The organism is Bacteroides stercorirosoris (genome assembly GCF_900142015.1).
Lineage (GTDB): Bacteria > Bacteroidota > Bacteroidia > Bacteroidales > Bacteroidaceae > Bacteroides > Bacteroides stercorirosoris.
Map to the genome: position 1 here is coordinate 1 of NZ_FQZN01000037.1, position 52,279 is coordinate 52,279.

Below are 52,279 nucleotides of genomic sequence, written 5' to 3' on the forward strand. Positions count from 1 at the left end.
GAGACTTTACAGAAAAAAATTAAGAGAAAAGCTCACGTAAAGTAAAACTGTTCTCTTAATTTATTAGAAAGAGGGACATTTACTGAATATCCCTAGGTATTTTATTGTTTTACCTACCACCTCCCCCTACGGGTACTCCTCCTCCCGGGAGGAGGAGAATGGAGATAGTACTGTTTATCATTTGCCTCATTTCTACGCTGTTATGAATCTGTTTTAACTCCTGATTCACATTATTAATTGCTGTGCAGCGTTAGAGTGGACGCGGCCTCCCGCAATTAATATTTAATATTTAATAATCACCCTACATTTCAATGATTTCCTCCTTGCACAGCGTCAGTTTCTCTACCCCCTCTGCCGTCACTGCCCAAGAGTTTTCTATACCCAACGGGCCGACACCCGGCAATACAATCTTCGGTTCGAGAGCAAACACCATGCCCGGTTCTAATTCCTGTTTCATGCGCGGAGCCAGTACAGGGGCTTCATTGATTTCCAAGCCGATGCCATGACCGATGAACTTCGCCTTCTGCCCTGCTCCCATAAAGTAATCGGCAAAACCGGCCTTGGTCACCAAGTCAATAGCCGTGTTATAAAGGTCTTCGCACACGGCACCCGGCTTTGCTTTCTCAACCACAGCCTCCTGTATTTCCAGACAAGTCTGGTGTGCCGCATATGCCTTTTCCGATAATTTTCCGATGGAGAACACACGGCTCATATCTCCCATATAACCGTTGAAGTTTCCACCCATATCAACCATAAGACTCTGTCCGGGCTGCAACAGGGCACCGTTTGCACCGATAGGCAATGACGGATCAAGTCCTTCGCCACCCAAAGCAAAGTCATAAGGTGCAGGTGCCGTAGCATTATCTCCCGCCAACAAACTGCCCATGAATATCTCCATACTCTGACCGAATGTGCGGAAAATGCCGAGACATCCCTCCAGACGCATCAGACGTTCTATCTCAATAGACAACTGACGGTCAGTCATCCCCGGCTTATACACGGTAGGAATCTGTTCATACGCCTTTGTATGGGCAATACCTGAGCGACGGAACATTTCAAGTTCAATGCTCGTCTTCACACTGCGTGCCTTGCGGATAAGGGGTGTTCCATTCACCACAGTAGCTTCCGGGAAGCAAGCCGCCAGACGGGTATATTCCGTATAAGCCAGTTCATCACCTTCCAGCATCAGCTTTGCGGGCAACGGCAAGCCGCATTCTTTCAGCAAATCGGGCAACTGTTCAGGTTTACGGATAGGGTGAATATGCTCACCCTCAATGTTATTAGGGCGCTTAATGAACAAGCGGGCCGGAGCATTCAACGGCAGATACAAATAACCGCTGACAACACGTCCATACGTATAGATTAAGTTTACATTGCAGGTAATAAGAGCGGCGTCAATTTCTTGTTGAGCCATGAGAGCACGTATCTTATCGCGTCTCAACTTCAATTCCGGTTGTAACATCTCTTTGTTATTTATGATTTTCAAGGCACAAAGGTACTAAAAAAAGGGGATAAAAAAAGTACTGCCCTACACCTTCACAGGCAGGGGCAGCACAAACCACAAATACAAATACAACTAAACAAAGTTTCCTTTAAATAATTCCCTGACCCATCATGGCGTGAGCCACCTTCATGAAGCCTGCAATGTTGGCTCCCTTCACGTAGTTGATGTAACCGTCAGGTTCTGTCCCATATTTTACGCATTGTGCATGAATGCCGTGCATAATAGCGTGCAGTTTTTCGTCCACTTCGGCAGCACTCCAACTGAGGTGCATTGCGTTCTGCGACATTTCCAGGCCTGAAGTGGCAACGCCACCGGCATTGACAGCCTTACCCGGAGCATACATAATCTTATGTTCGATGAACAAGTCGATAGCTTCCGGCGTACAGCCCATATTGGATATTTCACCTACACACATCACTTTATTTTCAATCAACTGGCGGGCATCGTCGCCGTTCAGTTCATTCTGCGTGGCACAAGGCAATGCAATATCAGCTTTCACTTCCCAAGGACGCTTGCCGGCAACAAATGTAGAGCCGGGGAATTCGTCTGCATACGGAGCCACAATGTCATTGCCCGATGCACGAAGTTCAAGCATATAGTCTATCTTTTCGCCACTGATACCATTCGGGTCATAGATGTATCCGTCGGGACCGGAGATAGTAACCACCTTTGCACCCAGTTCGGTCGCTTTGGTAGCGGCACCCCAAGCCACATTTCCGAAACCGGAAATAGCGACAGTCTTACCTTTGATATCAATGCCTTTAGCTTGCAACATCTGATTCACGAAATACAATCCACCGAAACCGGTAGCTTCCGGACGAATCAGCGAACCGCCGAATTCCATACCTTTTCCGGTAAATGTACCGGTAAATTCACGTGTCAGCTTCTTATACATACCGAACATATAGCCCACTTCACGGCCACCTACACCGATATCACCGGCAGGTACGTCCATATCCGGACCGAGGTGACGCCACAATTCAAGCATGAAAGCCTGGCAGAAGCGCATGATTTCAGCATCGCTCTTACCGCGCGGAGAGAAATCGGAACCACCTTTACCGCCACCCATAGGCAGAGTAGTCAGTGCATTCTTGAAAGTCTGTTCAAAACCTAAGAATTTCAGAATAGAGAGGTTTACGGACGCATGGAAACGAATACCACCTTTGTACGGGCCAATGGCATTGTTGAATTGTACACGGTAACCGAGGTTGGTTTGCACTTCACCTTTATCGTCTACCCACGTAACACGGAACGTGAAGATTCGGTCCGGTTCAACCAAGCGTTCTATAATTTTAGCTTTCTCGAACTCTGGATGCTGGTTATAGATATCTTCGATGGAAAGAAGTACTTCCTTTACGGCTTGAAGATATTCAGACTCGCCGGGATGCTTTGCCTCTAAAGAGGACATAATTCGTTCGATATTCATAATATTACGTTTTAAAAGGTTTGTCCTTTCGTGATTTTAAGGTTATTCGAACAAAATGTCAACGAATAACACTGCAAATATAGGGAAACTTTTGAATTTACCTATATTTTTCAGTGATATTTTGATTAAATAATAATAAAATGATATTTCCCAAAGAAAAGGAGGGGTGCATCAAAAGTTATGCGGCACTTTTAACACACCCCCCTTACACTTTTCATCTTTAGAACTTAGGATTCATTCCCAGGTTATACATGACAAAGCCATAGATGTCCGCCTGTTCTTCCAGAACTTTGGTCATAGGCTTGCCTGCACCGTGTCCGGCTTTGCTGTCGATGCGGATAATGGTAGGATTCGTTCCGTCATTGCATTCTTGCAGGGTAGCGGCAAATTTGAATGAGTGGGCGGGAACTACACGGTCGTCATGATCGGCCGTAGTAACCATAGTAGCGGGATACTTGGTACCCGGTTTCATGTTGTGCAACGGAGAATAGCCTTTCAGATACTCAAACATTTCCTTGCTGTCCTCACTGGTACCATAATCGCTTGCCCAGTTCCAGCCGATGGTGAACTTATGATAACGGAGCATATCCATCACGCCCACCTCCGGAATAGCCACGCGGAACAGGTCGGGACGCTGCGTCATACAGGCGCCTACCAACAAACCGCCATTGGAACCACCCACGATGGCAATCTTATCTTTATCGGTATACTTATTATTAATAAGGTATTCGGCAGCCGAAATGAAGTCATCAAAAACATTCTGCTTCTGCATCTTCGTTCCTGCTACGTGCCAGTCTTCACCATACTCGCCACCGCCACGCAAGTTGGCCTGTGCGTAGATACCGCCATTCTCCAAGAACGGAATACGTGTAGTGGAGAAGCCAGGATAGAGGCTGATGTTGAAGCCACCGTAAGCGTACAGATACACCGGATTCTTACCGTCTTTCTTCAAGTCCTTCTTATAAGTAAGGAACATAGGTATCTTCGTACCGTCCTTGCTGGGATAGAACACCTGCTCAGTCACATATTCATCCGGATTGAACGCTACCTTGGGAGCACGGAAAAGCTCGTAGGTATTCTTGTCCATATCATACTTATAAGTAGCACCGGGGGTAGTGAACGACGTGAAGCCGAAGAAACATTCCTTATCGTCCTTATTCCCGCTGAAACCTACGGTACCGAGTGACGGCAACTGTATTTCCTGTATTTCCTTACCATTCAGGTCGTATACATAAGCATGGTTGGCAACGTCCTTATCGTATGTCAGGAAGAGTTTTCCACCTATTACTTCGGCACTGGAAAGCACGTTTTCTGTTTCAGGGATCAGTTCCGTCCAGTCTTTCAAGGCAGGCTTGTTGATGTCTGCCACCATCAGACGGTATTTGGGAGCACCGTAATTGGTGAACATATACATCTTGTCACCAATGATCTCAAGCGGATAATAGTTATAGTCCATATCCGTAGCCATTGCCACAAACGGGGCATTCGGTTTGCGCAGGTCTTTCATGTAGATGGCGTTTCCGCGTCCGTCGCCACTCTCATACAAAAACAGGACTGTTTCGTCCTCGTTGACGCTGGTGGTATAGAAACGCTTTGGATAATTCGGATTCTGATAAATCAATTTGTCCTCCGATTGCGGGGTACCCATCTTATGATAGTAAACCTTGTGGTTTTCATTCACATTGGAGAGTTCAATGCCTTTCTTCGGCCTGTCGTAAGCACTGTAATAGAATCCGTCGCCTTGCCAGGATGTTCCGGTCACCTTTGCCCATTCTATATGTTCATCCAACAGTTTGCCACTTTCCGTGTCCAGCACATATATTTCCGTCCAGTCCGAACCGCTACGCGAGATAGTGTAAGCTGTATATTTACCATCGTTTGAGAAAGAAATACCGGTCAGTGCTACTGTACCGTCATCCGACAGCTTGTTGGGGTCGAGGAACACACGCGGTTCGCCATCCAGATTATCCTGCACATAAAGCACACTCTGATTCTGCAAACCATCATTCTTGTAGAAATAATACTTGCCATGTTTCTTGAATGGCGTACCAATCTTTTCGTAATTGGCTAAATCCGTCAGCCGTTTCAGCAGGGCATCACGGAAAGGAATTTTAGACAAGTAGTCGTTCGTTACTTTGTTTTGCGCTTCCACCCATGCGGCGGTTGCGGCAGAAGTATCATTTTCCAGCCAACGATACGGGTCGGGCACTTCTGTTCCGAAATAAACGTCTACCGTATCCACCTTCGCGGTTTCAGGATACGCAAGTTTCTGTTGTTGTTGTGCACATGACATCATGATGATACCGGTTGCGAATAAAGTTACTTTTTTCATACTATACATAATATAAGAGTGTGATTGTTATCTCTTTAGCACTGTCGTTATGCAATCTTATTTCTTTATAGGCGTTAAAATTACAAAAACAACTGATGGCAAACAAGGATTTGCAGTACAATTATATTTCAAAGGGCATTTCTTTTTATTTCCTGCCTGCCATTCTTGTCCGTACCCGCCTTAGGGAGTTAAGTTGTCGCACCGCCACTTTTATCACTTTTCCCTGTGGTAACTAAAGAAAATCGCAGCAAACGCTTATTCTTTCCATCGTGGAGTTTTTTTCTTTCTACCACGGAGAAAGTTTCTTTCCATCATGGTGGAAAGAAAAAAACTCCACGGTGGAAAGAATAAATATTGGTATGCAAAAGTAATAGGCTTCGCCAGCAAAAAGATTAGGAATGCCTATAAAAGAAGTTAGCCTATAGTAAAACAGGTACGAAGAGTTTAAATACCGTCACAAGAAGTCGAAAATCTATCATTTTCCTTCATTTTTGATAGTTTTTAGAGCTTTTATGGCAGTATTCAAACCTCGTTTCGCCAAATAATCGCTAACCTTGCATCCGAAAACAAAGGTTAACAAGCCATGAGAAAAACATCATTCATACTATTCTTACTATTCATTGGTCATACTTCCATGTTCAGTCAGTCCCGTCTGGCGGAAGATGCACAATTGGAAAAGCAACTTCATGAAACAGGCTTGATTCATGCTCCGCTACCTTTGAATACCGAGCGGTCTTTCGAAGAAAAAGCCCTGAAAAAAGAAGTCCTGTCCAGCCAACCGCTTACGGCGTCTGATGGAACAGACGGATGGCGTCACTCCGGAAAAGGGAAAATGTCTTTTTCCAGAGAAAAATCCGTATCGGGTAAAGGCAGCATCCGTTTATCTTTCCCCACATATACAGGGAAAAGAGCTACCGGTTCTCCCTCCGACCCCGACTATGCCACCTACGGAAACAGCCGCGTCACCTATCACGTCAACGGAAAAAACTGGGAAGGGTACAACAGAATCTCCTTCTTCATCTATCCCGATTGCGACGGAGCGCGCGTAGTCAATATGAACCTGACATTTACCAATGACACTTCCACCCCCAAAGAAGAATATAACTCACCCAGCGGTTCGCATCTCATCAACCTCGTAAACAAGACATGGAACCACTGCTTCCTTGAGATAGACGAATATCAGCGTGATAAAGTAATGGCAATCAGTTTTGATACAGCCCTGAAAGGGAAAGACCGGACTACGGGCGATTCCGCCATTTATTATATTGACGGCATCCGGCTACAACAAATCAAGAGCCCTGAGAAGGTAAGCGGATGGAACCCGGCAGAACATACAATCGCCTATTCCACCACAGGATATGATACGGACGACCGGAAAACGGCTGTCGTCAACGCCGGATTGTGCGATCAATGGAAACATTTCCAACTGGTTAATGCCGCAAACAGCCGGGTTGCCTACGAAGGTCCGCTGAAACAGGAACAAACGACTATCGGAGCATTCGGAGTTATCGACTTTACCGCCTTCAACCAGCCGGGAAATTATCAGCTGAAAGTGGGTGACATCATGACGCCCCCGTTCCGGATAGGGGCAAACCTATGGGATAACTCCCTTTGGAGAGTGCTGAATTTCCTCTTTTGCCAGCGTTGCGGGCATCCCGTCCCCGACAAACACGCTGCCTGCCATACGGATTTGTTTTCCCGGCATGGCGTCAAAAGCATCTCCTATTCGGGCGGATGGCACGATGCAGGCGACTTATCGCAACAGACCTTACAGACCGGCGACGTGACTTTCTCTCTACTTGAAGCCTACAATCGCCTCAAAGAAACCAATGTCCCACTGGCTGCACGCTTATTGGAAGAGGCTGAATGGGGAATCGAGTTTATCTTGAAAAACCGTTACGGAGATGGTTACCGCGCCAGCAGTATGGGATTGCTTATCTGGCAGGATGGCATTCTAAATACATCAGACGATATTCATTCTGTACGTGTTCAGAACATGGCATTCGACAACTTCCTGTATGCAGGCTATGAGGCATACGCCGCAATGACCATAGACCGGGACCCGATGCTGCAAGAACATCTGCGGAAAGTGGCGGAAGAAGATTTCTCATTCGCTACGGAAAAGTTCAGAAAAGACGGTTTCGACCGGTTCAAGCAGATGTACGAGCATAGTTACAATACATCCCACAGCCAGTATATGGCAACCATATCCTGGTCTGCCAGTATGCTCTATAAATTGACGGGCAAATCCTTCTATGCGGAAACTGCCGCAGAAGCCATCCGCTACGTACTCGATTGCCAACGCACCGAACCGCTGAAAGACAAAGGAAAGACCTGCGGATTCTTCTATCGGGATAAATCGCGGAAATCCATTGTACACTATATCCATCAGTCGCGCGAGCAAGTCTATATGCAAGCCATGGCCTTGCTTTGCGAAACGCAGAAGGGACACCCTGATTATCCAAAGTGGTCGAACTCCATAAAACTATACGGAAACTATCTGAAAGGCCTGATGGCATATACCCAACCCTACGGAATGATTCCGAGCGGGGTATATCATGCGGAAGAATACAAAGATTCCACCGGTTTCTACTCCCTCCATCTTTTTCCGCCTGCCAATGCACAGGAACTGTACACGAAGCAGGTTACACGGGGAGTCAAGCTCGACAAAGAGCACTATCTGAAACGTTTCCCCGTATGGTTCAGCATCTTCAACGGCAATACAGCCATCCATCTTTCCACCGGAAAATCCGCCGCCATCTGCGGAAATTTCCTTAAAGATGAAGAGTTGCTGAGCATCGGACGGGAACAACTTTACTGGACCGTCGGAAAGAATCCTTTCGGACAATCCCTGATATACGGAGAGGGATACAACTATCCGCAGATGAACACTTTCTCCTCCGGCGAGATGACCGGCGAGATGCCTGTCGGAATCCGCACGCTGGGCAATGATGACATCCCCTATTGGCCGCAGACCAATAATGCCTGTTATAAAGAAGTATGGGTGACCTCGGCAGGGAAATGGCTATCGCTTATCGCCGAATACTAAAAAAAAGAAACTATTAATCACATAAATATATAAACACTATGAGAACAATCAAATTCTACTTAACTCTATTGTTTGCAGTCTGCACATTTCTGGTAAATGCGCAAACGCCCCAGGGATATCCGGCCAATTATGCCAATGCCCCCCGTTTCAAAGCGCTGGTTTATTATACTCAACATGCGGAAGAAGCACACTATCAATTCTCCTTGCAGGCAGTGGAGTTCTTCAAGAAACTGAACTACGGCAAAGGTTTTGTGCTGGACATCACCATGGACCTCTCCCAATACCCCTACGAAAAGCTGAAAGACTATAACGTAGTGGTAATGCTCGACGGCTATCCCAATACAAAAGCCGAACGCGATGCTTTTGAGAAATACATGGAAAACGGAGGTGGCTGGGTAGGTTTCCACGTTGCCGCCTATAATGACAAAAACACAAATTGGCTTTGGTTTGTAGACTTTCTGGGTGGCGGGGTTTTCTATTGCAATAACTGGCCCCCTCAGCCCGTTCTGGTTGAAGTTGACAATGAGAATCACCCCGTCACCAAGAATTTACCAGCCTCCTTTGTGGCTCCGTCAAGCGAATGGTATCAATGGAATCCCAGTCCAAGAGCCAACAAAGACGTAGAAGTCTTGCTTTCACTCTCTCCCAAGAACTATCCGTTAGGAATCAAAGACGTGGTCAATTTTGGCGATTTCCCTATTGTATGGACCAATACCAAGTACAGAATGATATACTTGAATATGGGACATGGCGATGAAGAATTTATCGATGCCACACAAAACCTCTTGTTTGTAAATGCCTTCCGCTGGGTGGTCAGTACAGATAAGAAAGGAGATCCGTTCAAGAAATAAATGGCATCTGAATAACTCGATTCACAAAAAAAAGAGCCTTGCAAACCAACAGTAGTACCACTCCGTAGTTTGCAAGGCTACCAATAACAATACCAGAAGATTTCCCTTACAAATTAATAATGTCTTCAAGAGTTAAACCGGTAATATCGGCAATTGTCTCGCAATCCAATCCTTTCTCTTTCATTCTGCGGGCATTGGACAAACAAGCTTCCAATCTTCCTTCTTCCAATCCTTTCTCCATGCCTTTCTCCATACCTTCAGCAATACCTTTCTCCATGCCTTCAGCAATACCCTTAGCCAATCCTCTCCGTTCAGCACTGTTATAAAGTGTTTTTTCTACGCTTATAATATCCCAGAACTTCTCATACCCCGCCAATTGTGCATCCGTAAAAGCTGATTCTTCAAGAGCATTCACGGCTTTCTTTAATTCCGGATTGGCAAGCAGTTCCTCGGGGACTTCCCGGGTATGTTCGTTAATTTCGGTCAGGTATCGCAGCCACAGCACCTGCATTTTCTTTTCGCTGTAGTTGTGAGGGGTGAATTTGGGAAGTTCCACAAATACCAGATGCAGCCCCTCTATAACTTTGTCCGTATGCTCCATATGTACCAAGCGGTAGTAATGATAGTATTCGCCATTCAAGTCCGGTTCGAAGATGTCGTTCACCAGATTCAGTGAATACACGGGCTGTAGCAATTCATACTGCTCACCGGAGTTTAACTGGCGCACATAGGCCTTCGATGCGTTAAACAACACCCGCTGTTTAAATTCAGGTGACCAGATCATCTGCATCTCAACCAGAAAGACACGTCCACGATTGTCGCGGCAACGCACATCGACAATGCTGTTTTTGCGCAACGGATTGTCCGGGACCAGTTCTACCGGCAGGTATTCTATTTCAGCCACTTCCTGACCGGGATCGAGTGGCAACAGAGCATTCAGCAGGCTCATCACCAAATCGGGATGTTCGCCAAAGACGCGTTTAAACGTCAGGTCAGCTTTAGGGTCCAAGTATCTCATATAATTCTCAAGTATAATATTCTAAAATCGCATCTTTGTAATGCGTGAATGACGCAAAGATAGTGATAATCATTTGAGAAAGAACTATTATATCAAAATAAGCATTAATAATTTAACCTTTGAAAGCCTCAAAATATCAATGATATAAAAAAGATAGAACAGATTCCCTTTTTTTTTGTCGTACATAGTATATATTTATATAAATTGATAATTAAACTATGGCGACTGTAAAAGTAAAATTCAGAAAATCATCGGTGGAAGGCAAAGCCGGAACGATCTACTATCAGCTGTGTCACAAGCAGAGCAATAAGCAGATAACCACCCAAATGTATGTGCTTCCCCAGTGGTGGGACGCAGAAAAGGAAACACTTATTAGTGAAGCGGACAACAGTGGGCTTTCCGCCCGTTACCAACGGCAAATAGAGAAAGATTTGCAGTGCATCCGCGGCATCCTATGCGAATGGGACGGAACAGGGAAAGACTACACTTTGGCGGATGTCATTACCCGTTTTCGTACTTTGAACGAGGGCGGCGGCAACTTGCTGTCCTGCTTGACGGGCCTGATAAATGAACTTAAGAATGATGGCCAATGGGGAAATGCCCGTAATCTGCAGCGAGCGTTAAACAGTTTTTCAAACTTCCTGAAAGGCTTGGACCTGCCACTCAACCAGGTAGACGAAAAGCTCATCATGGAGTATGAACAATGGCTCCGGGCACGGAAAGTGAGTAAAAACAGCAGTTCCTTTTATATGCGGACTTTGCGTTCTGCCTATAACAAGATGGTAAGCCGGAATCAGTTGGAACAGACATTTCCTTTTCAGAATGTTTATACCGGCGTGGAACGTACCCGCAAACGTGCTGTGCATGAGGATATCATGGTACGTTTACAAAACCTGGACTTGGTACATTCTACTCCGCTTGCCTTTTCACGCGACTTGTTTATCTTCAGCTATTGCACTCGTGGAATGTCTTTTGTGGATATTGCCTATCTAAAGAAAGAGGATATTAGCGGAAGAATGTTAAGCTACGTCCGCCATAAGACAGGACAACGCCTCAACATCCGCATAGAACCTTGCATAGCTGAGATCATCAAACGCTACGAACCGTCTGTCCGTAATAGCCCCTACCTCTTTCCTATCATTACTTCCTATGATTCGGAAGAGGCTTTCCGACAATATCAGACTGCACTGGGCTACCATAACCGGAAGTTGAAGAAACTGGGAAATCTGGTAGGAGAAAATCTGCATCTTTCTTCTTATACAGCAAGGCATAGCTGGGCAACGGTTGCACGCAACCACAATGTCCCTTTGCCTATCATTAGTGCAGGAATGGGACACACGTCCGAAAAGACCACGGGCATATACTTGGATTCTATAGAAAACTCGCTGATAGACAAGGCAAATGAAGATATTTTGGAGGCTTTATGTCGTGACGTTTCTAAGTAAGAAACCTTAAAATTACTGCGCAAAGATATAACAAATAAAATAATAAAGCAATATAACACAATAAATATTTGTTTATATTTTCACTTCAAAACGAGTATAAAATATTGATTTTTAGCGCAATAAACACTTACGTATAAAAAATAAATAAATAGATAGTTAAAATAAATATAAAATAGAACTTAATAAATATACCTATAAAAATAATCCAAACATAGTATCAAATCTACAAAACCTAAAAAAATAGGATAAAAAATATTTTTTATCCTACAGTAATTCAATGTTTTAGTATGTCGTGACGTTTCTTACTTAGAAACGGTACAATTACAGGGTTACGGATGCCTTCTCCTGGGTCAGGAGAAGTTCCGAGTTCCAAAAATCGACAGACAAAACGAATAATTGGATTAACCTTGCTTGCTGCGTATTAGAGTTGTTTTTGAAAGCCAAAAAAAACTCAGATACGCAGGAATGGAAGGAATATCTTTTAGGTGAGATACGACAAATTATGGAAGAAGTACCTTCAATCATGCACTGGTACGCATTCAAAGTCTTCTACAATAAAGTATTTGAGATAGAAGACGCGCTGACTAAAGACAAAATCGAAACCTATATTCCCTGTGAGAAAATTCTTGTGGAACGTGGTGGAGTGAAAAAGAATGTGCGCAAACCAATCATTTCCTCCCTTCTGTTCTTCTATTCCACAGAGAAACAGGCATTGGCGTTACAACAGAAGCTGACAGACCGTGTCATCCTATATACCCGCCTGGTCAATTGGCAGAAACAGCCGATAGCCATCCCCGAACGGGAGATGAAAATTTTCATGCTTGTTACTTCCTCCGGAGAAAAAGGACTGGATTATTTGGGCGACGTCCCCACGGAGTACAGCACCGGCGAACGGGTTCTTGTCACGGACGGTCCCTTCAAGGGAGCGGAAGGCTGTATACACCGCATCAAAGGAAACCGCCGCCTGATAGTAGCGATACAAGGTGTATGTGCAGTGGCAACTGCCTATATCCCCCAATGCTTTCTCAGGAAAATATAATTCATTACAATTAAACAAGTTCTCACCCAATTAAATTCTTCAGACATGACAATCTGTCTTTTTGAAACTGTGGTAGTATTCGCTGTCAGCTGCCTGCTCAGCGCAATGATTATTCCCAAGATATCACTTGTAGCCTTCAAACGACGGCTTTTCGACCCGTTGAGTGAACGTAAGTTGCATACGACGCCCATTCCCCGTCTGGGGGGAATCGCCTTTTTCCCGTGCATCATAGTACCTATTTCGCTCGTCATCGCCTGCCATAATCTATGCACGGACAGCAACCTGCTCAGTTGGAAACAGTCCACCTGCCTGCTCACCCTATTTAGTTGCCTCTTCATACTTTACCTGATGGGGATGAGAGACGACTTGATAGGTATGCGCTACCGCGCCAAGTTCATCATCCAGACACTTTGCGGCTTACTATTGGTTGCCTCCGGTTTCTGTTTCGATAACCTCTACGGGCTATTCGGCATCTACGAATTACCCCGCTACATAGGTATACCGTTCACAGTCTTCATCATTGTCTATATCATGAATGCAATCAATCTGATAGACGGCATCGACGGCCTGGCTTCCGGGTTGAGCATGATAGCTTTCTTCGCCTTCGGTTGTATGTTCGTCGGTCTGCACTGGTGGCTGTATGCTTTCATCTCCTTTGCAGCTTTAGGTGCGCTGATACCGTTCTTCTACTATAATATGTTCGGGCAGCCCCACCGCGGACGGAAAGTGTTTATGGGAGATACCGGTTCGTTGACCATCGGCCTGCTGCTGGCTGTAATGGCCATTCATCTCAGTATGTTCGACCCCGTCAAGGAAATCACCTTCCCCGGTGCCATCGTGACGGCTTTCTCTTTCCTGCTGGTGCCGATGCTGGACGTGGTTCGCGTGGTGCTTCACCGCCTGCGCAACCATAAGCCGCCGTTTCTCCCCGACAAGAACCATATACACCATAAATTCATCGCACTGGGAATGTCGCAACGCCGGGCCTTGAGTTTCATCCTTAGCATAGCCTGGGCTTTTATTGCGGTCAATGCCGTCTTGGCTTCCCATATGTCCGTTACTGTGCTGTTTCTGCTGGACGTGGCGGTGTGGACGGCAATGCACTTCTACATTACAGCGAAAATTTCCAAAAGGACAAGCAAACAATATAAGCGTATAATATAATTCTGTTTTAACATGAAAAATCACCTTTTATATCTGCTCTTTCCGTTAGCGTTGCTCTCTTCATGCAACACGTCAAAAGAGATTATCTACTTTCAGGATGTGGAGGTCAACATCCCCAAAGCGATTGCCCCGCCCCAAGACATCACTGTGCAACCCAAAGACCAGATATCCATCATGGTGTCGAGCAAGGATCCCGAACTGGCGGCTTTGTTCAATCTGACCCGCGTGCAATACAAGATAGGATCACCAGAGCAAAACAGTGGAAATAACAATGGAGAAGTTTCCGGTTACACACTGGATGACAAAGGCGCTATCGACTTCCCTGTATTGGGAAGCCTCACCGTGGCGGGCATGACGCGAAGCCAGATTGCCGCATTAGTGAAGCAAAGGTTGAAGGAAGAAAATCTGGTGAACGACCCGGTAGTTACCGTGGAGTTTATGAACCTCAGCTTCTCCGTACTGGGTGAAGTGAAGACTCCCGGAAAATACGGCATTTCCAAAGATTATATAACCCTGCTGGAAGCTATCAGCATGGCCGGCGACCTGACCATTTACGGCAAGCGGGATGCCATCTTCGTAATCCGCGAGGAAAAAGGAGAACGGGTGACGCACTGGGTGGATCTCCGTTCCTGCGATCTATTCAAATCTCCCGTTTACTACCTGAAGCAGAACGACGTGGTGTATGTGCAACCCAACAAGGTGCGTGCCGGACAATCCACCCTGAATGAAAACAGCGTGAAAAGTGTAGGATTATGGATCAGCATAGGGTCATTTCTTACCTCCCTGGGGGTACTGTTGTTTAAATAATTTTTTTTCTAACTACTCACTATTATGGTTGAAAAGAAAAAGCCTGCCGACGATTTTATACGGATACAGGATTTATGGGGAATGTTTGTCCCCAAGTGGTATTGGTTCGCCGGTTCCCTGTTCGTCACTCTGACCATAGCGGCATTGTACCTGCTGAGCACTCCGCCCATTTACACCCGTACCGCCGCCATCCTTGTCAAAGACAACTCGAAAAGCAACTCCTCGACAAACGCGATGAGCGACTTTTCCGATTTGGGCATCTTCAAGTCCAATACCAACATCAACAATGAGCTGCTGACATTGAAGTCTCCCACACTGATGACCGAAGTAGTCAGCCGGTTGGGATTGAACGAAAGTTTCACCGTACGCAGGGGACTGAAGAATGTCGATTTATACAAATCGGCTCCTGTGGCCGTCACGTTCCTCGACAAAATGGAAGCTCCGTTGAGTTTCACCATCGAGTTCTCCTCAAAAGATACGTTCGCCATTTCCGAGTTTGAAGTGTCGGGAGTGGACACAAGAGAAACCTTCTCCGCACAAACGGGCGACTCCATACACACACCCGCCGGAACGATGATCATATCTCCTACGCAAGCACCTTCCGATGCCTTTATGGGAGTACCTATCCGGTACGTCAGAAGAAACGTGCGCAGCGTTTCCGATGCCTATGCCAAAGAGCTGGTTGCCGAATTGGGCAATGAAGACGCCACCATCATCAACCTCAGCATCAACGATGCCTCCACCCGGAAAGCGGAAGACATACTGAACACCTTGATCGAGGTTTATAATGAGAACTGGATTCAGGACAAGAACCAGATTGCCATCAGCACCTCGCAGTTCATCAGCGACCGTCTGGACGTGATAGAGAACGAGCTGGGACACGTGGACGAAAACATCTCCAACTACAAGAGCGAACATCTGCTGCCCGATGTGCAGGCAGCCTCCAGCCTCTACATGGCACAGTCCGCTGAAAACAAAAAGGAACTGTCGGCACTGAACAACCAACTCTCCACCGCCCAATACATCCGCAGAGAGCTGAACTCCAAACAACTGAACCAACCCTTACCGGCCAATTCCGGCATCGTCAATGCCAATATAGAAACCCTCATCAGTGAATACAACAATCTGGTGCTCGACCGCAACCGGCTGATAGCCAACAGTAGCGAGAAGAACCCATTGGTAAAGAATATGGCGAGTTCCCTGCAAAGTATGCAACGCACCATCATCCAGTCGGTGGACAATCTGATCGTCTCCCTGAACACCCAAATCCGTAGCATCCTCCGCCAAGAGGAAGCCACCACCAACCGGTTGGCATCCAACCCGAACCAGGCGAAATACCTGCTGTCGGTGGAACGCCAGCAAAAGGTGAAAGAAGAGCTTTATCTCTACCTGCTCCAGAAACGTGAGGAAAACGAGCTCTCGCAAGCATTCACCGCCTACAATACCCGCCTGATCACCGCCCCGCGCGGCAGTATGTTTCCCACCGCTCCCCGCAAGATGAATATCCTGCTGGTGGCATTCGCCATCGGCCTGCTGGTTCCGGCAGTGATTATCTTCATGAAGGAGAACATGAATACCAAAGTGCGCGGCCGCAAGGACCTGGAAAATCTGAGTATGCCCTTCATTGGCGAGATTCCCCAATGTTCCGGTACGGGAAAGAAATGGGAATTGAAGAAGCGGCAGAAGACGGATACCATCGTGGTGAATGACGGCAACCGCAACATCATCAACGAGGCATTCCGCGTGCTGCGCTCCAACATGGACTTTATGGCAGGCAAGGACAACAGCCAGAACGTCTTCGTACTGACTTCGTTCAATCCCGGCAGTGGAAAGAGTTTCCTGACCATGAATATCGCCATGAGTTTCGCCATCAAGAAGAAACGGATTCTGATAATCGACGGCGACCTCCGGCACAGCTCCATCTCCTCCGACATCGACTCTCCGAAGATAGGATTAAGCGACTATCTGGGCAACCGGATTGAAAATTGGAGAGAAATCATCGTCCCCTACAAGGAATACGCGAACCTGCATATCATCCCCATCGGAACAGTACCTCCCAATCCTACCGAACTGCTGGAAGACGGCAAACTGGCGGCATTGATAACGGCTTTGCGACCGGAATACGATTACATCTTCATCGACTGCCCGCCCGTCGACATCGTGGCCGACGCGCAAATCATCGAGAAGTTGGCGGACCGCACCATCTTCGTGATTCGTTCCGGCCTGCTGGACCGCTCCATACTTCCCGAACTGGAAACGATGTACACCGGGAAACGCTTCAAGAACCTCGCCATGATACTGAACGGAACGGAAAGTGCCGGAGGACGTTACGGCTATCGTTATGGTTACCACTATGGCTATGGTTCCTATTATGGCGGCAAGGGGAAATAAGACTAAATAGTGCAATGGAGAAACATAAATTAACTATAATAGCGCAGTTAAGCACAAAAAACCGGAATCCGAATGCGTAGATAGATTAAAAATTAAGAAAATAAGCATTCCTATATGTATGGAATAAGGTCATTTTCTGTTACTTTTGTACGCATTAACTTAATTGGCATGAAACAAGTAGACGATATAGGTGACAATGGATTCATTGGAGAAATAAAGCAACTACTGGAAGAGGCACGAAAACAGGTAGTTCGTCAAGTGAATACTACAATGCTGAAGACGTATTTTGAAATAGGAAGACGCATTGTAGAACAAGAACAAAAAGGAGAGGTTCAAGCCGGATATGGTAATTATCTGATAGCAGAACTCTCTAAATCTCTTTCCGCTTCCTTTGGCAAAGGTTATTCCAAACGTAATATTGAATTGATGAGACAGTTTTACCTGACATACAAGATTACGCAATCACCGATTTCGCAATCTCTCAGTTGGACGCACTATATTCGTCTGATGAGGATCTCTGATGAGGCTGAACGCCGTTTTTATGAGATAGAATGTGAAGCCAATCATTGGAGTGTGCGTGAACTTAACCGGCAATTTGACTCTGCCCTATACCAACGTTTAGCACTTAGCCGTGACAAGGAAAAGATATTGGAACTTTCTCGAAAAGGACAAATATTAGAAAAGATTATTTTGTGCCGTGACAAGAAAGATGCACTAGTCGAAATCACTTTACCCGAGGACTCAACGCAAATTTTCGCAAGTCGTTATCAAACGGTATTGCCTAGCAAGGAAGAATTGTCTAAATTGATTAAAAAATAATCGATTTCAAGTTTCCGGCCCCTGTTTCAATAACAGCAGTAAGTTCCATGTGGTTATTTTCCAAATCCCGAACCATTGCAGAAAGCGGTCTTCTGAAAGGAATGACCGACTACCATTGCCACATCCTGCCCGGAGTGGACGACGGTATGAAGACAATGGATGAGTCACTCGTAATCCTGCATCAGATGGAAAGCCAGGGCATCCGTAAGGTGTGGCTCACTCCTCATGTGATGGAAGATATCCCCAATACCACTCTTGCCCTGCAAGAGAAATTCGAGGAGTTGCAAACTGCCTACCGTGGTGCGATGGAACTGAATCTGGCCGCTGAATACATGATGGACAATCTCTTTGAAGAGCGTCTGGAAGCCGGTGACCTGCTCCCACTCCGCGAAGGTTACAGGCAATATCTGCTGGTGGAAACTTCCTGTTTCAATCCGCCCATGAACCTGGTATCTACCCTGAAGCACATTCAGGCAAAAGGATACCGCCCCTTGCTGGCACATCCTGAACGTTATCAATATATGGACATACCCGATTACCGCGCATTGAAACATGAGGGAATCGCTTTCCAGTTGAACCTTCCGTCGCTGACGGGAGTGTATGGCGTACATGCACAAAAAAAGGCCGCATCCCTGCTGAAAGCAGGGATGTACGACCTGACAGGAACCGATATGCACTCTCCGGAGAATTTCAGAGTATAGCTCGGAACACGGATTGGCAGTCGAGAGAGGGGCATGCTTTCGGCACGCTTCCAGGCATGTCGCGATGGCCTCTGAGCTGCGCCTTCGGGAAGAGTTTCAACAGCCGGGACAACAGTTGTTCCAGTTGTTCAAACTGTTCCCCGGTGAGCGTGTCGGCAGGATGTCCTTCCGTGTCCAGTCCGCCTTCGTAGCATACGCCGATGGAGCACCGGTTGAAGGGACGGCAGTGGGCTCCCACTTCGAGCAACCGGCGGTGCTGGCTGACGGTTCCGTCACGGCGGACGTAGAAGTGATAACCGATGGTACGGAATCCGCGGGCACGATGGTCACGCATGAGTTGCTCCACGGTATAGTCGCAGTTACAGCGGGTGGCGGAACAGTGCAGGATAATGTAGCGTACCGAGTCAGTGGAGTCCATCATCAATCCGCTTTCCACCCCGGCAAGGAGTTCACGCTCATTGAGCACTTCCTCCCCGCCTATGGTCATAGGGAATGTTTCCTGTATCATGGCAACATACATTCGATAACGGTTGAACAACTGGTCACACCCAATGCCGTGAGGGCCGCAATAGCTGCCTGGATGATAGCGTTGAGCAGAGAGACCCAAGTGATTTTATTCTTTTTTACAGAGTCAGACATGAGTTTTTTAATTTTAAATTATTAATTTTTTAATTTCCAACGCCTCCGGCGTCAGATTCATCCCAGCGGGTTTTCATCGACACCTCCTCCGGGGTTGTCAGTGCCGCCTCCATCGTCCACGTCACCCGGATCGGAGGAAGTCACTTGCTTGATGACGTTTCCGTCCTTGTCGTAGCAGGTGATGTTGACGGAGGTATCTTTCAGCTCCTGCTTGATGTCGACACTGGGGGTGAAGATAACTTTGCGGGTGGTGATGAGTCCCGTACTCACATCCTCCACTTTGGTCACCGCTCCGGCCTGCAAGCCGAAGCGCATGGTTCCCAGTCCGGGCACGGCAACGGAATGGCCTTCGGTGGCCCATGCCTTGACGACGTCACCGATAGCTTGCCAGGCGGCATTGATGCTTCCCTTCGGAATACCCGACCGTATGGAGGCTTCAGATATGACTTTTTCCTGCTTCAACGTGCTGTAGATTTCTGCCTGCATGATGAAACGATACTCCCCCTTAGAGGGGCCCACCGCCAGTTTGGTCTGACGGGCTTTTACTTTAATTCCCATAATCTCAATAAATTAATTAATAATGTTAAATGGTAGGGTGTGGCAAGTGACTTTTGGCACACCCTTAAATAATCTGCTGACAAAGATATGATGCACCGGAAACCGGCTTATGGGTTTCGATGGGTTCCGGTGGGTTTCTCCTTACGGGGTCGCCCAAATGGCGGATTATCAGCGACACTTGCCGGGACATGAGCAACTTCTGCGAACGATGATAACCGGCAGCTTCCAGTTCCTCCATCAAGGGAGGACAACTGTGAACCCACCGCATCAGACGGTTGGTACCTACTGCGGGCGTTGATTCCGGAAAATAGAGAAGAGCCAGTTCGCTCTTCTTCATGGAGAAAGGATGAAAAAGCATAGTCATTAAAGTAAATATTGAAAATAAATCAAGTCTTTTTGCAGGGAGTACGAAAGCCACGAAATCACTACCCTATTGGAAAAATATTTTTTCCCAGTTGGAAAAAAAATCAAGGGCTTGACAAATGTGGCAAAACTTGCAAACTTGCAGTGGCTCTCACACCCACACACACGTACATACGTACGCGCGGGAGAAATCGTTTTTCATACCCAACGATTTCTCAATTAAACCTGTACTCTCCCCTGCCGGTTTTCGTCAGTTGCCTTTTGTCAACCATGCGTTTCAGCAGCGAGTCGAGCGTGCCGGGAGATATCCCGCACCGTTCGCCCACCTGAAGGGCCTGGCTGCGGGTGAAACTGAGCGGCAGCAAATCAAGAAATGCGTCCTGCGGTAGCTTCTGCTGCATGGTTTCGACTGCCGGAAGGAACGAAAGTATATGGCACGAGTGCAGGTATAGAGGCTCCGTGAGTGCCAGTACAGCGTGGAAGTCATCGTTGCTGACGGTGAGATCGAACCGCGACACCACTCCGTCTTGCACATTCTCGCGTGCAATATGGGGCGAGGGAGACAGGCCGGGACACGACATCAGTGCCCAGACCAGGTCGTAGTCCGTTTTTTCCCCGGCAGTCCGGCTGACGTCGTCCGCCGCCATCAGCAAGGCATCGAGCGAACGCATCAGTGCCACGACACTGGTGATGCGGCAGATGTTGATGGCGATACGTGCCACCGCGCTTTTCATATGATCGCCATGAACCACCCCCGCACGGCTGAACACACGTGAGAGGTGAACGTTGAACTCGTCTTTCTGTGCCTGGGTGAGTCTTAGGTTTATGCTGCTTACAGCGCCTGTCAGGGCATCGAGCAATCGCTTCCAACGTTCACCCCAGGTGGTGAACATAGAGTCGTAGTCGTGTCCGGAACGATCGAACTGGTCCACCCACTCATTGATGGGAGGCATATAGTAGAACACTTGGCGTGAGAATAGCCCGTTCTCCGCCGACGGGATGAGCGGCTTCACCTGACCGGGCGTGCCACTGATCAGTACACTGAGATAGGATTCTTTACACTCCCGATATTCATGGTTGGTGCGGCGGTTGTAGGCCAGCCTCTCATGGTCGAAACTCTTGCGCAATGTATCGCTCCAGTGACCGTAGTCCGCGCCGATGGCTGCGCTCACGGTGTCGGCTTCCGTCTCGCATATCAGCCCGGCACCATCAGCATCCATCAGATTCTCCAGCATACCGGCTCCGGAGTTGTCGCCCGCGATGAGAAACATTTTCATGCCAGGCTGTTCGGGTTCGGGCGTATTCGCCTTCTCCTTGCCCATCACGTCCCATTTCGCTTTCTCGCGGCGATAGGCTTTCATCTTTTCGAAGTACGAGTCCATCAGCGAGTCGTGTTTGGGTTCGGCCAGCCGACGCACCCACGTCAGCACCCCTTTTCCGGAAGCGGGCAGAGCGATGATGAAAGTTTGCAGGCACGGATATTTATTCTTACGTCCGTAAGTGAAAGTCAGCAACTTGTTAATGGTGGCCCCCAACACAGTGACGGCTCCCAGCAGCAGGATGTCCCTTTGGGCGGGCGTGTCGCCACAATCTATCACCTGCTGGAGGAATAGCGGCCACTGGTAGTCCGGGAAACAAGGCAGGGAGACGGAACCGCTTTCTTTTAGCTCACGCGCACGTGTGTGGGTGTGAGGGGGCTGCAAGTTTTGCAAGTTTGCAAGTTTCTTGTCGAGGCGCACCCCTGCCAGTTGAACCAAATGGAACACTGTTCCCAGGGAATTGCCTCCCCGCCCGTTCAGCAGAGCGTGGTCGTAGAGCTTATCAGCCTCGTCCTGCCGGTATTTAGCGGACAAGCTGCAAAGGCGGTGGAAAAAACTCCGCCCCGCTTCACCGCAACTGTTAGCCACAGCGAAAGCCAGCGGCATATATTCCTGATAAGTGGGGGCAATATCAACTCTTGCCTGTTCGACAGCAACGGTCAATTGTTCGATAATATCAATTTCACTCATGGGATGATTTGTAATTTTTAATTTGCAATTTGCATCTGCAATCCGCATCATGCACCAGGAAGCACGCTCTCGACATATCGGCGTTGGCGGTGTCGGCTTTCAGCCCGTGTTTCCACTCCAGATAATCCCAGGCGGTGTGCAGAGCATTGTCGAACGATTGTTCCAGCGTCTGCGTGAGGCTTAGGCGGTAAGGCACAAAGAGTTTTACACCTTTGGCTCCGGGACTTACAAAGGCGAGGTCAGGTTGCAGTACTTCATCGGCAAAGAGACGGTCGCGCCACGCTGTGGCTTCTTCGGTGGAAGCAAGGTGGTCGATGTCTATCACAAATAGCCCTGAGGGTAGTACGATACATTGCTCCCGACAGTATGAAAAAATTCCGGCAGGCGTGACGTATGGCAACAATGTTTGTTTTTTTCCGCGGAAGGCTTTATCATTTTCCGTATCGGCCCTTACCCTTTGCGTCAGTTCCTTCAAATGGGAATCGGAGGAGATATAGGAATGAAGCCCCGCTACGCTGCACACTCCGGCAGGCACTTTGTTGGTGACGGGAGCATTAAAAAAAGACATGATAGATTCTTTCATAACACTAATTCTGATTTAATTAAAACTATAATTTTACATCTATTGGATTTATATCAACAAAGGTATAGCGTTTATTCCGTCCCTACTAATTCTCACATATGCGTTTACAAACCATTTATAGCCATTGAGTGCTTGTTGATAATTTATTGAAAATAGTTTAAACGGCCTAAGAATAGAAGAAAAAAAATGGAGAGAGATATTATAAATATGAACGACAAACCGGAAATAGAGATAAAAATATTCGGCGGTACGAACATGATAGTCCCCGCGGGTACTACCGCCGTTCAGAACTTTTACGGCGATCAGTTTGCCGAGGTCGCCATCCGTCCCGAAGCAACCGCGGGCGTCGAAAGCCTGAACGATGCCGAGTGCCATCTTTTCACCTATGTGCCCGACGTGAAGAAAGTGCATGAGTACACCCGACTTTTAGGTGAATGTACCACCGCCCACGATCTGGCCAACGTGGTAAGCATCATGCTCGGCGAGCCCCGTGTGGACAAGAATACGGTGGTGAAAGGTACTTTCATCGAGGTGCTTCTCCCTTTTGCCTCCCGACTGACGTCGGGGGCAAAGGTGGATAATGTGAGGCAACAGATTAATAATATGCTGATGACGAGGGGAAGGGAAAGAAAATAGAGGAAGAAGAGAAAATATAAATTGTAGTAAAACATGAAAGTTATTCAGACAAACGTAGAGGGTTTGGCCATCATTGAGCCACACCTTCTCAAAGACTCACGCGGCTACTTCTTCGAGTCTTTTTCCCAACGGGAATTCGAAGAGAAAGTGCGCAAAGTAAATTTCGTGCAGGATAATGAGAGTATGTCATCATACGGAGTGATGCGTGGACTTCATTTTCAGAAGCCACCTTTTGCACAAAGTAAATTGGTGCGTTGCGTAAAAGGCAGTGTACTTGATGTGGCGGTTGACATCCGTAAAGGTTCGCCTACATACGGTGAGTATGTAGCGGTAGAATTGTCGGAAGGCAATCATCTTCAGTTCTTTATTCCCAGAGGTTTTGCCCACGGTTTTGCCGTACTGAGCGAGGTGGCTGTATTTCAATATAAGTGTGATAATTATTATGCTCCGCAAGCTGACGGCGGAATCAGTATCTTGGATGAAAGTATAGGGATAGACTGGAAGATACCGGTTGATAAGGCGATACTGAGTGAGAAAGATAAGAAGCATCCGTTGCTGAGGGAGTTTGAGAGTCCGTTTGGGTATGGGATGGGGCTTTATCCTGAATTTGAATAATCATGAATATACCTATAACAGGAGCCAACAATCTGTTGGATAACATAAAAAGAGCATCTAATATTGAATGCTTGCGATGTATAGCAATGCTATTTATCATATTAAACCATTATTGTTCCGGCATGGCAGGGACGGGTGATGATGTATAGCAATGCTATTTATCATATTAAACCATTACATACTAAACATTGCAACAAAACGGTTATCATTAGATGTATCTTAAATCCGGTTAGTGTTCCCAAAAGACGTATATGAGCTTCTCTGCAGAATGAATAAATTTGCTGCTGTAACCAAAACGATTGAATCATGTACAACAACTCAGACTTTAAAAGATTTTTTATTCGCTACAAAGCAAAAGCCGTACCAGCAGGCGAATCCCTCCAGAACTTTTGCTTTAGAAACAAGTTACCTTATAGAAGGAAGTCCGTTTGTATGGACAAGGCAAAGAATACCGCACCATGACAGCCGACAAGCCAATCTGCCATGAATGTGGTATTACAAAATTACCAGAAGACTCCATTACAATAAAACGTATGCGTCGGTATTCCTACGAGCAGATAAGCAGTATAATAGGGCATGATTATGAGGTAATCCGCTACAAGACAGCTGACGGAATCATCCGTGATGGTTACTTCCCTCTTGATGGCGGATCGTAAATTATGGATGTCATACCCGGTACTCACGCATCGAGTACCTTTATGGCTTATATAAGTATCTTGAAAGAATGTTGCCTTGAAAAAGACGCTATCATTAATTGTGATGAGACTTGGTGTAGGGTGAAAGTTAAAGCCGCTTACAGGAAAAGATATATATGGTGTCTTGTCAACAAGTCTGAGAGGATTGTCACATATTGTTACGAGGATGATTCCAGAGGTAGTGGGGTATTACGTCATATACTCGGTGACCATGCAATAAAAGCGCTACAGTCAGATGGATATAACGTATATATGCATCTTGATAACAATCTGATAGACATCAAACATGTTTGTTGCATGGCACATGCAAGAGCAAAGTTTAAATATGCCCTGGAATGGGGCGGTGAGATTGATACCGCCTTCTTCCATTGCATAGGCGAACTTTATGTGTTGGAGGCAAAATATGAGCATGGGCGGCCTTCACCGGAACAGATAAAGAACTGTCGGAACAATCTAAAGACAAAGGAAATCATAATCCGTCTGCGCAGTAAACTTAACGCATGGTTGAGTGAGGGGCATCCTCCACGCGGTGAACTGATGGAAAAGGCGCTCCGGTATCTAAATACTTTCTGGACACAGCTGTTTGCATATACACATGACAGTCCATATACAATCGACAATTCCATTGCCGAACGTTTCATACGTCTTTTAGCAGGCGAACGTAAGAACTCGTTGTCTTTCGGAAGCGGAAAGATGGCCGGTATATCAGATGCATACCATACTATCATATTGGCCTGCAAATGCAGGGTGTCCTTGTATTGCAATATTTGAAGGAATTCTTCAAACAGATAGTGCTCGATCGCACCGATTATGAAAATTTATTGTCGATAACCATCGGAATAACCAATAATAAACATTAAAAAACAATTTAACTTTTGACATAATTTACAAGGAAACCGCTTAAATGCGGCTTTCCCTATGGGACACGTCAAAATTGGACGCTAAAAATGGGAATCAAAAAAAACTTTCTTTATAGCAGTTTTCTAACCACTTCGCTGTATATATTCCAATTTATCACATACCCATATGTGGCACGTGTACTTGGAGTAACGAATATTGGTATCTGTAATTATATACAAAGTGTCGTACAATATTTTTGTCTCTTCAGTATGTTAGGTATCACAACCCTTGGCGTTAGGGAAATTGCAAAATGTAATGGAGATAAACTTAATTTAAATCAAACTTTTTCCCAATTATTTACCCTAAATGCCATATTCACAGCAATCGTATTAGCCATTTATTTCCTATTGATAGAAACAATTCCCAATTTCAACCAGTATAAGAAATTACTTTATATAGGCGCAACGCAAATCTTTTTTGGAACATTTGCCGTAGAATGGCTTTTTCGTGGTTTGGAAGAGTTTAAGTATATCACGATAAGAACATTATTCGTTCGTTTGATTTATGTTATATCAATATTCGTATTTGTTCGTAACAGTGATGATTACACGATATACTTCTTGATATATTCCGCAATGATTATCGCCAATGGTATTATAAATTGGAGTCATGGAAAACGGTTTGTCATTTTTTTAATTCAACCTATATCATTAATTCGACCTTATGTAAAGCCATTGTTTTTTTTGGGTTCTCAAGCAATTCTTACTTCATTATATACGACTTTTAATACCGTTTATTTGGGAATGGTATGTGGTGATACACAAGTCGGATTTTATACCACTGCTACCAAAATAGAAAATATAATACTGGCTCTATATTCTTCATTTACTCTTGTGATGATGCCACGCATCAGTTCGTTAATGCAGTCTGAACAACAAGAGGATATCAAGCGGCTATTACAAAGTTCTTTCAATTTACTTTTTGCATTCGTGTTTCCTTGTATCTTCTTTTCTGAATTTTATGCAAACGAATTAGTTTACTTAGTCGCGGGAAATGGTTATGAGGGGGCTATTCTACCCATGAGGATAGTGATGCCATTGATGTTAATCGTTGGATTGGAACAGATACTTATCGTACAGATTCTGATGCCAAGTCGCTCTGACAAACAAGTGTTCATCAACTCAATTATTGGGGCGGTATGTAGCATCTTATTAAATGTGTTGCTCGTTTCCAAACTTGAAAGCATCGGTTCTTCAATTGTTTGGTTTGTCAGTGAATTAGCAGTAATGACTACCGCTTTTTACTTTGTAAAACAGAAATATCATGATATTACTTTTTTTGCAAATATGGCAAAGCATCTATTTTCCTTTATACCAATGTTGTTAATTTATTATCTTATATCAAAAAATATAGAACAATGTTGGATAGGTTTTTCATTAGGCTTTATCTCTACTTTGGTGTATAGCCATTTTGCATTATCATACTTAGTTAAGAATAACATCTATATATCCGTTATTAAATCTTTAGGAGGCAAATTTATTAGAAAATGATTGTATCGATAATATTACTCAATTATAATTCTTCAACTGACTGTCGCAAGTGTGTTTCTTTTTTGAAACGTCAGAAAGGAATCGATTTGGAAATTATTATAGTAGATAATTGCTCAGAACATGATGATTGTTTGAAAGTCAAGTTGCTGTGCCAAGAGCAAGGTTGTACCTTTATTCAAGCTGTCGAGAATCGAGGTTACAATGCAGGAAATAACATTGGGCTGCAATATGCTGCGAAGAAAGGGTATAAATACGCCTTAATAGCCAATCCCGATATGGAGTTCCCACAGGAAGATTACATTGAGAAGTTAGTCGCTAAAATGGAGCAAGACAATACCATCGCTGTTTGCGCAAGTGATATTGTTAATCCGGATGGCAGACATCAAAATCCTCAAAGGGAAGCGACTTACAATGAAGAGTTATTTTGGTTTATGGAGATTCTTCGAAATAAAAAATCAAAGAAATGGTATCTCTGTGATTATACTCAATCGGGATATTGTGAAAAAGTTAGCGGTTGTTGCTTACTGCTTCGGATGGACTTTGTAAAAAATATAGTATTTTTCGATGAGTCAGTATTCTTATATAGCGAAGAATCTATCCTTGCGAAACAGGTAAAACTCAACAATAAAAGAATATTTTATATGGCCAATTCAACTGCAATTCATCAACATATAGAAAGTCAAAAAGGTCCGTCTAGTCCAAGAATGCGTATTTTGTTCCAATCAAGAATTTATTATTTACGGAATTACAGTGGATATAGAGGATTAAAACTGAAATTTTTACTATTTTCAAAACGTCTTCAATATATGTTCTATTGATCGCCATGAATAAATTGAAAATTAACAATAAACTCGTCAATTTTATCATTATAACATTATCTGTATCACCAGCTTTTGCACTTACTGATGACAATAAGAATTTATTCCTGATAGGAACGATGGCTATATTGATTCCATTTGTTTTTATAATTAATCCTACTCGCTTATCTAAAATTGATTTGACACTTGTTTCACTTTGCCTTTTTATGATCATATTTCCTCTATTAGGACATCCTGAAACAATGAGATGGAGTACAGTGCTTTATTCGTGTATGTTTTGCTTGTATTTCATGGCTTTTATACGAGTGTTATTTGACAGTACCTATAGCAATGATGATTTACTAAAAATATTAAAGTTACTGATTTATGCTTATTGTATAGTTCTAATAATACAACAATTTTGTGTTTTAACAGGACTTCCAATCTTTAATCTGAGTAACTATTCCCTAAAAGAACCTTGGAAACTAAATACCCTAATGAGTGAACCTTCTCATTCTGCACGAATTATTCCGGTATTGATGTATCTATTCGTCTGTTGTGAAGAGCAACAAAAGATGGAAGAAAAACTGTCCATAAAAGAAAGTTTTAAAAATTCAAAATTGGTTTGGCTATCATTTTTATGGTGTGTCTGCACGATGGGAAGTGCAACTGCATTTATTTTCATGTGGATAGTTTTCGCCAAATTTATCAATCCCCAAAAAATATTGCCTACAATTGCAGTATGTATTTCCGTTTTTATAGCAATATTTTATATATCAGAGAATAAATCTGTATTACGCGCAAAGAAAATTATTACAGCCACCCTGACATTAGATGAAGACAAGATTCTAAGTGCAGATGGAAGTGGAGGAAGTAGAATTGTCCCTACAATTCAAGCGGCAAAAATTTTAGGAGTAACTTCAAAATCGGATTTATTTGGTTATGGAATTGATGCAGACCAAAAAATCATAAAACCACTGCCTGGATTTACAAAAGGACAATCAGGAGCCTTCTTTTTATGGATAAATTACGGAGTTATTATTGCAATTATTTGGTGGCTGTTTTCATTGAAAATTTGCTACATACCAGGAAATTTTGTTTCATTACTTATATGGTTCTTAATACTTTTCTCCTATGGGGGATTCAATAATCAAATTGTATGGATGACATTGACAATATTATACACATATAAATATATTCGTTAAAGATGGAATTGATTCATAAATGGACAAACCTACATATAGAATTTACTTCTACATTGTTACGTGAATTGGAGAATGGAGGCATTCGTTATTTCATTCTTCGAAATTACGAGAAATTACCTGAACAAAATTTGGGTAAGGATATTGATATTGTAATTGAGCCAAAATCATATATCCAAACAAAACATATTTTGTTGAAAGTGATGACTATGTTAGATATTCATTATTATCAAATAACACAATTCGACCGTATGCGTTGCTGGTATATAATGGATAATAAAAAACACTTTGGCATTCATATAGACATTATTGAAAATGAAGTCTATAAAGGATTTGAATTTTTCTCGTTTGAAAGGTTATACAGGAACGTAGAAAAGTATAACGGTTTTTATGTTCTCAACAAAAAAATGGATACTATAATGCTACTAGTTCAGAACATAGTAGCATATAAGAGTCTGAAAGGTAAGTATCGCACTACTATCGCTAAAAACTATAGTCAGTTCAAAAACGAAATAGATAAAGAAATTATTATTTTTTGGGGTAATAGTCTTGGTAAAAAAATGGTATATTGTTTAAACAATTCAGATTTTGACTCAATTGTTAAAAACGCACAGAAGTATGAGAAAAGTGCGATGAAAAGAATCTTTTTTAAACGACCCTTTTATACATTTAGAGGAATAGCAAAATTTCTTTGTGGAAAAATTTATCGTGTAATTCTGTGCCCCAAGAAATTTTGGCGATTCATTGCGGTAGAAGCTCCTGACGGAACCGGGAAAACAACTTTTATCAATAGTCTTGTAACAGAGTTGAGAAAATATTATGTATCAGATGAGGGCCGTTTTTGTATCCATCACTTTAGACCACTAATTTTACCCAACTTAGGTGCTGTGGGTGAAAAAGCAGGAGTAATGAAACAGGATACTGATTTTACGAAACCACATCGAGCAAAGCCTGCTGGAATACTATCTTCATTCATCCGAATGACTTATTATTGGATAGATTACATACTGGGTATTCCTTATTTGCTCCGTAAGGAAGCACAAGCTGAAAAATACACGATTTTTGACCGTTATATTTTTGACTTTGTTGTAGATCCAAAACGTGCTCGAATCAGTTTACCATATTGGATAAGGAAATTATTCGCACGTATGGTCATTCAGCCGCAAATTGTATTTGTATTAAATACAGAGCCTAACGTGATTTACAAGCGCAAGCAGGAGCTTGAATTAGATGAAATCAAACGTCAACTAGATGAATTCAAAAAGATTGAATCAATTTGTCCTAATGTGGTTTATATTGATGCTGGTCAATCTGTCGATACGATGACAGCACAAGCAATAGATATAATCTTTGATAAATACCTTTTTACAATATAAGTTACTACAATAGTTTTCCATACAGAGCGATTTTCACATCACTTGATGTTAGCTTATATTAAACCCAAGTAGCTCCAATCAATAAGTATATTTAAATGAAAATTTTACATTTTATTTTAGGCAAAGCAAATCCAGACAGAGCCAATGGCGTAAATCAGGTTATACATGGTCTTGCAAAATATCAAAGTAGAGCTGGACATGAAGTATATGTAGTGGGTATCAGTAGTGTTATGACAACACCTTATGAAAAAATACAACGAGAAAACTTTGAAGTTGAATGCTTTAAAAAATTCAATTCAAAAACTTTCATTTATATAAAAGATCTTATTAAAAATATTGATGTAGTACATCTACACGGAGTTTGGAATATGAAAAATGTACGATTGGGACGTTACCTCGAAACAATAGGCAAGCCTTATATCATTACGGCTCATTGTGGATATGCCGTAGATCGTATAAAACAATCAAATTATTTGCTCAAACTTCTATACCATAAAATTTGGCAGAAAAAACTATATGAACATGCTGCTGGTATTCATGCACTTACTCGAGAAGAATCAACTGATATTTATCACTTCTGCAAAAACGACAATATTTTTGTTGTTACTAATGGTGTAGACCCTGATGTCTATGACAAATATCATTATACGGTACACAAAAAAAGAAAAAAAATCAAATTCGGTTATTTGGGACGTCTGTCTGTAGAAAAAAATATCGATAATCTTCTCAAGGCTGTTTCTTTATTACCAAATAAAGTGAAAGAACAAATAGAATTATGTTTGATTGGTCCCATTACAGATAGTGTGGTAAAACTCCAAAAATTAGCGAGGAAACTGAAGATTGAAGAAAATGTAAAATTTCTTGGAGGAAAATATGGTGAAGAGAAAATACAGACTCTCTTAGATTTGGATTTTTACATACATCCTGCCTATTCTGATGTTGTTGGAATTTCTGTAATGGAGGCATTAGCATTAGGTTTGCCAACGATAGTCACTCGAACTTCACACATATCCTATTTTAATGAAAGTAATGCTTTTATAATGGTAGAACCAACAGCTTTTGATTTAAGCCGCGGCATTAGAACTGCTATAGACCGATTAGATGACAGAGAACAACTATCCGTAAATGCTAAAAATTTATACCTGAAACAATTTAATTGGAAAGTGGCAGTAGAATTATTAATCAACGAATATAGGAAAGTTTACATATGATTACCTTCTTCATTCTGACAATCACATTATTATTACTTTTTAGGAACAAAGAAACTTTAGTATTATCCAAAGAAAGATGTGATTTTTTAAAAGCACTTTTTCCTTTCTTGATAATCATTGGTCATTGCGCATTTTTCAAAAAATGTGTGTTTTTTGATGATATACGTTGGAGCGGTCCATATATCGTAGCAATATTCTTTTTTATAAGTGGGTATGGATTACAATATAAATATCGACATAACCAAATGAACATCGAATACCTGAAGAATAAAACAAAGAAAATACTACTTCCAATTATGTTACCCTTAACCGTTTATGCATTGTTATCATGCAATGGGTGGGAATCTTTCATGCATATATGCAAAACTGCCATTTCTCATGGGAACTTGATACTACCATACTCATGGTTCGTAATTATAATCCTTTTCTTGTATTTCTCATACTTCCTTATTCGTCGCCATCTCAAAAACGAAATACACTTTTGTATCGTCTATTGTATTTTTTTGCTTGTGCTGACAATGTCTTTTTATAGACTCGGTTGGGATAGTTCAAGTTTCGTTAGTAACATAGCTTTTTTGCTTGGAATAGTTTACTATGAAAATGAGAATACATTATTAATATATATTAACAAATGGGGGGGGGGGGGAGTAAAACTATTCTTGGTAATGATAATGGGATGTATATCCCTGTCATATATCAATAACCTTTCTCTTTTTCACGGATTTGCGCTTGTTGCTGTACCATTTTATACTATGGCTTTTATAGGGATATTCTCGACAATATATGTTTGTTTTTCAAAAGTAATAAAACTACTAAAGCAATATAGTTATGATATATATCTGACCCAAGGAATTGCTTTTAGTATCTTATCTTTTTTTGAATTAAACGATTGGTGTTTCATGATTTTGTCCTTGATTTTATCTCTTATTCTAGGAATCGTGAGCCAAAAACTAACATTATCCATACAGAATAGATAGCAACTATTACCAAATATAACAATCAATTTAGATAAATGAATAAAAAAATTCTTGTATCAGCCTATTCTTGCGAACCCATTGAGGGAGGCGAAGCAGCGGTTGGGTGGAACATTGCCCTGCAAATGGCAAAACGGAATAAAGTTCACATTATCACCCGAAGTAATTTACGTGAGAAAATAGAGGCATATTACCCTATTGAGATAGCTGAGAATATTACATTTCACTATTATGACACGCCCCGTTGGATGCGTTTCTATAAACGCAAAGAACGTGGTATGCATCTCTACTATTTTTTGTGGCAATTAGGTATTACCAGCGTGATACGTCGGTTGAAAAAAAACATAAAATTCGATTATGCCATGCATCTAACTTTTGGAAATGTGTGGCTTCCAACATTCTTGCCATATTTTAATATACCTTTCATATATGGACCTATTGGAGGTGGCGAAGGTATTCCCCATTCATTTTTAACAAAAATGTCCCCCTACTTCTTTTGTATAGAATTTATAAGGATATTAATGAATGGGACTGCACATATTAACCCATTTTTTCTCTATAAAGCACATCGAAGCAAAGCTATACTATGTCGTACTGAACAAACCTCCGCGCTCTTTCCCAAACAATTCCAACATAAGATTGATTACTTGACTGACGGTGCTATTGAATCGGATTTTTTTGAAAACAAAGCGGAATATTGTAAAAATAAAACCATTCGGATTGTTTCAACTTCTCGTTTTATTGCATTGAAAAATGTGATTTGTATCGTACAAGCATTGAATCTCGTACCCAAAGAATATGATGTCGAGTGCGTAATGGTAGGAAAAGGTCCAGAATTGGAAAAAGTAAAACAATTAGCAGAGACCTGTCCTCATAAGATTACATTCCTAAAGCACATGCCACGTCAGGATGTTCTAAATCAACTGAAACAAGGGGATATATTCATTACCCCATCGTTGAAAGATGCTTGTAATCTCACATTGCTTGAAGCCATGACAGTAGGTTTACCTATAATTTGCCTTAATTGGTCAGGTATGGCAATTTCAACCGATGATAGCTGCGCAATACGTTTGCCGGTAACAAATCCAAAACAAATGCCAAAGGATATGGCTGCTGCAATAATTCAACTTATCGAATCGCCTAAGTTACGCAAGCGTTTAGGGTGTGCTGCCCGTGAGCGCATCCGTACTATTTTCAATTGGGATGCGAAAGGAGATTTTATGGAAAATTTATTTGAAAAATTAGATAAACAATGTCGATGAAAAGTGTGGAACACTCTGCATTATGGACTATTTGTGAAAAGGACAAAGGCGACAAATACGTTGAGTTGCAAAATAGTGTAGGACAACGGTGGTATATCCCACTACGGAATAGCAGTGTACATCTGTCTTTATTTCAGCCTTCTTCCATACAAGGGAAAATTGTAGTATATTTATTTGAGATAATCAAGCATTTCCCTATAATATTACATATTATACATGCAAAAATTGTAAGGTTACAATTTACAAAAGATTTTCAAGACATTATTGAAAACATTTTCAAAACCAACCACTGTACTTTTGGAGTTTTTTGTGGGTCTCCGGGTTATCATCAAAAACCAACGTTACTAATCAGCAAAGGCAAATATATTTTAGGATATTGTAAATTGACAGATAACGAATATGTCAAGAAGTTGTTTCAAGATGAAAATGAAAATTTAACATATCTTCATTCTAAAGGCATAATAAATGTCCCGACTCCTTTATTTTGTGATCACCTGCCTTTTAGACAATCTATATTGGCTTTTATACAGTCAACTAACCGTAACCGTGAGAAAAAGGTAAAAATAGCTACATATACAAATCAGAAGTTAATTGACTTCGTAAAGCAGACTAACACCAAGACAAAAGTTGCTATCCCGTTTAATGATAGTGATTTTTCAAAATCTATTAATAATTTGGAGCAACATATCCATTTACTAAAAGACATGGATATGAAAGATACATTGAAAAGCGGAATTTCCATGATAAATGAAAACCGAGATTCGTTCAAGTATTTTTGCGCTTCCCATGGGGATCTTACGCCATGGAATAGTTTTATTGTACAAAACGGATTCTTTGCTTTCGATTTGGAATATTTCAAGAAATCATATACTCCTTGGTATGACTACTTCCATTTCTTTACACAAGAAATGCTTTACAACAATCACGCAAATGCAGAACAAATATATTTGAAGTATAAAGACTTACGGTCACATTTTTTTTTAAATCAAAATAATGTAGATTTATTCTATCTATCATATTTATTGATAATTTTCGAATTCTATTTGAATCGGGACAATGGTATTCTTAATGACCGCATAAACGAATGTATGGAAATTTGGGCTTCACTTATAAAACACATTCTTGAAAATGTTTCGAAAAATAATTAATACTATAATAACTAAGATAAAAGGAGAAAATTTCACTTTGGACGAACAGGTTCCAATAGGGTATATATGTGCATTAGTCTGGATGCGTTTTATTATGATTATTACTGGAACTATAAAAATGCATCGATTCGGACGTGTGTTTATACATTATTCTTCTAAGATAAAGTGTTCTTCTAAAATAGCCTTGCATGGTAATCTATCTATTGATCGTAATTGTTATATCGATGCGCTATCGGTGAAAGGAATTTGTTTTGGAAACAATGTTTCCATAGGCAAGAATACCACAATAGAGTGTAGTGGTTCTTTAAAATCTCTTGGAAAAGGATTGACGGTTGGTAACAATGTGGGATTGGGCACACATGGATTTTTTGGTTGTGCCGGGGGAATTGAAATTGGAGATAATACAATTTTTGGGAATTATGTATCACTACATTCCGAAAACCATAATTTCACTCAAAGAGATATACCTATACGTTTACAGGGAGTAAATCGTAAAGGCATCAAGATTGGCAAGGGTTGCTGGATTGGAGCCAAAGCCACTATATTAGATGGTACAGATTTAGGCGATGGGTGTATAGTAGCGGCTGGTGCTGTTGTACGCGGAATTATACCGCCATATTCCATTATAGGCGGCGTACCTGCAAAAATAGTAAAAACAAGAATATGAAACATATTGTCTGTTTTCACCTTTTCAACGATTACAGCGGCAGTCCGAAGGTGTTGAAAATGGTATTGGAGGGGCTGTTGAAGAAAGGTTATCAAGTGGATTTAGTATCATCCAAAGGCGGAGTTTTGGACGAACTGCTGCACTACGAAAATTTACACAAGCATTCTTATCCTTATAAGTTTTCAGCCAATTCTGTGATTACAATGCTACGTTATTGCTATGTGCAATTCTATACTTTCTTTTTATCCTTTCGTTGGTTGTTCTGTAAAGATGCGGTGTTTTATATCAACACCTTGTTACCTGTCGGTTCAGCATTGACAGGTCGAATGATGGGCAAACGCGTTGTATATCATTACCATGAAAATGCTTTTATCAAAGGGGCTTTTTATAAGCCCTTAGCTGCTCTAATGCAAAAGTTAGCACATGAAATCATCTGTGTATCAGAATATCAGGCATCGTTCCTGCAACGGGAAAAAGGTGTAATGGTTGTACCCAATGCTCTGCCTAAGAATTTCGTGAACAGACTGACTCCCAATCTTCAAACAGCCTTTGAGCGAAAACAGATTTTAATGCTCGGCTCATTGAAATTATATAAGAGTCCGTTGGAATTTATCGAATTAGCCCAAAGACTACCGCAGTTCATTTTTGTATTAGTAATAAATGATACAAAAGAAAATATCGATATCTTTATAGAAGAGCACAAAATCAACGTATGTAAAAACCTGACCATATATCCTCGACAGAATGACGTCGTACCATTCTACAATCAGGCTTCACTCGTTTTGAATCTCTCCAATAAGAAACAGTGCGTAGAGACATTCGGATTGACGGCATTGGAGGCTATGAGCGCCGGGATGCCGGTAATAGTACCCACGGAAGGAGGAATAGCGGAAATGGTGGCGGACGGAGAGAATGGGTATAAGATAGATGTACAGAATCTTAATCTAATAGCAGAATGTATAAAAACAATTTTATCTGATGAAACACTTTATATGGAATTAGCAAAAAATGCATTCTCATATTCCAAAAGGTTCAGTGAAGTAGAGATGGTAAACCGTATTGAAACGATGCTGGACAAAGAATAGAACAAAGATAATCATAAAAAATTCTTTTCATACTAAAGAAAGAAACTTCTAATAGACAATCTTTTTATATTTATGACACAAGTAGCTATTGTAGGCATCCAAGGTGTGCCTACAAAATATGGTGGCTTTGAGACTCTGGTGGAAAACATTATCGGTAATAATTGTTGTTCCGAAATCTGTTATACCGTTTTTTGTAGCGGCAAAGATTATGCCACACGTATGAAATCCTACAAAGGAGCACGGCTGAAATATGTTCCGCTATTCCATGCCAATGGGATACAAAGCACTCCTTATGACATCCTGTCGATGCTTAAATGTCTGCGAGGTTATGATGCCGTAGTCATATTAGGTGTGTCGGGCTGTATTTTCCTGCCAATTTTCAGATTATTGTATCGCAAGTATCTGATAGTGAATATTGACGGACTGGAGCACCGGAGGGCCAAATGGAGCAAATTTGCCAAATGGTTTCTGCGGACAAGTGAAGCAATGGCCGTACACCATGCGGACGTGATAATAGCAGATAATAAAGGCATACAGGACTACGTGTGGAATACATATCAGAAAAAAGCTGAGCTGGTGGCCTACGGAGGAGACCATGCGCAAAGAGACGTCACCGAAGAAAGGCAGAATGAAATTCTGAAGCGATATGGAATTGATTCCGGATGCTATGCCGTCAGCGTATGCCGTATTGAACCGGAAAACAACTGCCATCTGATTCTGAAAGCTTTTGCTACTGCGGGAGAAAACCTGGTGTTTGTGGGAAACTGGGAACGGAGTGAATACAGCCGACGACTAAAAAAGGAATATCAGGATCGGCAGAATATACAGATGCTGGACTCTGTGTATGACCTCGATGTACTCTATGCTCTACGTAATCAATGCAGATGCTATATCCACGGGCATAGCGCAGGCGGGACAAACCCTTCACTGGTAGAAGCCATGTTTTTCGGTAAACCGATTCTGGCTTTTGACGTGATTTACAATCGTGAGACAACGGAAAACAAGGCTCATTACTTCAAGACAAGTGAAGAATTGGTGAAATTACTGCATAGCAGACCAAAGGACGGATGCAAAATGCAGGAGATTGCAACAAAACGCTATACCTGGTCTTTTATAGCCCGGCAATACAGAATGCTAATTTTATCCCACAAATAATGGGGAAACTTTCCGAAATAAAGTTTCCCCATTATTGCTTTTAAAAAGATACATTCATCATTTTTTCAATGTCCACCGGATTGCATTTCTGAACATCTTCGTAAAGTCTTCCGTTTCGTACAATTTCTTACTGTGCCCGATCTGGAAATAGACATTGCGCGCTTTCTTGTTCTCATTCACCCATACCACAGGGTGGTCTCCCATCTTGACGTCAGAAGCAGGAGTATAGCTATATTCGTCCACATGCGCCAATACATGCACATTGCGACGCGGACTTCTGTCATAGGTATACCACTCATCATCAGGGATAATGAACGTTCCCTGCACATCCTTCATGACCGGATGTTCCGGATCTTCCGTGATAACCACTCCATCAGCCAACGGGGCAATATAATTCTTGAAGCGCACACCGCCCATAAAATCGGAGAACCATTGCCACATCGGATAACCATCGAATTCTCCCAACAACGTGGCATGATGGAAACCGATCCAGCCGCCACGTCCCTCATCAATATACTTGGTAAAGGCAGCCTGTGCCGTTTCACTCCACGTATAAGGCGGGTAGTCCAGCTGGATAATCAAATGGAAACGATTGAGATATTCCTCTGTAATCGGTTTCGCATTATTTATTTCCGTAATTTCAAAGTTCATGGCTCCACTCTCCCGAGCCAACCATTGCATACCGGCATCCGTAAACCCGCCATGCTGTCCGCCGCGCTCGGTCAGAACCAACACCTGATAAGGAGCTGCCTGACCCTTCTTATTGACAAGCAGACTCTCATACATCGTACGACGCAAATCGCCCTGGGGATTATCACCCGCATAGTCCCAATACATACCGCCAAGCAATCCCTTATCCAAGATATACTGGCACTTGATAGCCAATGAACGGGGATTCTCATAACCGAAAACAAGCACACCATCCTTGTTTGCCAGATACGGCACTTTGGCTGTATCATCCCAACGTTTCTCAAATTCAGTCGTGCCACCTACCTTACGGTAATCCTGGAAATTAGGATAGTGGTCGCCGCCACGTCCATAGAAAGGTACTCCCATAGTTAACTTAGAAGCCGGAACACCTGCTTTGAGATGCGCTTCAACCGCGGCATCGGCAGTCATCCAACCGCTATTCGCCGAACGGTAAAGGGCGGCATGATGTTTAGGAGCATTCCCCATGTCATAAGACATGATATTGACAAAATCTATATAAGGAAGAATGGCTTTGAAGTCTATATACTCGGCAGAAGCCACAGTGGCAAGAGTCAACAACTTCTTCTTCCCTATCTCTTTCCGTATATCCCGCATCAGCAACGTGAAGTTTTTCGTATCGTCCGGTGAAGCGGAAATGTTGGCAGCCTTACTGGTAGGATATTCCCAGTCGATATCAATGCCATCCAGACCGTACTCTTTCACCACCCGCTTGCAATCTTTCGCAAACGCCAGGCGGAACTCATCATTGGCAGCCATTTCACTGAAACGCCCGCTTCCCCATCCGCCGATGGAAAGCATTACTTTCAATCCCGGTTTCTGTGCTTTCAAAGCGACAACTTCCCGAAGGCGGCTCTCATTGGCAATTTCCACTCCATCAAATGTTTCGCTTACATGACCGAACGCATAGTTGATGTGCGTCATGTATTGCGGATCGGGCATGACACTACTCCAGGAAGTCACATAAGCCACAATCACCTTCGCATCCGAAGAAGTCATACGCAACTCTCCTGCCTTACTACTACTGCACGACAGCAATACTGCCAGTACAGACAAAATCATAAATCTCATTCTTTTCATAATATTATAGTTAATCAGCTGTTTGACGAACACGGGAACCTACCAATGCATAATACAGCATGAATAATTCCCCCAAAAGTACAATAAACCAAGACCATCTCCAACTTTCCAGCAAATCAGCGAAGACGCCTTGCAGCAGAGGCAGGATAGCACCACCCACTACACCTATCATAAATACTCCCGAAGCTACCGAAGTATATTTACCCAAATGAGCCACAGACAACGTGAAGATAGCTCCCCACATAATGGAGTGGAATAGACCTACCGCCGTCAGCAGCCAGGGATTATTGAAAATAATAGCTAACAGAGCCAGCACACCCGCCGATACAGTAGTCACCACCAACTGCACACGGGGAGAGACCTTGCTCAGTGAACTGCCTACCAGACGCCCCACCAGCATACCACCCCAATAGAGTGTAGCCATCAAGGCAGGCGAAGGGCAATTCCGTTCAATGGCATACAAATTGATATTCGCACCAATGCAAACCTCCACACCCACATAGCAGAATATGGCACAGACGCCCAAAGTCAGATGCCGGAATGACCAGACGCTTTTCTCCAGTTTCTCTCCTTTTTCCACCCGAGTACCCTGTATGTCAGGCAAAGACAGCCTCATCAGCAAGAATACGACCACCGCAATAGTCAGCATCAATGCCAGGAAAGGCATCATCAACTGGCTGATTTGAATGTCCTCCATAGCCAGCCCACCGAAAACAACTCCCGTCACAAAATAAGGGGCAATCGTAGTGCCGACAGAGTTGGCCGTGCCACCGATAGCGAGACGCTGGATAGCCTGTGTTCCTTTCACCCGGCAAGCCGTGAGATAGGGATTGATGACAACCTGCAAGATTGTGGCCGAAGCTCCCACTACGAACGACCCCAATAAGAAAATAAAGAAGCCGACGGGAATAATGCTCTCTCCCATCACGGCAGCAGCATCAGGAAATCTTACGGTGAAATAAGAAGAAGCGAAAAAGAGTCCCAAACCGGCAATCATCACCCAAAGCCCACGGATTAACGTGCCTTTATAGCCGTACTTATTAATCCAGGATGAACCCACCCCGCCACAAACGGGATAGGCAAGAAACCATGAAAAAGTAATCAAAGTGGCGAAGGTGTTCTTCAGATTACCCACTTTCATGAGGAAAGTTTCCTTCAAAGGTCCCTGAAACTGAGTATTGGCAGTTGTCAGAAAGCCGACAATAAGGAATAGAAAGACCATTGTAAGGAATGGTCCCATGTAATTGATTTGTTTTTCCTGTTGTGTCATCATGTAGTATTGTAGTATAATGATTAGTTTTCGGATAGTTCGGAAGCGGAAGCAGTATCCAGCAGGAACTCGCAATCCGGATGCAGTTGGAGCACGGAAGCCGGAACGTCGGGAGTGACAGGGCCATCCAGCATTTGTTTCACAATACCGGCCTTATTACTGCCCTTCGCCACCAGCACAATCCGGCGTGCCTGCATGATATTCTTTATGCCCAAAGTTGCTCCACCCAGTTCTTTCTCCGGTGGAGTACCGGTTTCCCGGCGGATACGTTCCTCCAGTTCCGGATTCATCTTAGTAACCCATGCTTCACCGTCAAAAGGAGACTGAGGTTGATTAAAGCCCAAATGACCATTTTCTCCCAATCCCAGAATCAGCAGGTCGATGCCGCCACGCCTGGCAATCTCTTCTTGAAAAGCAATGCAATCCCTTCTGAAATCATCCGAGAAAGTAGGCAGCATCAGGAAGTTTTCATCCCTAATGCCTAAGGTATCTATAATTTCCGTCTTCAGCATCGTATAGCATGCTCCGGCATATTCGCGCGGTACATTGGTCACTTCGTCCAGCCCGAAAAAGGTGACGGCAGAAGTATTAAAAGGATAACGGGAATATACTTCTCCGACAATCCGGTGCAGATTTCCGGTCGTGCGTCCTGTAGAAAGACCGATAACGGCTTCCGGCTTGCGCAGTATCTCTCCGATTATGCGCCAAGCGGCTGTACAGTCGAATTCACTTTCATTCTTTGTGATAGTTACTTTCATCTTATTAATAAGGTATTAATGATTCAGACTTTACATATTCATGGCTACTGCTCCTGCACCCAACAAACCTATGAACTCCGGATTCAGCTTTGTGATGACAACACCATTGGTTACAAAACGCATGGTAGTAGGGTTCAGCAATTCCAGTATTTTGGCGTGCATATATCCGTCCGCCACTACCCCACCACCCAAAACGATGGTTTCCGGATCCGTCACCCTCACCAGGTTCATTATCAGGTTTGCCAAAGCCTCGGAAGCGTTTTCCACGAGTTTCACACAAAGAGGGTCGCCTTTACGGCTCAATGCAAAGATTTCACTGACCGGTATCCGTTCGCCTCTGTCGGCAGGGATATGCAAGCCAGTTTCATACTGTTCATGAAGCAAGCGGGCACAACGGTCGAAACCGATGCCGGAAGCTATCGCCTCCACACAGTCCATTCTTCCGCAAGTGCACTTGATTCCCACACTCACGCCTACCCGCACATGCCCCACCTCACCGGCATTGAAATGGCTGCCGCGTATCTGCCTGCCATTCACAACCGTACCGACGGCAATGCCTGTTCCTATATTTAAATAGATGAAGTTTTTGGAGATTTGTCCGAAGCCCCAGACACGTTCTGCACGTGTGGCGCTTTTCACATCATTATCTATATGGCAGGAAATGCCATAGATTTCCGCCAATTCTTTAGCCAACGCAATGGGTTGCGTCCTGCTGGGGTCGATCTGCAACCAGATACCCTGATTGGGATCCACCCGGCCAATCAGTCCAACTCCCATCGCCAAAGGTTTCTTATCATACCACCCGACGGTCTTGATATAATCATCCAGTGATAATTTGATAATATCCAGCGCTGCTTGCTGATTAAAATATCCGGAGTCATATTTTTTGTACCTCAAGATATTACCACGACTGTCAATTTCACCAATCAGTAATTTTGTTCCGCCTAAGTCCAGGCCTAAATACGTTTCCATTTTTTATCTGCATTTTTAGTGGGTTACTATTGACCACAATATTACGCACAATCAAGGAAACGAAAGTTGATTCTTTGACAAAAAAGGTTCGTTACTTATCCACTTAGGTTTAAATACAGTTTTTTATAGTTTAAAATTTGCTCGGACTTATTCCAAACTGCTTCTTAAAGCAGGTACTGAAATATTTTGGATCTGAAAAGCCAACCATGGAAGCCACATCACCAATCGAGTACTTTTGTGACTGCAAAAGTTCTTTCGACTTGTTCAACCGCACAATACGGATGAAGTCATTAGGGCCTTGTCCTGTCAAAGTTTTTATCTTATTATAAGCGGAAGTACGGCTCATTCCCAACACACGGCAGAAGTCATTGATCGAGAACTCCGAGTTAGACAAATTTTCGTCGATGGCCGCTATCGCATTATCCAGAAATTCCTTATCCAGCTGGCTGCCATAATCCACCTCGTCCGCAGAAATATCCGAAGAGAGAACCGTATCTCTGAGATGTTGTCTGTTCTGAAGAATATTACGAAGCCGTACTTTCAGCACGGACAAGTCGAAAGGCTTGATGATGTAGTCATTGGCTCCGGCTTCCAGTCCCAATATGATATTCTCTCTTTCGCAAAGGGCAGTCAGCAATATGACGGGAATATGGCTGGTCTCAACAGATGATTTCAATATCCGGCACAATTCGTCTCCCTGGATAACAGGCATGATGATATCCGAAATAATGATATCCGGATTGATTTCCCTCGCCATGTCCAGAGCTTTTCCACCATCGGGCACACTGATGACCTTGTATTCGGAAGACAGACTATCCGTCAGGTATTCGCGCATGTCTTTATCATCCTCGGCCAACAACAGCACATTCTTATCCGCCGGTTCATTCTCCTCCTCATATGAAACATCAGAAGCAATGGTTTCAGGCAAATCCTCCTTCACGGCAACCACCATACCCGATTTCAGTTTCTTGGGGAACGTGACCGTAAACGTAGTTCCCTTATTCTCCACACTCCTGAGTTCTATCTTGCCATGATGCTGCTTAATGATTCTGGAAGTAATCATCAGACCGATGCCGATACCCTGTTCCTGTGAGTCCACCACATTCCTGGCACGATAATATTCATTAAAGATGTTGTTCTGTTCTTCCGCCGGAATACCGACTCCCGTATCCGTCACCTCAACCATCCACTTATTCCGGGTTTGCTTCACTATCACTCCTACTGATCCTTTCTCCGTATACTTCAAAGCGTTAGAGAGCAGATTGTCCATTATATGGTCCATCTTGTTTTTGTCCAGCCACACCTCAGGCATCTCCGGATCGACTTCCAGATACAAGTCTATCTCTTTCTGGGCGGCAGCCATGCGGAAAGCGGACAGTTTATCCTCCATATATGACTTTATATCATACCATGCCACCTCCAGATGTTCAGGATGCGCCTCCACTTTCTGCAACTCCAGCAGTTGGGTAATCATCGTGAAGAGTTTTTCAGCGTTTTTCATGGCAATAACCAGTTTCTTCTTACTCTCTTCCGGCAGGTCGTCCTGGGTTTCAAGTTCACTCAACGGAGCCTTTATCAAGGCAACCGGCGTCCGTATGTCGTGGGCCACTCCGATGAACGAGCGTATTCTCTCCCTGATTTTATCTTCCCGTACTCTTTGCCGTCTGAACAGGAATAGCAAATAGCCCACCACCAGAAACAGCATCAAATAGATGACTATGGCCCACCACGAAGCCCACAACGGTTGGCTGACAGTTATTTCAACGGTACGTTCTCCCACCTGATGTTGGGTGTACTTGTCGAATGCACGCAATTCAAAAGTATACTTACCGGGAGGAAGATCCATATAGCCCACACTCTGAACCGCATCTACACGATGCCACTGCCGTTCATGGTTATTCAGCCTGTATTCGTACCTGATTCTATGTGGAGAAACAAAGTTAATGGCCGAGAAAGATATGGAGAACGAGTTCTGGTTATGTTTCAGTTTCAAACGCCGGGTATCATTGATACCCGCCTGCAACGGAGAACCGGGCACCCCTGCCTTCTGTGATTCGTAAGGCAATTTAAAGTCCGTGAATATCAACTTCACCGGCACACTGTCGGAAAAATCAAAAGAAGGTGCAAAAACAAGCACCCCTTCCGCAGTGCCGAAAGCCAGATGACCGTCTTGCGTTTTCAGCGAAGCATTGGCATTATAATATCCCCAGCCGATATTCAGGAGATCATTTCCGTTAATCACCATGTCTTCCGCCAAATCCAGGCAATACAGTTCTTTTTCCGTATTAAACCAGATATGCCCGTTGCCGTCTTCGGCCGCACTGTTGATAGAATTGGAGATAAGACCATCCGCGGTAGTGTATATACGGGACTTGTCATTCTCCGGATTGAAACGAACCAACCCTTCACCATCTGTAAGCAACCAGATTTCACCGGATGACGAACGCAACAGGCAACGGATGGGATAATGCAAAGTGACATCGCCGAACTTCTGCTGCCACCTGGTTTCTCCGGTGGATTTATCAAAAAAGCCCAGCCCGTCACAACCTGCTATCAGCAACGTATTCTTGCCGCCGTACTTGATATCGCCCACACAATTTATCGGATAATAAGTGTAGGTATCGGTCCGCCTGTCATAGCGCGTGAAATCTCCTTCGATTCCCCCGAACCACAAGCAATCCTCCTCTGCATAAATCGCATAAATATAGTCAGTGGATATGCCTTTGTCCGATTGTTTATTCCGCTTCGGCATTTTTCTGGCCTCACCGGATTTCTTGTTTATCCGATACAGGCCGATGCCATAACCACCCGCCCAAACATTTCCCTCATTATCTTCGCAAAGAGACAGTACCACAGATGAGTAGGCATAGCCTTTTCCATTCAGAAAATGCATCCATTGTTTCGACTTCGCCCGATACACACTGATTCCATCATTAGTGCCATACCAATAATCGCCTTCCGAATCCTGGAGCATCACATTCACATGGTCGGATGCCAACGAAGAAGGATTATTCCGTTCATGTCTTATCCAGCGGACATCAGGTACATTAGGGTCCAGATAGCTGATGCCGTTTGTACAGGTGGTTATCCAGACACCTCCATACTCATCTACACAGATATCCGAAACCGTATTTCCGTTCAGACTTCTTTCATCATCTTCATCAGTGATATAATGATTCAACAATGTCTCATCGGCAACATCAATCCTGAAAACACCGGCACCATCGGCGCCAATCAAGATAGAGTGGTCTCCATCATAAGCAAACACACGGACAGGTATACCCGGAATAAAGGTGAGGGATTTCATTTGCTTCGTTGCCAGTTCTACCACGAACGCACCGTTAGAAAATGTCCCCACATAAAGCTTATCACCATACAGGAACAACGTCTCGATACGGGCCTCCACCGGTATATCCACTCTTTCCTTTGATAACTGACAGGCTGTTCCCGTTCTTTTCATCCTATAAACTCCCGTATTGGTACCCACAAAGAAAGCGTCATTTTCCGCTCTGATGATGCAGTTGGTCCATTCGCCGGTAAAGCCCGCCGGAGACAGAACATCAGTCGCCTTATCCCAGTAATACACACCTGTGGATGTGGACAGCCACAAACCTTCCTCTCCTTCAAACTCCATGCCGTTCAGCACCGGAAACGATATGAATCGGGACAGGTCCGCCTGCAAACAGAAAGCATCCCTCAACTTGTCATAACAGTATATTCTGCCGTTCCGCAGTGCAACCCAAAGACGACCTTTCTTATCCACATCCATAACGGTGAATGACAGAACTTGGTCTATGGACTCTATCGTCTCATTCAGTGTATAGTGTCTGATTTCATTTCCGTCATAACGATCCACTCCCATACGGGTATAGACCCAAATAAAGCCTGTCGAGTCTTTACATATCTGGTAAGTCTGCCTGCTGCTCAATCCTTCCCGGATGTTCAGATGCCGGAAAGAACCGGCAAACAAACCGATATATAACGAAATAAATAGTAATAAAAAGAGTATGCGCTTTAGCATAATATAGTTGTATTTCATAATACTCGCCTTTTAACTGCTGCAATAATACAGACAAATATAAAAAAAGTGGTTGAAAAACTATCCAAATAGGTTTGATTTCTATTACTTTTGCCTATCAAACCAATAAACCGTGATAAGCCATGCTCAGCAAGCTTAAATTAAACCAGCTTTATTTTAAAGATACGCAGTTCGCCAATCTCATGACGCGACGCATTTTCAACATCCTGCTGATTGCTAATCCATACGACGCTTTCATGCTGGAAGACGACGGACGTATCGATGAAAAGATATTCAACGAGTATACTTCACTTTCCCTGCGCTATCCGCCACGCTTCACCCAGGTATCCACCTGCGAGGAGGCATTGGCACAGCTCTCCACCGTACCGTTCGACCTCATCATCTGTATGCCGGGAACGGGAGATAACGAGAGCTTCGACGTGGCGCGCCACATCAAGAGCCTGTACGAGCAAATTCCGGTAGTGATACTGACACCTTTCAGCCACGGCATCACCAAGCGCATTGCCAACGAGGATTTGAGTGCTTTCGAGTACGTATTCTGCTGGCTGGGCAACACGGATTTGCTGGTATCCATCATCAAACTGATAGAGGACAAGATGAATCTGGAACACGATGTCAATGAAGTGGGTGTGCAGCTCATTCTGTTGGTGGAAGACGGCATCCGGTTCTATTCGTCCATACTGCCCAATCTCTATAAATTCGTGTTAAAACAAAGCCAGGAGTTCAGTACCGAGGCGCTGAATGCCCACCAGCGGACGCTACGAATGAGGGGACGTCCTAAAATAGTATTGGCCCGCACTTATGAAGAGGCTACCAGTATCTACGAAAAATATAAGAATAATATATTAGGTGTGATTACTGACGTCCGCTTTCCCCGTGTGGAGCGTGGTGAGAAGGATGGGCTTGCCGGCATCAAGCTCTGTGCCGCCATCCGCAAGCAAGATCCGTTCGTGCCGCTCATCATCCAATCGTCCGAATCAGAGAATGCGCTCTATGCCTCCAAGTACGGTGCCGCCTTCATCGACAAGAACTCGAAAAAGATGGACGTGGACCTGCGCCGCATCGTATCGGACAACTTCGGTTTCGGTGATTTCATCTTCCGCAATCCCGACACGCTGGAAGAAATTGCCCGCGTGAAGAACCTGAAAGAATTGCAGAATATCCTCTTTGCCGTACCGGCAGAGTCGTTCCTCTATCACATCAGCCGCAATCACGTCAGCCGCTGGCTCTACTCGCGCGCCATGTTTCCGGTAGCTGAGTTCTTGAAACCCATCACCTGGAACAGTCTTCAGGATGTGGATGCCCACCGCAGAATCATCTTCGAAGCCATCGTGAAATACCGTAAGATGAAGAACCAGGGTGTGGTAGCCGTGTTCAAGCGCGACCGTTTCGACCGCTACTCCAACTTCGCCCGCATCGGCGACGGTTCGTTGGGAGGTAAAGGCCGTGGTCTTGCTTTCATTGACAATATGGTGAAGCATCATCCCGAATTTGAAGAGTTCGACAATGCCCGCGTCGCCATCCCCAAGACGGTAGTGCTCTGCACGGATGTCTTCGACGAATTTATGGAGATGAATAATCTGTATCAGGTGGCCCTCTCCGATGCCGACGACGACCTGATTCTGCGCTACTTCCTGAAAGCCAAACTGCCCGACCGACTGGTGGAAGACTTCTTCACCTTCTTCGATGTGGTGAAGTCGCCACTCGCCATCCGTTCGTCTTCTTTGTTGGAGGACTCGCACTATCAGCCTTTTGCCGGAATCTATAATACCTATATGATTCCCTATCTGGACGATAAATATGAAATGCTCCGTATGCTGTCCGATGCCATCAAAGGAGTATATGCTTCGGTTTATTTCCGCGACAGCAAGGCTTATATGCAGGCCACAAGCAACGTCATCGACCAGGAAAAGATGGCGGTCATCTTGCAGGAAGTTGTCGGCAACCAGTATGGCGACCGCTACTATCCCAGCATGTCCGGCGTGGCCCGTTCGCTGAACTACTACCCCATCGGTGACGAGAAAGCCGAAGAAGGTACCGTGAACCTTGCCCTCGGTCTGGGAAAATATATTGTAGACGGAGGTATGACGCTCCGTTTCTCGCCCTATCATCCCCATCAGGTATTGCAAACCAGTGAAATGGAGATAGCGCTGAAAGAGACGCAAACCCGTTTCTATGCCCTCGACCTGAAAAATGCCGGGCATGACTTCTCTATGGACGACGGGTTCAATCTGCTGAAACTACACGTAAAAGAAGCGGAGAAAGACGGTGCGCTGAATTATATCGCCTCCACCTACGATCCTTACGACCAGATTATCCGCGACGGCCTGTACCCCGACGGACGCAAAGTCATCACCTTTGCCAATATCCTGCAACACGATGTCTTCCCTCTTGCCCGTATTCTCCAGTTAGTATTGAAATACGGTGAACAGGAAATGCGCCGTCCCGTTGAGATTGAATTTGCCGCTACCATGAGTCGTGAGAAGGATAAAAGCGGTACTTTCTACCTCCTGCAAGTGCGCCCCATTGTGGACACTAAGGAAATGCTGGACGAAGACCTCACCACCATACCGGACGATAAGGTTCTGCTCCGTTCCAACAACTCCCTCGGACACGGGATCATGAATGATATTTATGACGTTATCTATGTGAAGACCGATGATTACAGCGCTTCGCACAATCAGGAGATTGCCTGGGAGATAGAGAAACTGAACCAGCAATTCCTCGACGAAGGAAAGAATTATGTATTGGTAGGTCCCGGCCGTTGGGGAAGCAGCGACACGTGGCTCGGTATTCCGGTGAAGTGGCCGCACATCAGTGCCGCCCGCGTCATTGTGGAAGCCGGACTGACAAACTATCGCGTAGATCCCAGCCAGGGAACCCACTTCTTCCAGAACCTGACTTCTTTCGGAGTTGGCTACTTCACCATCAATGCCTTTATGAACGATGGCGTGTACAATCAGGATTTCCTGAATGCACAACCCGCCGTACATGAAAGCAAATACCTGCGTCATATCTGCTTCGAACAGCCTGTAACAGTGAAGATGGACGGCAAAAAGAAGTTAGGTGTCGTACTCTTGCCCGGCGAGTGAGCACACAAAAGATATCAGTCTTTTTGCCGATGCAGTATAATCATTACCACCTCGCTGGGGGCAAAGAGACGGATGTTCTTGTTGGACGTACCGATACCGTTGGTTATAATCATCGGTGTAAGTTGTGAGTTGTATTCCAATCCGGTACGGAACCGCTGCCCGTAATGGGACGGAAGTATGGGAGCATACAGGCCGAATAAAGTAACCTGCCCGCCGTGGGTATGTCCTGCAAGCACCAGGTCGGTGTTGGTAATGGGGATATCCTCGGCATAGTCGGGTGTATGCGTCAGCAGGATGACGAAATCTTTCGGAGAAAGACCGAGTGTAGGAGACGTGCCGTTCTTCTTCAGGTCGAAAGGGTTGCGCACGCCGGCAATCAGGATTTCTTCTCCATTCCGCTTCAGCGTATCGACTTTATGTTCCAGCAAGTGCAGGCCGCGCTTATTCATCTCACGGACAATATCGCTGTAACAAGCCTCGTAATCATTGTTACCCAGTACGGCATACGCGCCCATTGGGGTCTTTACCTCAGCAAGGGCGGCAATGACGGGCGGCACGTATTCACAACCTTCATGCAGGTCACCGCCTATCAGCAACACATCGGCCTGTTGCTCCCGAAGCAGTTCCACCAGATTATTCAATCCTTTCTCTTTAAAAAGACTTTTATAATGCAGGTCGGACACGAAAGCGATACGGAAGCCATCAAAAGCGGCCGGTACATCGGGGTGGGTAAACTCATAAGTTCTCACCCGGCTGATGCCACTATATCCGGAGCCTTTTTTAGAAGAGCTAATCTTGGTGTTGACAATCCGAACGCTATCCTCTGCCGATATTTGCGAAGGCAGGGAGGAAGTCAGACTCCTGTTCGACTTACAGGAAGAGAGAAACAGAGCCGAAACGAGGCATAAATAAATCAAATTCTTCATCATAACGGATACAAAGATAAGCATTTTCCGTATCTTTGTCGATAGGTTGACAGATGATTGTTTATCAGTGCATTAAGCTTCTTGTTGTTTTCGCAGGAAAGAGATGCCGGTTTCCTGCAATGGGAACGACAGTTTCCTGCAATGGGAACGACAGTTTCCTACAATGGGAACGACGGTTTCCTACAATGGGAACGACGGTTTCCTACAATGGGAACGACGGTTTCCCTTAATGGGAACCGTAATGCCCCTTAATGGGGACTAACAGAAACAACAATGCCACCTAAAAGGACCAATCATCTCCCCATAAAAAAGAAACACGCCTATGAAAGAGATTAAACAGAATTCACTTTACGCCTGGCTCCTCGCCGCCCGTCCCAAGACTCTGACAGGAGCAATCATCCCGGTACTGATAGGTACCTCACTGGCATTTTCCGACGGACAGTTTCAAATGATACCTGCCCTGCTGTGCCTCCTCTTCGCCTGCGGCATGCAGATTGCCGCCAACTTCATCAACGACTTGTTCGACTATCTGAAAGGCTCCGACCGCGAAGACCGCCTCGGCCCAGAACGCGCCTGCGCACAGGGATGGATTACACCGGATGCCATGAAATGGGGTATCGGCATCACCATCATCCTCTCCTGCATCATCGGCCTGGGAATCTTAAATCAGAGTTGGGGGCGGTTGCCCCACGGCGGATGGGAACTGATTGTATTAGGGATGTTCTGTGTGATATTCGCCTTTCTGTACACCGCCATCCTCTCCTATCAGGGTTGGGGAGATTTGCTGGTACTCGTATTTTTCGGATTTGTCCCCGTGGGAGGAACGTACTATGTGCAGGCTTATACACTTACGCCGAGTGTCATCGTAGCCTCAGTCATCAGCGGATTAGTGATAGATACGCTACTGGTGGTGAACAATTACCGCGACCGGAAGCAGGATGCCCTCAGCGGAAAACGGACGCTCATCGTCCGTTTCGGCGAACGCTTCGGAAGATACTTTTATCTCTGGCTCGGCATCATCGCCACGCTTCTCTGTTTCTGGTTCGTACACACCGGCAGCCTGACGCTGACCGAGTTCATCTGGGCTCCTTGCGTCTACCTCTCTCTGCATATACTGACATGGCGCAAGATGGTACGCATCCGTAGCGGGAAGAAACTGAACCGCATACTGGGCGAAACATCACGCAATATGCTATTGTTGGGATTACTGCTGGCAGTGGCGCTGTCGTCCTGAAGAATCTTTATCGGCAGCCGAATGCAATTTCTGGACAAACATTCTTATCTTTGCCTGTGTTTACAGTAAATAGGAGATTACAGTATGGAAAAATATCAATCAACGCCCGAAGATGAAATCATGCTGGAACTGCAACGCAAGCAAGGCTGAGAAACAATAAAGCCTCCCCCCAAAAAAAGAATGAGGTTGTGTCAGAATGAAGTGACCCCCGAAAGTTGGACAAAAAACTTTCGGGGTTTATTTATGTCAAGACATCACACATTAGCAGAAAAGCAAGAAATCCTCCGTC

42 protein-coding genes are annotated in these 52,279 nt (G+C 44.2%); 26 read left to right on the forward strand and 16 right to left on the reverse strand.

Annotated elements, in window-relative coordinates; translation table 11 throughout:
- Positions 1-301 precede the first annotated feature (301 nt).
- The 3 genes from BUC01_RS20815 to BUC01_RS20825 form a co-directional block, all read right to left on the reverse strand.
- Positions 302-1,462, reverse strand: a complete 1,161-nt coding sequence (locus BUC01_RS20815; RefSeq protein WP_025835706.1) for a M24 family metallopeptidase — start codon at positions 1,460-1,462, stop codon at positions 302-304.
- A gap of 130 nt (positions 1,463-1,592) precedes the next feature.
- A complete protein-coding gene (gene gdhA / locus BUC01_RS20820; RefSeq protein WP_025835708.1) occupies positions 1,593-2,930 on the reverse strand; it encodes an NADP-specific glutamate dehydrogenase in 1,338 nt (445 codons plus the stop codon).
- 220 nt (positions 2,931-3,150) lie between these two features.
- Positions 3,151-5,262 (reverse strand): prolyl oligopeptidase family serine peptidase, encoded by a 2,112-nt coding sequence (locus tag BUC01_RS20825; RefSeq protein WP_073314765.1) that lies wholly within the window; start codon positions 5,260-5,262, stop codon positions 3,151-3,153.
- 583 nt (positions 5,263-5,845) lie between these two features.
- Between BUC01_RS20825 and BUC01_RS20830 the strand changes: the two genes are divergently transcribed.
- On the forward strand, positions 5,846-8,311 hold the full coding sequence (locus BUC01_RS20830; protein ID WP_073314735.1) for a glycoside hydrolase family 9 protein: 2,466 nt from the start codon (positions 5,846-5,848) through the stop codon (positions 8,309-8,311).
- Positions 8,312-8,349: 38 nt separating this feature from the next.
- A complete protein-coding gene (locus BUC01_RS20835; protein WP_073314737.1) occupies positions 8,350-9,162 on the forward strand; it encodes a ThuA domain-containing protein in 813 nt (270 codons plus the stop codon).
- 106 nt (positions 9,163-9,268) lie between these two features.
- Here BUC01_RS20835 and BUC01_RS20840 read toward each other — a convergent pair whose 3' ends face one another.
- Complete coding sequence (locus BUC01_RS20840) at positions 9,269-10,180, reverse strand: Rpn family recombination-promoting nuclease/putative transposase (RefSeq protein WP_025835710.1); 912 nt, start codon at positions 10,178-10,180, stop codon at positions 9,269-9,271.
- A gap of 218 nt (positions 10,181-10,398) precedes the next feature.
- Here BUC01_RS20840 and BUC01_RS20845 point away from each other — a divergent pair, with 218 nt between their 5' ends.
- From BUC01_RS20845 to BUC01_RS20875, 7 genes are all read left to right on the forward strand, one after another.
- Positions 10,399-11,625: a tyrosine-type recombinase/integrase gene (locus BUC01_RS20845; RefSeq protein WP_025835712.1), complete on the forward strand. Its 1,227-nt coding sequence runs from the start codon at positions 10,399-10,401 to the stop codon at positions 11,623-11,625.
- Between the two features lie 502 nt (positions 11,626-12,127).
- Complete coding sequence (locus BUC01_RS20850; RefSeq protein ID WP_073314767.1) at positions 12,128-12,664, forward strand: UpxY family transcription antiterminator; 537 nt, start codon at positions 12,128-12,130, stop codon at positions 12,662-12,664.
- Between the two features lie 45 nt (positions 12,665-12,709).
- On the forward strand, positions 12,710-13,828 hold the full coding sequence (locus BUC01_RS20855) for an MraY family glycosyltransferase (RefSeq protein ID WP_073314739.1): 1,119 nt from the start codon (positions 12,710-12,712) through the stop codon (positions 13,826-13,828).
- A 12-nt stretch (positions 13,829-13,840) separates the two neighbouring features.
- Positions 13,841-14,635, forward strand: coding sequence for a polysaccharide biosynthesis/export family protein (locus tag BUC01_RS20860; protein ID WP_073314741.1), 795 nt, complete (start codon positions 13,841-13,843; stop codon positions 14,633-14,635).
- Positions 14,636-14,659: 24 nt separating this feature from the next.
- Entirely contained in the window at positions 14,660-17,026 is a 2,367-nt protein-coding gene (locus tag BUC01_RS20865) for a GumC family protein (RefSeq protein ID WP_073314743.1), read from the forward strand.
- Positions 17,027-17,194: 168 nt separating this feature from the next.
- The gene (locus BUC01_RS20870) at positions 17,195-17,845 is read left to right on the forward strand and encodes a DUF1016 N-terminal domain-containing protein (RefSeq protein ID WP_081795852.1); all 651 of its coding nucleotides are present in this window, start codon (positions 17,195-17,197) and stop codon (positions 17,843-17,845) included.
- Between the two features lie 47 nt (positions 17,846-17,892).
- Positions 17,893-18,546, forward strand: a complete 654-nt coding sequence (locus tag BUC01_RS20875) for a tyrosine-protein phosphatase (protein WP_034524701.1) — start codon at positions 17,893-17,895, stop codon at positions 18,544-18,546.
- Here the strand turns inward: BUC01_RS20875 and BUC01_RS20880 are convergent.
- From BUC01_RS20880 to BUC01_RS20900, 6 genes are all read right to left on the reverse strand, one after another.
- The gene (locus tag BUC01_RS20880) at positions 18,536-19,054 is read right to left on the reverse strand and encodes an N-acetylmuramoyl-L-alanine amidase (protein ID WP_025835002.1); all 519 of its coding nucleotides are present in this window, start codon (positions 19,052-19,054) and stop codon (positions 18,536-18,538) included. The two genes, BUC01_RS20875 and BUC01_RS20880, sit on opposite strands and share 11 nt — an antisense overlap.
- Positions 19,051-19,185 (reverse strand): smalltalk protein, encoded by a 135-nt coding sequence (locus BUC01_RS26250; protein ID WP_159106539.1) that lies wholly within the window; start codon positions 19,183-19,185, stop codon positions 19,051-19,053. The genes BUC01_RS20880 and BUC01_RS26250 overlap by 4 nt, the downstream gene beginning before the upstream one ends.
- 57 nt (positions 19,186-19,242) lie before the next feature.
- Positions 19,243-19,743 (reverse strand): HU family DNA-binding protein, encoded by a 501-nt coding sequence (locus tag BUC01_RS20885; protein WP_025835000.1) that lies wholly within the window; start codon positions 19,741-19,743, stop codon positions 19,243-19,245.
- Between the two features lie 64 nt (positions 19,744-19,807).
- Positions 19,808-20,107, reverse strand: a complete 300-nt coding sequence (locus tag BUC01_RS20890; RefSeq protein WP_243462734.1) for a DUF4248 domain-containing protein — start codon at positions 20,105-20,107, stop codon at positions 19,808-19,810.
- A gap of 214 nt (positions 20,108-20,321) precedes the next feature.
- Positions 20,322-22,115 carry a DUF3987 domain-containing protein gene (locus BUC01_RS20895; protein ID WP_025834998.1) on the reverse strand — a complete coding sequence of 598 codons (1,794 nt, stop codon included), beginning with the start codon at positions 22,113-22,115 and terminating at the stop codon, positions 20,322-20,324.
- Positions 22,108-22,698, reverse strand: a complete 591-nt coding sequence (locus tag BUC01_RS20900; protein WP_073314745.1) for a BT4734/BF3469 family protein — start codon at positions 22,696-22,698, stop codon at positions 22,108-22,110. The genes BUC01_RS20895 and BUC01_RS20900 overlap by 8 nt, the downstream gene beginning before the upstream one ends.
- Positions 22,699-22,884: 186 nt before the next feature.
- Between BUC01_RS20900 and BUC01_RS20905 the strand changes: the two genes are divergently transcribed.
- The 15 genes from BUC01_RS20905 to BUC01_RS20975 all read left to right on the forward strand — a co-directional run bounded on the left by BUC01_RS20905 (position 22,885) and on the right by BUC01_RS20975 (position 37,911).
- Positions 22,885-23,334, forward strand: a complete 450-nt coding sequence (locus BUC01_RS20905) for a hypothetical protein (protein ID WP_073314747.1) — start codon at positions 22,885-22,887, stop codon at positions 23,332-23,334.
- 33 nt (positions 23,335-23,367) lie between these two features.
- The gene (gene rfbC, locus BUC01_RS20910) at positions 23,368-23,949 is read left to right on the forward strand and encodes a dTDP-4-dehydrorhamnose 3,5-epimerase (RefSeq protein ID WP_025834997.1); all 582 of its coding nucleotides are present in this window, start codon (positions 23,368-23,370) and stop codon (positions 23,947-23,949) included.
- A gap of 428 nt (positions 23,950-24,377) precedes the next feature.
- Positions 24,378-24,605, forward strand: a complete 228-nt coding sequence (locus BUC01_RS20915) for a hypothetical protein (RefSeq protein WP_025834996.1) — start codon at positions 24,378-24,380, stop codon at positions 24,603-24,605.
- Between the two features lie 42 nt (positions 24,606-24,647).
- The gene (locus BUC01_RS25960) at positions 24,648-25,415 is read left to right on the forward strand and encodes an IS66 family transposase (protein ID WP_025834995.1); all 768 of its coding nucleotides are present in this window, start codon (positions 24,648-24,650) and stop codon (positions 25,413-25,415) included.
- Between the two features lie 176 nt (positions 25,416-25,591).
- A complete protein-coding gene (locus BUC01_RS20925) occupies positions 25,592-27,034 on the forward strand; it encodes a flippase (RefSeq protein WP_073314751.1) in 1,443 nt (480 codons plus the stop codon).
- Positions 27,031-27,852 carry a glycosyltransferase gene (locus tag BUC01_RS20930; RefSeq protein WP_025834992.1) on the forward strand — a complete coding sequence of 274 codons (822 nt, stop codon included), beginning with the start codon at positions 27,031-27,033 and terminating at the stop codon, positions 27,850-27,852. Before BUC01_RS20925 ends, BUC01_RS20930 begins: the two co-directional genes overlap by 4 nt.
- A 5-nt stretch (positions 27,853-27,857) precedes the next feature.
- A complete protein-coding gene (locus BUC01_RS20935; RefSeq protein WP_139261901.1) occupies positions 27,858-29,036 on the forward strand; it encodes a hypothetical protein in 1,179 nt (392 codons plus the stop codon).
- Positions 29,037-29,038: 2 nt separating this feature from the next.
- Positions 29,039-30,409 (forward strand): nucleoside/nucleotide kinase family protein, encoded by a 1,371-nt coding sequence (locus BUC01_RS20940; RefSeq protein WP_073314754.1) that lies wholly within the window; start codon positions 29,039-29,041, stop codon positions 30,407-30,409.
- 95 nt (positions 30,410-30,504) lie between these two features.
- Positions 30,505-31,620, forward strand: a complete 1,116-nt coding sequence (locus BUC01_RS20945; protein ID WP_073314755.1) for a glycosyltransferase family 4 protein — start codon at positions 30,505-30,507, stop codon at positions 31,618-31,620.
- Positions 31,617-32,597, forward strand: coding sequence for an acyltransferase family protein (locus BUC01_RS26255; RefSeq protein WP_073314756.1), 981 nt, complete (start codon positions 31,617-31,619; stop codon positions 32,595-32,597). Before BUC01_RS20945 ends, BUC01_RS26255 begins: the two co-directional genes overlap by 4 nt.
- A gap of 35 nt (positions 32,598-32,632) precedes the next feature.
- Positions 32,633-33,856 (forward strand): glycosyltransferase family 4 protein, encoded by a 1,224-nt coding sequence (locus BUC01_RS20955; protein WP_025834976.1) that lies wholly within the window; start codon positions 32,633-32,635, stop codon positions 33,854-33,856.
- Entirely contained in the window at positions 33,853-35,004 is a 1,152-nt protein-coding gene (locus tag BUC01_RS20960; protein ID WP_034524700.1) for a hypothetical protein, read from the forward strand. The genes BUC01_RS20955 and BUC01_RS20960 overlap by 4 nt, the downstream gene beginning before the upstream one ends.
- Positions 34,985-35,671, forward strand: coding sequence for an acyltransferase (locus tag BUC01_RS20965; protein ID WP_073314758.1), 687 nt, complete (start codon positions 34,985-34,987; stop codon positions 35,669-35,671). Before BUC01_RS20960 ends, BUC01_RS20965 begins: the two co-directional genes overlap by 20 nt.
- Positions 35,668-36,756 (forward strand): glycosyltransferase family 4 protein, encoded by a 1,089-nt coding sequence (locus BUC01_RS20970; RefSeq protein ID WP_073314760.1) that lies wholly within the window; start codon positions 35,668-35,670, stop codon positions 36,754-36,756. Before BUC01_RS20965 ends, BUC01_RS20970 begins: the two co-directional genes overlap by 4 nt.
- A gap of 72 nt (positions 36,757-36,828) precedes the next feature.
- Positions 36,829-37,911, forward strand: coding sequence for a DUF1972 domain-containing protein (locus tag BUC01_RS20975; protein WP_025835541.1), 1,083 nt, complete (start codon positions 36,829-36,831; stop codon positions 37,909-37,911).
- A 57-nt stretch (positions 37,912-37,968) separates the two neighbouring features.
- Here BUC01_RS20975 and BUC01_RS20980 read toward each other — a convergent pair whose 3' ends face one another.
- The 5 genes from BUC01_RS20980 to BUC01_RS21000 form a co-directional block, all read right to left on the reverse strand.
- A complete protein-coding gene (locus tag BUC01_RS20980; protein ID WP_025835539.1) occupies positions 37,969-39,699 on the reverse strand; it encodes a glycosyl hydrolase family 18 protein in 1,731 nt (576 codons plus the stop codon).
- A 10-nt stretch (positions 39,700-39,709) separates the two neighbouring features.
- Entirely contained in the window at positions 39,710-40,969 is a 1,260-nt protein-coding gene (locus tag BUC01_RS20985; RefSeq protein ID WP_025835537.1) for an MFS transporter, read from the reverse strand.
- A gap of 23 nt (positions 40,970-40,992) precedes the next feature.
- Positions 40,993-41,727, reverse strand: coding sequence for a 6-phosphogluconolactonase (locus BUC01_RS20990; RefSeq protein WP_073314762.1), 735 nt, complete (start codon positions 41,725-41,727; stop codon positions 40,993-40,995).
- Positions 41,728-41,757: 30 nt separating this feature from the next.
- Positions 41,758-42,699, reverse strand: a complete 942-nt coding sequence (locus tag BUC01_RS20995) for an ROK family protein (protein ID WP_025835535.1) — start codon at positions 42,697-42,699, stop codon at positions 41,758-41,760.
- A gap of 130 nt (positions 42,700-42,829) precedes the next feature.
- Complete coding sequence (locus BUC01_RS21000; protein WP_025835534.1) at positions 42,830-46,738, reverse strand: hybrid sensor histidine kinase/response regulator transcription factor; 3,909 nt, start codon at positions 46,736-46,738, stop codon at positions 42,830-42,832.
- Between the two features lie 122 nt (positions 46,739-46,860).
- Between BUC01_RS21000 and BUC01_RS21005 the strand changes: the two genes are divergently transcribed.
- A complete protein-coding gene (locus BUC01_RS21005; RefSeq protein ID WP_073314764.1) occupies positions 46,861-49,830 on the forward strand; it encodes a PEP/pyruvate-binding domain-containing protein in 2,970 nt (989 codons plus the stop codon).
- Positions 49,831-49,844: 14 nt separating this feature from the next.
- On the opposite strand, the gene BUC01_RS21010 is transcribed toward BUC01_RS21005, so the two are convergent.
- Positions 49,845-50,756, reverse strand: coding sequence for a metallophosphoesterase (locus tag BUC01_RS21010; RefSeq protein ID WP_081795861.1), 912 nt, complete (start codon positions 50,754-50,756; stop codon positions 49,845-49,847).
- A gap of 322 nt (positions 50,757-51,078) precedes the next feature.
- Here BUC01_RS21010 and menA point away from each other — a divergent pair, with 322 nt between their 5' ends.
- Complete coding sequence (gene menA / locus BUC01_RS21015) at positions 51,079-51,990, forward strand: 1,4-dihydroxy-2-naphthoate octaprenyltransferase (RefSeq protein ID WP_025835531.1); 912 nt, start codon at positions 51,079-51,081, stop codon at positions 51,988-51,990.
- Positions 51,991-52,279: the final 289 nt, after the last annotated feature.

Bases quoted from the DNA above. Each gene is read 5' to 3' on its own strand.
- BUC01_RS20815 (WP_025835706.1), bottom strand. From the start codon at position 1,462: ATGTTACAACCGGAATTGAAGTTGAGACGCGATAAGATACGTGCTCTC.
- gdhA (WP_025835708.1), bottom strand. From the start codon at position 2,930: ATGAATATCGAACGAATTATGTCCTCTTTAGAGGCAAAGCATCCCGGC.
- BUC01_RS20825 (WP_073314765.1), bottom strand. From the start codon at position 5,262: ATGAAAAAAGTAACTTTATTCGCAACCGGTATCATCATGATGTCATGT.
- BUC01_RS20830 (WP_073314735.1), top strand. From the start codon at position 5,846: ATGAGAAAAACATCATTCATACTATTCTTACTATTCATTGGTCATACT.
- BUC01_RS20835 (WP_073314737.1), top strand. From the start codon at position 8,350: ATGAGAACAATCAAATTCTACTTAACTCTATTGTTTGCAGTCTGCACA.
- BUC01_RS20840 (WP_025835710.1), bottom strand. From the start codon at position 10,180: ATGAGATACTTGGACCCTAAAGCTGACCTGACGTTTAAACGCGTCTTT.
- BUC01_RS20845 (WP_025835712.1), top strand. From the start codon at position 10,399: ATGGCGACTGTAAAAGTAAAATTCAGAAAATCATCGGTGGAAGGCAAA.
- BUC01_RS20850 (WP_073314767.1), top strand. From the start codon at position 12,128: ATGGAAGAAGTACCTTCAATCATGCACTGGTACGCATTCAAAGTCTTC.
- BUC01_RS20855 (WP_073314739.1), top strand. From the start codon at position 12,710: ATGACAATCTGTCTTTTTGAAACTGTGGTAGTATTCGCTGTCAGCTGC.
- BUC01_RS20860 (WP_073314741.1), top strand. From the start codon at position 13,841: ATGAAAAATCACCTTTTATATCTGCTCTTTCCGTTAGCGTTGCTCTCT.
- BUC01_RS20865 (WP_073314743.1), top strand. From the start codon at position 14,660: ATGGTTGAAAAGAAAAAGCCTGCCGACGATTTTATACGGATACAGGAT.
- BUC01_RS20870 (WP_081795852.1), top strand. From the start codon at position 17,195: ATGAAACAAGTAGACGATATAGGTGACAATGGATTCATTGGAGAAATA.
- BUC01_RS20875 (WP_034524701.1), top strand. From the start codon at position 17,893: ATGTGGTTATTTTCCAAATCCCGAACCATTGCAGAAAGCGGTCTTCTG.
- BUC01_RS20880 (WP_025835002.1), bottom strand. From the start codon at position 19,054: ATGATACAGGAAACATTCCCTATGACCATAGGCGGGGAGGAAGTGCTC.
- BUC01_RS26250 (WP_159106539.1), bottom strand. From the start codon at position 19,185: ATGTCTGACTCTGTAAAAAAGAATAAAATCACTTGGGTCTCTCTGCTC.
- BUC01_RS20885 (WP_025835000.1), bottom strand. From the start codon at position 19,743: ATGGGAATTAAAGTAAAAGCCCGTCAGACCAAACTGGCGGTGGGCCCC.
- BUC01_RS20890 (WP_243462734.1), bottom strand. From the start codon at position 20,107: ATGACTATGCTTTTTCATCCTTTCTCCATGAAGAAGAGCGAACTGGCT.
- BUC01_RS20895 (WP_025834998.1), bottom strand. From the start codon at position 22,115: ATGAGTGAAATTGATATTATCGAACAATTGACCGTTGCTGTCGAACAG.
- BUC01_RS20900 (WP_073314745.1), bottom strand. From the start codon at position 22,698: ATGAAAGAATCTATCATGTCTTTTTTTAATGCTCCCGTCACCAACAAA.
- BUC01_RS20905 (WP_073314747.1), top strand. From the start codon at position 22,885: ATGGAGAGAGATATTATAAATATGAACGACAAACCGGAAATAGAGATA.
- rfbC (WP_025834997.1), top strand. From the start codon at position 23,368: ATGAAAGTTATTCAGACAAACGTAGAGGGTTTGGCCATCATTGAGCCA.
- BUC01_RS25960 (WP_025834995.1), top strand. From the start codon at position 24,648: ATGGCTTATATAAGTATCTTGAAAGAATGTTGCCTTGAAAAAGACGCT.
- BUC01_RS20925 (WP_073314751.1), top strand. From the start codon at position 25,592: ATGGGAATCAAAAAAAACTTTCTTTATAGCAGTTTTCTAACCACTTCG.
- BUC01_RS20930 (WP_025834992.1), top strand. From the start codon at position 27,031: ATGATTGTATCGATAATATTACTCAATTATAATTCTTCAACTGACTGT.
- BUC01_RS20935 (WP_139261901.1), top strand. From the start codon at position 27,858: ATGAATAAATTGAAAATTAACAATAAACTCGTCAATTTTATCATTATA.
- BUC01_RS20940 (WP_073314754.1), top strand. From the start codon at position 29,039: ATGGAATTGATTCATAAATGGACAAACCTACATATAGAATTTACTTCT.
- BUC01_RS20945 (WP_073314755.1), top strand. From the start codon at position 30,505: ATGAAAATTTTACATTTTATTTTAGGCAAAGCAAATCCAGACAGAGCC.
- BUC01_RS26255 (WP_073314756.1), top strand. From the start codon at position 31,617: ATGATTACCTTCTTCATTCTGACAATCACATTATTATTACTTTTTAGG.
- BUC01_RS20955 (WP_025834976.1), top strand. From the start codon at position 32,633: ATGAATAAAAAAATTCTTGTATCAGCCTATTCTTGCGAACCCATTGAG.
- BUC01_RS20960 (WP_034524700.1), top strand. From the start codon at position 33,853: ATGAAAAGTGTGGAACACTCTGCATTATGGACTATTTGTGAAAAGGAC.
- BUC01_RS20965 (WP_073314758.1), top strand. From the start codon at position 34,985: ATGTTTCGAAAAATAATTAATACTATAATAACTAAGATAAAAGGAGAA.
- BUC01_RS20970 (WP_073314760.1), top strand. From the start codon at position 35,668: ATGAAACATATTGTCTGTTTTCACCTTTTCAACGATTACAGCGGCAGT.
- BUC01_RS20975 (WP_025835541.1), top strand. From the start codon at position 36,829: ATGACACAAGTAGCTATTGTAGGCATCCAAGGTGTGCCTACAAAATAT.
- BUC01_RS20980 (WP_025835539.1), bottom strand. From the start codon at position 39,699: ATGAAAAGAATGAGATTTATGATTTTGTCTGTACTGGCAGTATTGCTG.
- BUC01_RS20985 (WP_025835537.1), bottom strand. From the start codon at position 40,969: ATGACACAACAGGAAAAACAAATCAATTACATGGGACCATTCCTTACA.
- BUC01_RS20990 (WP_073314762.1), bottom strand. From the start codon at position 41,727: ATGAAAGTAACTATCACAAAGAATGAAAGTGAATTCGACTGTACAGCC.
- BUC01_RS20995 (WP_025835535.1), bottom strand. From the start codon at position 42,699: ATGGAAACGTATTTAGGCCTGGACTTAGGCGGAACAAAATTACTGATT.
- BUC01_RS21000 (WP_025835534.1), bottom strand. From the start codon at position 46,738: ATGAAATACAACTATATTATGCTAAAGCGCATACTCTTTTTATTACTA.
- BUC01_RS21005 (WP_073314764.1), top strand. From the start codon at position 46,861: ATGCTCAGCAAGCTTAAATTAAACCAGCTTTATTTTAAAGATACGCAG.
- BUC01_RS21010 (WP_081795861.1), bottom strand. From the start codon at position 50,756: ATGAAGAATTTGATTTATTTATGCCTCGTTTCGGCTCTGTTTCTCTCT.
- menA (WP_025835531.1), top strand. From the start codon at position 51,079: ATGAAAGAGATTAAACAGAATTCACTTTACGCCTGGCTCCTCGCCGCC.